The organism is Anoxybacillus sp. CHMUD (genome assembly GCF_013096965.1).
GTDB lineage: Bacteria > Bacillota > Bacilli > Bacillales > Anoxybacillaceae > Anoxybacillus > Anoxybacillus kestanbolensis_A.
Genome location: NZ_SDLG01000006.1, coordinates 1 through 57,671 on the forward strand (window position 1 = coordinate 1; position 57,671 = coordinate 57,671).

Sequence of the window (57,671 nt, forward strand, 5' to 3'; positions counted from 1 at the left end):
TCGCACTTACTACCTTACCAGGAGGAGAGCCCGTTTTTCATCTATTTTGCTTACATATCTGACAGGTTCCTTATTATACCAAATCAGGAACCTGTCTTTTTTTCTCCCACAAACATTTTACTCATACAAAAAAACAGAATTATTATAAAAAAAAGACTATTTCCGTTTGCGGTGTAATTCATTGCTTTTCGTCTCAATAAGAGTATTCTAATAGATAGACGAATTTTTTTAAACTAAGGAGGAACATTTCGTGAGTGATTTATTTGCAGCCTTAAAACAAAAGGTGGCAGGGAAAAATGTAACGATCGTGTTTCCAGAAGGATTAGATGAACGTATTTTAACAGCTGTCGGACGTCTAGCGGCAGAAAATGTATTACAGCCGATTGTCATCGGCGATCAAGAAGCTGTCGTTCAAAAGGCGAAAGAGCTCGGCTTGACGTTGGAAAAAGTAGAAATCGTTGATCCGCGCTCATATGAAGGAATGGATGAAATGGTGGCGGCTTTCATTGAACGCCGAAAAGGGAAAGTCACAGAAGAAGATGCTCGCAACATTTTACTTGATGAAAACTATTTTGGCACAATGCTCGTCTATATGGGAAAAGCGCACGGTCTTGTTAGCGGCGCCGCGCATTCGACGGCAGATACTGTACGTCCCGCGCTACAAATTATTAAGACGAAACCGGGCATTCGTAAAACGTCTGGCGTATTCATCATGGTGCGTGGCGATGAGAAATATGTATTTGCCGATTGTGCGATTAACATTGCACCAGATAGCCAAGATTTAGCAGAAATCGCTGTAGAGAGTGCACAAACAGCGAAAATGTTTGATATTGAGCCGCGTGTAGCGATGCTTAGCTTCTCAACGAAAGGATCAGCGAAATCGCCAGAAACAGAAAAAGTGATCGAAGCGGTGCGCATCGCAAAAGAAATGGCGCCAGAGTTAACGCTTGATGGCGAGTTTCAATTTGATGCCGCGTTCGTTCCATCTGTGGCGAAAAAGAAAGCGCCGGATTCCGTTATTCAAGGTGATGCGAACGTCTTTATTTTCCCAAGCTTAGAAGCGGGAAATATCGGCTATAAAATTGCTCAACGTCTCGGCAATTTTGAAGCAGTTGGTCCAATTTTACAAGGATTAAATCAGCCAGTAAACGATTTATCGCGCGGATGCAACGCCGAAGATGTATACAAATTATCACTTATCACAGCAGCGCAGGCGCTTGCGGCGATGGAATGATGAGCGAATTGTTGCAACAACAAACGTGGCGAGTGATCGATCATACGAGCCTCGGGCCATCGTTTGATGCGAAGCAGTCATTTGCGTTTGATGATGCGCTTTGTGAATCGGTTGGTCGCGGTCAGTCACAGCCGGTTGTTCGCTTATGGGTGCATCATCAGACGGTTGTGCTCGGCATTCAAGATACGAAATTGCCGTACATTGAAAAAGGACTCGCCTACTTACATGAACAAGGTTGGCGTACGATCGTTCGCAACTCTGGTGGGTTGGCGGTCGTATTAGATGAAGGGGTTTTAAACGTTTCGCTTATTTTTCCTGATACAAAAAAAGGAATTGATATTGATCGAGGATATGAAGCGATGGCGACACTCATTGCACGCATGTTGCCAGAAGCGCATGTGCAAACAGGAGAAGTTGTTGGTTCGTATTGTCCGGGAAGTTTTGACCTGAGTATTGATGGGAAAAAATTTGCGGGCATTTCACAACGTCGCATTCGGGGCGGTGTTGCCGTGCAAGTATATATATGTGCAAACGAAAGCGGCGCAACACGAGCGGAGTTTATTCGTCAGTTTTATGAGCGAGCGTTGGCGGGAGAACAAACGAAGTTTACGTATCCGACAATCGTTCCACATACGATGGCATCATTAAGTGAACTGCTCGGTAAAGAAATGACTGTTTCAGCGCTGATCATCCGACTATATGAAGCGCTCCAAGCGTTTGGAAGTAGGCTCGAGCCATCATCGCTCACCCCGGAAGAGTGGGAGCGATATTACATGTATTTTCAGCGTATGATTGACCGAAACGAGACGATGTTGCCGAAATAAAAAAGCTGTCCGATGTGACAGCTTTTTTACTCGGCAATCTTTTCGATTTTTTCTAAATTTCCGTTGCGGTCCATTTTGAAAATAGGGGGCTTAAACTCATCTTCTGAAATTTCCATTTGTCTTGCACGGTTAATGATGCGTGCCATCGTTCCGTAATCTTCGCGTAATTCTTCATTTTCTTTTTGAAGTTTTGTAAATTGTTGTTCTAGTTGTTTATATTGTTGTTGTAGTTGTTCGAGCTCAAGTTTTAGCTGCTTATTTTCCACTAGCGCTGTTTCTTGACCGATATACGATTGTTTTAAAGAGTGCAAAAAAGCAATGACATGGTCAAGCGTTAACTGACTTGTTTCGACATGTTCATATTCATTCGCCTGCACTTCTAACGGTTCCATTCCTAACTCTTCAAGCGAAGGTACAGGAGGTGTATAAAGCGGCCGTTTTCGCAACGCATGTTTATTTCCAAGTGCGCGTTGCCGTTGTTTACGGAACTTCTTTGCCATTTGTAACGATTCTTCGTACTGTTGACGCACGACTGCATTCCAGCGAAACCCGCATGCCGCTGACGTGCGGTTTAATTTATCGCCCACTTCTTCAAACGCATTTAACTGCGTGCTCCCTTCGCGCACATGGCGCAACACCGTTTCAGCTAGCAATAAATCTTCTTCTTCAGTCCAAGCATCTTGTCGTTTTTTTGTCATGAAAAAAACTCCTTTCACATTCTTTTACTTTCATAATCACCAAAAAACAAGAAAGATATACTATTTTTCAAAGGAAATAGATGTAGCTTGCATTGTTCGCGTATACGCGTTAGAATACTCGTTAGCGAAAAGGAGTGAGGACGGTATGCAAAATGAATTTCGCGTCTGTGATGACTGTCAAGCAACAAATTTAAAAACGTTGTTGCCAAGGTTAAAAAAATTAGACCCGAACGCGACTATTGAAATTGGCTGTCAATCGTATTGCGGTCCTGGTCGAAAAAAAGTGTTTGCGTTCGTCAACAATCGCCCTGTATCAGCGATGACGGAAGATGAATTAATAGAAAAGATTGCTGCGAAGTTGAAAAAATAAAAAATCGCCTTTGTGTTCGAAGGTGATTTTTTTCTTTATTTCAGGAAAAAGGAAGTCTTTGTTTTTTACAAAGAACGCTCTATAATAAAGCTATGTTATGAACGGAAGAGAGGGAGAAGGATTGTATCCCAACGAAAAATTAAGCGAAGAGAAAGTGTTTAAAGATCCGGTGCATCGGTATGTGCATGTGCGTGATAAAGTTATTTGGGATTTAATTGGCACAAAAGAATTTCAACGGTTGCGCCGCATTAAACAGCTCGGTACGACGTATTTGACGTTTCACGGCGCGGAGCATAGTCGCTTTAATCATTCGCTTGGTGTCTATGAAATTGTCCGTCGCATCGTTGACGATGTGTTCGCCGGCCGACCGGATTGGGATGAAAACGAGCGCTTACTTTGTTTATGCGCTGCGCTTTTGCACGATTTAGGACATGGACCGTTTTCGCATTCGTTTGAGAAAGTGTTTCATCTTGATCATGAACAATTTACGCGCGCAATTATTTTAGGTGATACGGAAGTAAATGCGGTGCTCCGTCGTGTATCGTTTGATTTTCCGAAAAAAGTGGCGGAAGTCATTGCGAAGACGTACGAAAATAAGCTTGTCGTTAGTCTCATTTCAAGCCAAATTGACGCCGATCGTATGGACTATTTATTGCGCGATGCGTACTATACAGGCGTCAGTTACGGGCATTTTGATATGGAACGTATTTTGCGTGTCATGCGTCCCCGCGAAGAGCAAGTCGTCATTAAACGAAGCGGCATGCATGCGGTAGAAGACTATATTATGAGCCGATATCAAATGTATTGGCAAGTATATTTCCATCCTGTCACGCGTAGCGCCGAAGTCATTTTAACGAAAATTTTGCACCGTGCGAAACATTTATATTTAGCTGGTTATACATTTCAAACACCTCCTGTTCATTTCCAATCTCTTTTTCGTGGAAATATGCAACTAGAAGACTACTTGAAACTAGATGAAGCGGTAACATTATATTATTTTCAACAATGGCAAGATGAACGAGATACGATTTTAAGCGATTTATGCTGTCGCTTTATGCATCGTAATTTATTTAAATACGTCGAATTTCAACCGACGAATGAGGAAATGAAAAAGCTAGTGGAATTGACGACGTTGTTTAAAAAAGCAGGCATTGACCCGGATTATTATTTAGTCGTTGATTCTTCATCGGATCTTCCTTACGATTTTTACCGACCGGGAGAAGAAGAGGAGAGGCTTCCGATTTATTTGTTAATGCCGAATGGGGAGTTGCGTGAATTATCGCGGGAATCGACGATTGTTGATGCGATTTCCGGGAAACGGCGCACCGATCATAAATTATACTTTCCGCAAGATTTTCTCGATGATTTATCGACAAAACGAAACGTGAAGAAAAAAATTAAACAACTTTTATATGAATAGGAGATGAGGGCGTTGCTTTTCGAGCATGCGAAAATGTTGAAAGCGTTAGCAGCAGTAGGGGAAATTGTCGGTCGAAAAAAACTACAAAAAATGATTTACATTGCGAAAAAGATGAAGTTTCCTTTTTATGAAAAGTTCGATTTTCATTTTTACGGTCCGTATTCGGAAGAATTGACGTTGCGTATGGAAGAGTTATGTAACGTTGGATTTGTGCAAGAAATGAAAGAAAAAAAAGGCGGGTACTATCAATATCGTTACGTGTTGACGGAAGCGGGCGAGCAGTTTTTGACGCACTATCATTTGGACATGCCTGATTTAGACGTTTGTTTACGCAGTTTAAATGAACAAAGTGCAAGATTTTTAGAGCTAGTTTCGACGATTTTATATTTTGAAGAGTTAAGTAAAGATGAAGTGAAAGAAAAAGTATTTACATTAAAAAGCAAACAGCGGTATACGGAAGAAGAAATAGAGGAAGCGTACCGTTATATTGAGCAGTTGCGCGAACAAGCGTACATAAAAAGCTGACCCGTTATGGTCAGCTTTCGTCGCTTAATCGCTTTCCGCCGATGGCGTAATGATTTTTCGACATTTCTTCAATAAAGACGACAATTTTTTCTTTCGGTGCACCTGTCGTTTCTGCAACGGCTTCCGTTACTTTTTCAACGAGCGCTCGTTTTTGTTCTTCTGTACGTCCTTCAAGCATTTTTACTGTTACGTATGGCATGTACGACCGTCCCCTTTCTGCTTTGTTCGACAATCGTTATTATACCACTCATCGACCGTTATCAGTAGTGCTTTCCCTTGTTTTTCGTGTATAATAATCAAAAAATAAAAACGTTTGAAAAGGAGAAGAAACGTGGACCAATTTTTAGCATATCCGCTTCGAGAAATACCGTATGTTGTTTTGGCGCTTGCGCTTGCATTTTCAGTCCATGAATTTGCCCATGCCTACGTCGCGTATAAATTTGGTGACCCGACGGCAAAACAACAAGGGAGGCTGACGTTGTCGCCGCTCGCCCATTTAGACATATTAGGGACGTTGCTTATTTTCATTGCCGGATTTGGTTGGGCGCGTCCGGTGCCGGTCAATCGTGGCTATTTCCGTCATCCACGTGTAGCGGGTATTCTCGTTTCTGTCGCTGGCCCGCTCAGCAATTTGTTGCTTGCGGCTATCGGTTTTGCTTTATGGTATGGAATGATTCGCATCGGCATATTTGACTTTATTCCAATATGGATTCGAGACGGGTTGTATCAGTTTTTTGAAATTTATATCGGATTGAATATTTTACTGTTCGTTTTTAACTTATTGCCGTTTCCTCCGCTTGACGGGTATCGCATCATCGAAGATTTAGCGCCGATGCATATACGTGCAAAAATGACACAATTTGAAAATTATGGAGCGCTCATTTTTTTAATTCTCATTTTCACGCCATTAGATCAATATACGATTCGACCAATTTTCCACGTAGCCATTCCAACGGTTGCTCAATGGCTACAAGACATATTTTCAACGCTCATTTTATGATGAAAGGATGAACGATCGTGGAAGAGAAAAAAAAGCCGATGTTTAACATTATTAAAAAAGAGCCGAAAGTGCACGGAACGTTTGGTACAGGGGTGCTTAGTTTGGCGAACGTTTCTCCTGTCATTATCGATGTTGAAGCAGGCGAAGCGTTTATTGATATGGGAGCGATGCATGCGCGCAGCGTCGTAGAGAAAGGCATTAAGTTCACACCAAATCGTGATGAAGTGCCAAACGGCAAGCCTTATTGGCTCGTCTGGGTAACGATTGATCAGGCGGAAGAAGGGGCGTATTATGCCGGGGTGACAGCATGCGAAATGACGGTCGATCGTGCGGCGCGTCGTGGATATAAATCGCTTCCTGAGCATGTGAACCGCATGGACAAATCATTAAAGCGTCATATTATTGTCGATCATATGGATGCGCGGTCAAAAGAGGTGTTAGCTTCGTTTTTACAACAACATAACCGCGACATGTGGGAACGCTCAAGCGAGGAGTTAAAACGTCAGCTTCAAAATCATGGATAAAATGTGACGGTTTTGTGAACGAAAACCTATGTATACTTGTCGTTGAGTGGGAAAAGGAGTAAACTAAAAGTACAAATGTAACACATGATAAAACTAGGACGCATAAACGCCCAAGCATACTCGCTTGGGCGTTTATGTTTAAAACCAATCAAACAACCGTTTTAACCACGAATCTTTTTCCTTTTTCTTTTTCTTCTTTTTCTTTTCCGCTGGATGGTCCTTGCAGTAGTCGGTCGGTTCTGTACCGACGACATAGTAGCTTAACCGTTTGATCGGACAAGCGGTTGTCGCAAGTTTCCCACTATGAGGATCGACATATACGCCAACGACGCCTTCTGGCGGTTCGAATGTCGCGACTTTTCTTCCGCGTAAACTATCTTCCATAAAATTGACCCAAATATGTTTGGCGTATTGTTTTTCGTCTGTGCGATCAATCGTTTCATCTCGGTCATATCCCGTCCAAACAGCTGTGACAAGTTGTGGTGTGAAACCGATCATCCAACTATCTGTTTTCGTCGTCCCTGATTTTCCAGCATACGGTCGAGTGATGCGCGGAATGATTGATTGTCCTGTCACCGAAGCATAGTCATTTAATGTCGGATCAAACATGCCGGTCATTAAATGCGTCGTCACAAAAGCAAGTGCAGGATCGAGTATTTGTTCATCGTTTGATTGTTGTTCGTATAGCACTTTTCCTTCGAAGTTTGTCACTTTTTTAATAAATACAGGTTCGACCTTTTTTCCACCGTTGGCGATAATGCTGTAGGCGCGTGCCATATCCATCACTTTAACGGGCGACGTCCCGAGCGCAAGCGATGGCACTTGTTTCAGTTTGCTTGTAATGCCAAGTTGTTTGGCGATGGCGACAAGCTTGTCTTGTCCGAGCAACAAATGCGTTTTTACGGCATAGACGTTGTCAGATAAGGCAATCGCTTGAGCGAGTGTAATTGTATCGTTCGCGTAATAGTTGTTAAAGTTGCGCGGTGCATATGTCGAACCGTCTTCAAGTGTAAACGTCGTTGGTTCGCTACGTAACAACGTTGATGGGGTAAACCCATGTTGTAGCGCGACATAATATAAAAACGGCTTGAATGTAGAGCCAGGTTGACGTTTTGCTTGTGTTGCCCGATTAAATGGACTTTTCTCATAGTCACGCCCTCCGACAAGTGCTTTCACTTCACCTGTTTTCGGCTCCATCGCGACAAGCGCCACTTGAATGTTAGACTGCGAATGAATCGTTTCTTTTATTTTTGCTTCTGCGATTGCTTGCATGTCGATATCGAGCGTTGTATACACACGCAATCCGCCCATTTCAATCGTTTCTTCATCAAATCCGAGTTTTGTTTTTAACATTTGTTTGACCGCATCTTGAAAATACGGGGCGATCGTTTTTGTTTTCATATGCTCGCCGTTTGAAAAATGAAGCGGTTCATTTGCTGCTTTTTCGGCTTCTTTCTCGGATAAAAATTTTGCCTCGACCATCGAATGTAAGACAATGCGTTGCCGTTTTTTTGCTCGTTCCATATCGACAAGCGGCGAATAGTAGCTCGGGCCTTTCGGAATGCCTGCGAGCATCGCTGCTTCCGCTACGGTTAAATCGCGGGCCGATTTTCCGAAATAAAAGTTGGCGGCTGCCTCAATGCCGTATACACCATGTCCGTAATAAATGGTGTTTAAATATCCTTCTAAAATGTCGTTTTTTTCGTAGTTTGCTTCCAGTTGAATCGTATACAGTGCTTCTTGTATTTTTCGCCACCACGTTTTTTCGTAGCTTAAAAATAAGTTGCGGGCATATTGTTGAGTAATTGTGCTTGCCCCTTGCACTTTCGCCATTGCTTTAATATCTGCGATGATTGCTCCAGCAATTCGTTTAACATCGAATCCGTAATGGTCGAAAAATTTTCGGTCCTCTACCGCGATCGTTGCATCAATCGCGTGTTGAGACATATCGGATAGTTTCACCCAATATCTTTTTCCACCGTAATGATTTTCACCAATTTTCGTGCCGTCTTCTGCATAAAAAATTGTGGATTGTGGAACGGCTAAAGGAGGAGGGCCTTTCCATTTCGCAAATATAATAAGTCCGGCGATCGTGAGTGTGCATAACAAGCTAGCAACAAAAGCGAACAAAAGAAAGAGTCGCATATATTTAAACGTTCGTTTCCATCGTTCGATGGCAATCGTCTCCATAGCCATCACCTCATTTTTTACGTTTACAATTTAGTATAAAAACATTTTTATTTTTTTAAACGTTTTCTAGCAATTTTTACTTGAAATTTTGCTAGATTGCTCTATACTTTTTCATGTTTAGCATTTTATTTTTCGGGCATGATAAGCGGTGCATTATTGACGAAAGGGTGTTCAATATGGAACTTTGGTTTACTGAAAAACAGACGGACAACTTTGGGATTACAGCACGAATTAAACGCACTTTACATACAGAGCAAACGGAATTCCAAAAGCTCGATATGGTCGAAACAGAAGAATTCGGGAACATGCTTATTTTAGACGGAATGGTGATGACAACGCAAAAAGATGAGTTCGTCTATCATGAAATGGTGGCGCACGTTCCGTTATTTACGCATCCAAATCCAGAAAACGTTCTTGTTGTTGGTGGCGGAGACGGCGGTGTCATTCGTGAAGTGTTAAAGCATCCGAGCGTGAAAAAAGCGACGCTTGTTGAAATTGACGGCAAAGTGATCGAGTATTCGAAAAAATATTTGCCAGAAATCGCCGGTCAATTGGACGACCCACGCGTTGAAGTGAAAGTGGATGACGGCTTTATGCATATTGCGCAAAGTGAAAATAAATATGACGTCATTATGGTTGACTCGACAGAACCTGTTGGCCCAGCGGTGAATTTATTTACAAAAGGGTTTTATGCAGGCATTGCGAAAGCGTTAAAAGAAGACGGTATTTTTGTTGCGCAAACAGACAACCCTTGGTTTAAAGCAGATTTAATTCGCACCGTTCAACGTGATGTGCGCGAAATTTTCCCGATTACGCGTTTATATATCGCAAACATTCCGACGTACCCAAGCGGTATGTGGACGTTCACCCTCGGTTCGAAAAAGTATGATCCGCTTGAAGTAAGCGATGACCGTTTCCATGACATCGAAACGAAATATTACACAAAACAGCTTCATAAAGCATGCTTCGTATTGCCGAAATTTGTTGAAGACTTAGTGAAGTAAGGAGAGAAAACGATGCGATTTGATGAAGCGTATTCTGGCAACGTATTTATTAAGAGCCACCCAAATTTTGAAGAAAGCCAGGCGGTTATTTATGGAATGCCAATGGACTGGACAGTGAGCTATCGCCCAGGTTCTCGCTTCGGTCCAGCGCGCATTCGCGAAGTGTCGATCGGGCTTGAAGAATATAGTCCATATTTAGACCGCGAGCTTGATGAAGTGAAATATTTTGATGCGGGTGATATTCCTTTACCGTTCGGTAACGCTCAGCGCAGTTTAGACATGATTGAACAGTTTGTCGATCGTATATTGGAAGCTGGAAAGTTTCCGCTCGGTCTTGGCGGCGAGCATTTAGTGTCTTGGCCAGTTATGAAAGCGGTATATAAGAAATATCCAGACTTAGCAATTATTCATATGGATGCGCACACAGATTTACGCGAACATTACGAGGGTGAACCGTTGTCGCACTCGACGCCAATTCGTAAAATTGCTGAGCTCATCGGACCGAAAAATGTATATTCTTTCGGTATCCGTTCTGGAATGAAAGAAGAATTTGAATGGGCGAAACAAAACGGGATGTATATTGCGAAATTTGACGTACTTGAGCCGTTAAAAGAGGTGCTTCCAACGCTTGCAGGCCGCCCGGTATATGTGACAATCGACATTGACGTATTAGATCCAGCGCATGCGCCGGGAACAGGAACTGTTGATGCAGGAGGCATTACATCGAAAGAGCTATTAGCTGCGATTCATGCGATTGCGCGCTCCGATGTGCGCGTTGTCGGAGCAGATTTAGTCGAAGTTGCGCCTGTATATGATCACTCTGAACAAACAGCCAACACAGCAAGCAAACTCGTGCGCGAAATGCTTCTCGGTTGGGTGAAATAAATGAAAATGTAAATCAGGCATCACATGGTAGGCGGTCTCTAAAAAGAGGCCGCCTATTGCATGTATGCGCCTCTTTTTCTATACTTATCTACAGTCACAACAACAGCGAGGATGTGGGGAAGGTGAACGGAGTACCGATACAGCTAAAGCAGGTGACAGAAGTTCGCGACGGTGCACGAAAAGAAATTGTTGTCATTGAGGCAAATGGTTTATACTACTTAAAAGGAGACGCAACGTATGTAACGTTTGAAGAGACGTATGAAGGAGAAACGATCAAAAACGTCGTGAAAATTGCCAATGATGAAGTCGTCGTTCTCCGTTCCGGTGCGATCTCGATGCGACATACGTTTCGCAAGCAGTCGGAAACGATCGGCACGTACGAAAGCCCGATGGCGCGCTGGGAAATGAAAACAAAAACAGAACAAGTGCTGTATCAGTATAACGAGAAAACGAAAAAAGGGCAGTTGTTTTTTTCTTACATACTCCATTTATCAGGGAAACACGTTGGTCGTCATACGGTGACGATTTCGTTTAAGGAGGCAAAAAAATGAACATTGTTGAACAAATGAAACAAAAGTTAAAAGAAGAAATCAGGGAAGCAGTCATTCGCTCAGGAGTCGCGACAGAAGCAGACGTTCCAAACGTCATTTTAGAGACGCCAAAAGATAAAGCGCACGGCGACTATTCAACAAACGTTGCGATGCAACTCGCGCGCGTTGCAAAAAAGGCACCACGCATGATTGCGGAAGACATTGTACGCCATTTTAACGGTGAAGCTGTGTTCGTGAAAAAAGTGGACATTGCTGGACCAGGGTTTATTAATTTTTACATGGACAATCGCTATTTAACAGAACTCGTTCCAACCATTTTACAAGCAGGGGACGCATACGGCGAAACAAACGTCGGCAACGGTCAAAAAGTGCAAGTTGAGTTCGTCTCCGCAAACCCGACAGGTAGTTTGCACTTAGGTCACGCACGTGGAGCAGCGGTTGGTGATTCGTTATGCAACATTTTGAAAAAAGCAGGTTTTGACGTCACGCGAGAATATTACATTAACGACGCCGGAAACCAAATTGCTAACTTAGCCAAGTCGGTCGAAGCGCGCTATTTTCAAGCGCTTGGCATTGATAAAGATATGCCAGAAGACGGCTACTTCGGTGAAGATATTATTGAACTAGGGAAAAAATTAGCAGAAGAACATGGCGACAAGTTTGTCGCGCTCGATGAACAAGAGCGACTTCAACAGTTTCGCGAGTACGGATTAGCGTTTGAAATGGATAAAATTAAAAAAGATTTAGCGGACTTCCGCGTCACGTTTGACGTATGGTATTCGGAAACGTCTCTTTACCATAACGGAAAAATCGAAAAGGCGCTTGAGACATTGCGCGAAAAAGGACATATTTACGAACAAGATGGCGCGACATGGTTCCGTTCGACGACATTCGGTGACGACAAAGACCGCGTGCTCATCAAACAAGATGGCACGTACACATATTTATTGCCAGATATTGCGTATCATCAAGATAAACTTGAGCGCGGGTTTGAAAAAATTATTAACATTTGGGGAGCCGATCATCACGGTTACATTCCGCGCATGAAGGCGGCGATCGCTGCGCTCGGATACGACCCTGATGTATTAGAAGTTGAAATTATTCAGCTTGTCAGCTTGTATCAAAACGGTGAAAAAGTGCGCATGAGCAAGCGGACAGGAAAGGCTGTTACGTTGCGCGACTTAATGGAAGAAGTCGGACTAGACGCCACGCGCTATTTCTTTGCGATGCGCTCATCGGATACGCATTTAGATTTTGATATGGACTTAGCGGTGTCGCAATCGAATGAAAACCCTGTGTACTATGCGCAATATGCTCATGCGCGCGTATGCAGCATGCTTCGTCAAGGTGAAGAACAAGGATTATCTTATGATGGGCAACTCTCTTTCACATACGAATTAGCGGAAAAAGAAATCGACTTATTGAAAAAACTCGGAGAGTTTCCTTCAGCTGTTGCGGAAGCAGCGGTGAAACGTTCACCACATCGCATGACGAACTACATTTTTGATCTTGCTTCAGCGTTGCATAGTTTTTACAACGCGGAAAAAGTGCTTGATGCAACGAATGTTGAAAAAAGCCGCGCTCGCCTGGCGCTTATGAAAGCTGTACAAATTACATTGAAAAATGCGTTAGCGCTTGTTGGTGTACATGCACCGGAAAAAATGTAATGCAAAAGAGGGTGTCCTCAATAGGGCACCCTTTCTCATTACAACAATGGAGACATCAAAGTCGCAACGCCTTCTTTTAGTCGGTCAAGCCAAGGCAGCTTGCGAAAATATTCCGCTGTCAATAATGTAGATGTGTCGATGTCGCGAGCGATCGTTTGTTTCACATATTGAATGAACGGTTTGTCATATATGTAACAATTCATTTCGTAGTTGATGAACAAACTGCGATGATCGAAATTCGCTGTGCCGATATTACATATATCGTCATCGATGACAATTACTTTTGCATGGTAAAACCCGTTATAAAACTGATAAATACGAGCTCCTGCGCGAAGAAGCTGACGAAAATAAGGAAATGAAGCTTCTTTGACAAACGGATGATCCGCTTGCATCGGGGCAATAATGGTTAGTTGAACACCTCGTTTCATCGCTTTCAAAAGAGCGTTCATCAATTTTTGGCTCGGAATGAAATACGGGGTACCGATCAAGATTTCCCTTTTCGCCTGTTCGATCAGTTGAATAAACTCATCCTCCAAATATGCTCCATCTGTCGGAAGAAAGCGGTGTTTCACCGTTCCTTTTTGAAGGGGTGGAAAATACCGTTCATCATCTCCAAACGATTGCCCAGTCGCTTTTTTCCAATCTTCTTGGAATTGTCGCTGCAAATCATGAACCCCTTCTCCCATAATTTTCAAATGATAGTCGCGCCAATGGCCAAACTTCGGATCTTGACCAATATATTCTTTTCCGACGTTAAACCCACCTAAATAGCCAACTTTTCCATCAATAACGGTAATTTTTCGGTGATTTCGTTCGTTCAATTTGTAGAAAAAAAACGGCAATGTTGGACGATTCGCAAAGGCAAATTGCCCGCTTTTTTGTCGGAGGGATGACGGTAGCCCGAAACTGCCAACCCAATCAACAAGTAGACGCACTTCTACTCCTTCATTTACTTTTTGCTCAAGTAAAGAAAAAAATCGTTGCCCGATTTCATCATTGCGTACGATGTAAAATAAAATGTGAATATGATGTTTCGCTTGCTCTAATTGCGCGAAATAGTCTTCAAACAACGTTTCACCCGTCGTAAATAGCGTGATGTCGCTTTGTCGTTCGACACCGATTTTTTTTCGTGCTGTCGTTTTTGACACTTTATCGCCCCATTTATAATCGAGCAAAAGAAGAAACAATAAAATAATAGCAACTATGAGCCAGCGCATGCCCCCACTCCTTTCATTGTTGTAGTTTTCCCAAAAAGAAAATAAAAAATGAGAAAAAATATTGACTGAATGCTCATTCATTATATAATGAAAGTAAGTTTGTTCAGAAAATTTATTTTATTTTTACAACAAAGGGGGAAGGGTATTGTGCTTTGGTTGAACTGGATTGCTTTTTTACTTGTGACAGCGTACGCCGTTCATTTGTTTGTGTATCTCGTGAAAACGCGCATTGCGTATATTAAGTTAGGGAAAAAAGTTGAGTTTGATGGAAAAGTGAAAGAGCGTCTACAAAACATATGGGTGAACGTCTTTGGGCAAAAAAAGCTGTTAAAAGACAAAAAAAGCGGCATTATTCACGTCATGTTCTTTTACGGCTTTATTCTCGTTCAGTTTGGTGCCATTGATTTCATTATTAAAGGGCTTGTGCCAGGGGCGCACTTGCCGCTCGGGCCACTTTATCCAGCGTTTACGTTTTTCCAAGAAATTGTCACATTGCTTATTTTAGTGGCGGTGTTATGGGCGTTTTATCGCCGTTACATCGAAAAGCTCGTCCGTTTAAAACGTGATTTCAAAGCAGGACTTGTCCTTATTTTTATCGGTGGACTAATGCTTTCGGTGTTATTCGGTAACGGTATGGGACGCATTTGGCATAACGAAGGATCATCATGGAGCGAACCTGTCGCTTCTGCCATCGCCCTTGCATTTGGTTGGGTAGGGGAAACAGGTGCAGCGGTATTGTTTTTTGTCGCTTGGTGGGTGCATTTGCTTATTTTATTAACGTTTTTAGTGTACGTGCCACAATCGAAACATGCGCATTTAATCGCTGGGCCAGTTAACGTCTTTTTCAGTCGATTAACGCGGCCAAAACTTGAAAAAATCAACTTTGAAGATGAGACACAAGAATCGTTTGGCGTCGGGAAAATTGAAGACTTTAAGCAAACGCAACTTATCGATTTATATGCCTGTGTCGAGTGCGGGCGCTGTACGAACATGTGCCCAGCAACGGGGACAGGGAAAATGTTATCACCGATGGATCTTATTTTAAAGTTGCGCGACCATTTAACAGAAAAAGGTGCAGCCATTACATCGAAAGCTCCTTGGGTGCCGACGTTTGCGTTTGCGAACACAAAAGGAAACCAGCTCGCTTTTATGGCACAAGGAATGCAAGAACAAGCCGCAACGATTGAAATGCCGAACTTAATTGGCGATGTCATTACGGAAGAAGAAATTTGGGCATGTACGACGTGTCGCAACTGTGAAGACCAATGCCCAGTTATGAATGAACATGTCGATAAAATTATTGATTTGCGTCGTTACCTCGTATTAACAGAAGGAAAGTTAAACCCAGATGCACAACGGGCGATGACAAATATCGAACGTCAAGGAAACCCATGGGGACTCAATCGCAAAGAAAAAGAAAATTGGCGCGAGTTGCGTGAAGATGTCCGCATTCCGACAGTAAAAGAAATGCAAAAAGCAGGGGAAGAATTCGAATATTTATTCTGGGTTGGTTCGATGGGTTCGTTCGATAATCGAAGCCAAAAAATTGCGTTAGCCTTTGCGCGTCTATTAAATGAAGCAGGCGTGAAATTTGCGATTTTAGGAAACAAGGAGAAAAACTCGGGGGATACGCCGCGCCGTTTAGGAAACGAATTTTTATTCCAAGAATTAGCGACAGCCAATATTGCCGAATTTGAAAAAGCGGGCGTGAAAAAAATTGTGACGATCGACCCGCATGCGTATAACACATTCAAAAACGAATATCCAGATTTCGGCTTTGAAGCGGAAGTATATCACCATACGGAGTTACTAGCAAAGCTTGTTGAAGAAGGTCGTCTTGTCCCGAAATATGAAGTAAACGAAGTCGTGACATTCCATGATTCATGTTATTTAGGTCGATATAACGACGTATACGATGCACCGCGTCAAATTTTGAAAGCGATTCCGGGCGTGAAACTTGTTGAAATGGCACGCCATCGCGAAACAGGCATGTGTTGTGGCGCTGGTGGCGGATTAATGTGGATGGAAGAAACAACAGGCACCCGCATTAACGTCGCGCGCACAGAACAGGCGCTAGAAGTGAATCCGACAGTTATTAGCTCTGGCTGTCCGTACTGCTTAACAATGCTATCAGATGGTACGAAAGCAAAAGAAGTAGAAGAAAAAGTTGGCACGTATGATGTGGCGGAGTTGTTAGAAAAGGCGGTATTTGGACCTGTTCATTAAAAATTCTAAAAAAAATAAATAGTTTTATTTTTAAGATATTTTCAGTATAATGAAAGCAATAGGAAGGTGTGCGGCTTGTCGTGCGCCTTCTTTGCCCGTCCATCATTGAACGAGCGTTCGCTCAATATTTTTGAAAGGGCTTTCTTATAACGAAAAGGGGGAGAAACATGGGGAAAACGGTCATTGTTAGTGGGGTACGTACACCTTTCGGAAAGTTTGGTGGCAGTTTAAGCGCATTGAGCGCAGCGCAGCTTGGAGGTATTGCGATCAAAGAGGCGCTCGTGCGCGCAAATGTTAGTGCAGAAGATGTCGATGAAGTCGTATTTGGCACCGTATTGCAGGGTGGACAAGGACAACTTCCATCGCGGCAAGCAGCGAGAGAAGCGGGGATTCCGTGGGAGACAAAAACCGAAACGATTAATAAAGTGTGCGCCTCAGGGATGCGTAGCGTCACGCTCGGTGATCAAATCATTCGTGCTGGAGATGCGGACGTCATCGTTGCAGGTGGAATGGAATCGATGAGCAATGCGCCGTATATATTACCGAAAGCACGTTGGGGATTGCGTATGGGCGACTCGACGGTGAAAGATTTAATGGTCTATGATGGATTGACATGCAGTTTTACAGGTGTGCATATGGGTATTTACGGAAGTGAAACAGCAAAAGAGTTAGGCATTACGCGCGAAGAACAAGACCGCTGGGCGTATCGCAGCCATCAATTAGCGATTGCGGCGATCGAAAGCGGCAAATTTGCTGAAGAAATCGTCCCTGTTTCTATTCCACAACGAAAAGGGGAACCGATCACCGTAGCGGTGGATGAATCACCGCGTAAGGATACATCGCTTGAAAAATTAGCGAAACTGGCGCCCGTATTTGATCCAACAGGCACGATTACAGCAGGCAATGCGCCGGGGGTAAACGATGGAGCAGCTGCGCTCGTATTAATGAGCGAAGAGCGCGCGCAAAAAGAAGGGCTCACGCCACTTGCGACAATTGTAGCCCATACGGCGATTGCCATTGAAGCGAAAGATTTTCCGAAAACACCAGGCATCGTCATCAACGAATTGTTGCGTAAAACAGGCAAAACCGTAAACGACATTGACTTATTTGAAATTAACGAAGCGTTTGCTGCTGTCGCTTTAGCAAGCATGAAAATTGCTGACTTGCCAGAAGAAAAAGTAAATGTAAACGGCGGTGCCATTGCGCTTGGGCATCCGATCGGAGCGAGCGGAGCGCGCATTATGATTACGTTAATTCATGAATTGAAACGTCGCGGAGGCGGCCTTGGCATTGCAGCGATTTGTAGCGGTGGCGGTCAAGGCGATGCAATAATGATTGAAGTTCATTAATGGGGGATGGGGACATGAAAAAAGTGATGGTTGTTGGCGCAGGCCAAATGGGATCAGGAATTGCCCAAGTGTGCGCAACGGCAGGGTATGATGTCATTTTAAATGATGTCAACGAAGAGCGTGTACAATGGGGGCTCAACAATATTGCAAAAAGCATCAATAAATTTGTTGAAAAAGGAACGTTAAGCGAACAACATCGCGATGAAGCAATGGGTCGCATTCGTACATCGACAAATTTGCAAGATGGAAGCGATGTCGATGTCGTCATTGAAGCTGTTGTTGAAAATATGGATGTGAAAACAGCACTGTTTGCACAACTAGACGAAATTACACCTTCGCATGCCATTCTAGCAACAAATACGTCCTCTTTACCGATTACAGAAATTGCCGCAGCAACGAAACGACCAGAAAAAGTCATTGGCATGCATTTTATGAATCCGGTACCAATTATGAAACTTGTCGAAATTATTCGCGGTCTTGCGACGGCTGACGAAGTGTATGAAGCGATTGAGCAAATGACAAAAACGTTAGGAAAAGTACCGGTTGAAGTGAACGACTTCCCAGGGTTTGTTTCCAATCGTGTATTAATGCCGATGATTAACGAAGCGATTTATTGTTTATACGAAGGCGTTGCCACAAAGGAAGCGATCGACGAAGTGATGAAGCTCGGAATGAATCATCCGATGGGACCGCTCACTTTAGCGGATTTTATTGGCTTAGATACGTGTTTATACATTATGGAAGTGCTTCATGATGGGCTTGGTGACGATAAATACCGCCCATGTCCGCTTTTACGCAAATATGTGAAAGCGGGTTGGCTCGGACGAAAAACAGGGCGAGGATTTTACACGTACGAATAAAGGAGTTGACACCATGAATTTTCATTTTACAGAAGAACAACAAATGATGCGTCAAATGGTGCGCGAGTTTGCAGCAAATGAAATTGCACCGTTCGTCGAGCATATGGAGCGCGGAGAGTTTCCGCGCCCTATCCTTAAAAAAATGGCGGAGCTTGGGTTAATGGGCATTACCGTTCCTGAACAATACGGTGGAGCGGGGATGGATTTTACATCATATATCATTGCGATACATGAAATTTCAAAAGTGAGCGCAACCGTTGGAGTCATTTTATCTGTCCATACGTCTGTCGGCACCAATCCGATTTTATATTTTGGAACGGAAGAGCAAAAGCAAAAATATGTGCCGAAGCTAGCGAGCGGGGAATATTTAGGGGCGTTTTGCTTAACGGAGCCAGGGGCAGGATCGGATGCGGCAAGCTTAAAAACGACAGCTATTCGCGACGGCGATCATTACGTATTAAACGGCTCGAAAGTATTTATTACCAATGGTGGAGAAGCGGACACGTACATCGTATTTGCCCGTACAAATCCAGAAGAAAAAGGAAGTAAAGGAGTAAGCGCATTTATCGTTGAAAAACATACCCCAGGTCTTGTCATCGGAAAAGACGAGAAAAAAATGGGGCTTCACGGATCGCGCACCGTTCAATTATCGTTTGAAGATATGCGCGTACCAGCAGAAAATTTGCTCGGTCAAGAAGGCGAGGGCTTTAAAATCGCGATGGCTAATTTAGATAGCGGTCGCATCGGAATTGCAGCGCAATCGCTCGGCATTGCGGAAGCAGCGCTTGAACATGCGACGAATTATGCGAAAGAACGCATACAATTCGGTAAGCCAATTGCAGAACAACAAGGCGTTGCTTTTAAACTAGCCGATATGGCCACGAACGTTGAAGCGGCTAAACTGCTTGTTTATCGTGCAGCGTTTTTACGCTCAAACGGTATGCCATGTGGAAAAGAAGCGTCGATGGCGAAGCTTTTTGCATCGAAAACGGCGATGGAAAACGCCATTGAAGCGGTACAAATTTTCGGAGGCAACGGTTATACCGAAGACTATCCGGTTGAACGATTATTCCGCGATGCGAAAGTATGTGAAATTTACGAAGGAACGAGCGAAATTCAGCGGCTCGTCATTAGTAAACATTTGTTTAGGGGGATGGGGAAATGAACTTTCAATTAAGCGAAGAGCATGAAATGATACGAAAAATGGTGCGCGACTTTGCGAAAAACGAAGTTGCACCAACCGCAGCAGAACGCGATGAAGAAGAACGTTTTGATCGCGACATTTTTAATAAAATGGCAGATCTCGGTTTGACGGGCATCCCATGGCCAGAGGAATACGGCGGTATCGGTAGCGACTATTTGGCATACGTCATCGCGGTGGAGGAGCTTTCAAAGGTATGCGCATCGACGGGAGTGACGCTTTCTGCTCACATTTCATTAGCAAGTTGGCCAATTTATAAATTTGGGACAGAACAACAAAAACAAACGTATTTACGAGCACTAGCGACAGGGGAAAAGCTTGGGGCGTACGGTTTATCTGAGCCGGGTGCAGGTTCTGACGTGTCAGCGATGAAAACGCGTGCGGTGCGTGATGGTGATCATTACGTATTAAACGGTTCAAAAGTATGGATTACAAACGGTGGAGAAGCGGACATTTATGTCGTTTTTGCGGTGACAGATCCAGAGAAAAAGCACCGCGGCATTAGCGCATTTATTGTTGAGAAAGGAACGCCTGGTTTTTCGATCGGGAAAAAAGAGAAAAAGCTCGGCATTCGTTCATCGCCAACAACGGAGCTCATTTTTGAAGATTGTCGCATTCCGAAAGAAAATTTGCTCGGTGAAGAAGGAGAAGGATTTAAAATTGCGATGATGACGCTTGATGGCGGTCGAAATGGTATCGCAGCGCAGGCGGTTGGCATCGCGCAAGGGGCGTTAGATGCAGCGGTAGAATATGCGAAAGGACGTATTCAATTCGGCAAGCCAATTGCAGAACAACAAGGCATTGCCTTTAAACTAGCTGACATGGCAACTGCTATTGAAGCTGCTCGTTTACTAACGTATCAAGCGGCGTGGCTTGAATCAAACGGCTTACCGTACGGAAAAGAATCTGCGATGGCGAAATTGTTTGCAGGCGATACAGCAATGAAAGTCACCGTTGAGGCGGTACAAATTTTCGGTGGCTACGGTTATACGAAAGACTATCCGGTAGAGCGATTTATGCGCGATGCAAAAATTACGCAAATTTATGAAGGCACACAAGAAATTCAACGCATCGTCATTTCAAGAATGTTGACGAAATAGGAGTGATGTGATGAAAAAACGTGAAGTGCCCGCGTCTGTGAAAGACGAACGGCTTGTGAAAAAAAGGCGCAATCAAATGATAAAAGGGGCGATTTCGCTATTTAAGCAAAAGGGGTTTCATCAAACGACGACGCGCGAAATTGCCCGCGCTTCTGGCTTTAGCATCGGAACGTTATACGAATACATTCGCAAAAAAGAAGATGTCCTTTATTTAGTGTGCGATCGGATTTACGATGAAGTGCGCGATCGTATGGAGCAAGCAATCGATACGACAAAAGGGGATTTAGACGGTTTAAAATTAGCGATTGATTACTATTTCCGTGTCGTTGACGAGCTGCAAGACGAAGTGCTCGTCATGTATCAAGAGGCAAAGTCGCTCGGCAAAGAATCGCTTCCGTATGTGCTTAATAAAGAATTGCAAATGGTTGCGATGTTCGAACATATTTTACGACGTTGCGTAGACAATGGGGTATTTTCATTAACGGAACGAGAAATTCAATTGTTTGCACATAACATTTTCGTTCTCGGTCAAATGTGGGGATTCCGTCGTTGGGCGTTGAAAAAAATGTATACGCTCGATGAATATATTGAATTGCAAACAAAGCTATTGCTTGAAGGCATTATGAAGCGGTAGCGAAAGGGGATGGGAGAAACATGGCTCACATTTATCGTCCAAAACATCACGTTCGCTTTGTGACGGCGTCTAGTTTATTTGATGGGCACGATGCAGCCATTAACATTATGCGTCGCATTTTACAAGCAAGCGGAGCGGAGGTCATTCATCTCGGCCATAACCGCTCCGTTGAGGAAATTGTGAACGCCGCCATTCAAGAAGATGTACAAGGAATTGCGGTATCTTCATATCAAGGCGGCCATATGGAGTTTTTTAAATATATGTACGACTTATTACAACAGCGTGGCGCAGGGCATATTCGCATTTACGGCGGTGGCGGTGGCGTCATTATTCCAAGGGAAATAAAAGAGTTGCACGAATACGGCATCGCCCGCATTTTCTCACCAGAAGATGGGCGTCGCTATGGATTGCAAGGAATGATTAACATCATGATGGAAGAATGTGATTTTCCGACCGTCAAGGAAATTACCGATGAAGTAGAGCGATTAGCGAACGGGGACGTTCAAGCGGTGGCGCGCTTAATTACCGTATGCGAAAATCGCGTCAATACTCATAGCGAAGTTGCCGCTACAACGGAAGCGGTTTTACAACAAGTGAAAGCGATGGCGAAACGCGTACCAGTTATCGGAATTACTGGAACAGGTGGAGCCGGCAAAAGCTCGCTCACAGATGAGCTCGTTCGTCGCTTTTTAAATGAAATTCCAGAGAAGAAAGTAGCCATCTTATCGGTTGACCCGACGAAGCAAAAAACGGGCGGTGCGTTGCTTGGGGATCGCATTCGTATGAACGCCATTTCTTCTCCGCGTGTATATATGCGCAGCTTAGCAACGCGTAGTTCACGTTCGGAATTGTCGCTTGCCATTCAAGACGCGATTGAAGTCGTGAAAGCAGCGGGTTTTGACTTAGTGATTGTGGAAACGAGCGGCATCGGACAAGGGGATGCAGCAATTAAAGATATTTGCGATATTGCGATGTACGTCATGACGAGCGAATTTGGCGCCCCATCTCAGCTTGAAAAAATTGATATGATCGACTATGCCGATCTCATCGTCATTAATAAATTTGAGCGCAAAGGGTCAGAAGATGCGAAGCGTCAAGTACAGAAGCAATATCAGCGAAGCCACCAATTATTTGATCGCGACGTAAGCGAAATGCCTGTATTCGGCACGATCGCAAGCCAATTTAACGATCCGGGAACAAATACGTTATTTGTCGCATTAGTCGACTTAATTAATGAGCGAATGGGCACGAATTGGACGACGACGTTGCAAAAAGTCGATCATGTTGAAAAACAAAACGTCATTATCCCGAACGAACGCCGCCATTATTTGCGTGAAATTGCCGATACGATCCGACAATATCATAAGCGCGTCAATGAACAATGTGAAATTGCTCGCCGCGTATTTCAGCTCGAAGGCGCTATCGAAACGATGAATGAGCGCTATCATGAACAAGCATTATCAGCCTTGCAAGAGGCCAAGCGATCATATGAAGAAAAATTAACGCCAGAGTCAAGAAAACTATTAGCTTCATGGGAAGATGTCAAAAAGAAATATGCCGCTAAAGAGTTTGTGACGAAAGTGCGCGATAAAGAAATCGTCACCCCGCTCACAACGAAAAGTTTAGCAGGTTTAGATATTCCAAAAGTCGCGTTACCAAAGTTTAAAGATTACGGAGAAATTTTACGATGGCTTTATAAGGAAAATGTGCCAGGTGTATTCCCGTTTACAGCAGGTGTGTTCCCGTTTAAACGACAAGAGGAAGATCCGAAGCGGCAATTTGCAGGAGAAGGTACGCCAGAGCGAACGAATCGGCGCTTCCATTACTTATGCAAAGACGATCCGGCGAAACGGTTAAGCACCGCCTTCGACTCTGTGACGTTATATGGAGAAGACCCGAATGAACGTCCAGACATTTTCGGGAAAATTGGCGAAAGCGGCGTAAGCGTTTGTACGTTAGACGATATGAAAAAGCTATACAAAGGATTTGATTTATGCGACCCACTTACATCCGTATCGATGACAATTAACGGTCCTGCGCCGATCATTTTAGCGATGTTTATGAATACGGCGATCGATCAACAAGTAGAGAAAAAAGAAGCAGAGCTTGGGCGAAAGTTGACGAAAGAAGAATATGAGCAAGTGAAAGCGCAAACGTTACAGACGGTACGCGGAACAGTTCAAGCGGATATTTTAAAAGAGGATCAAGGACAAAATACGTGCATCTTCTCAACGGAATTTGCGTTGCGTATGATGGGGGACATTCAACAATATTTCATTGACAATCGCGTTCGTAACTATTATTCTGTGTCGATTTCAGGCTACCACATTGCCGAAGCAGGCGCAAACCCGATTACGCAATTGGCATTTACGCTAGCAAACGGTTTTACGTACGTGGAATATTATTTAAGCCGAGGCATGCATATTGATGATTTTGCGCCAAACTTATCATTTTTCTTCAGCAACGGTCTCGATCCAGAATATACTGTCATCGGTCGCGTAGCCCGACGCATTTGGGCGGTTGCGATGCGTGAAAAATACGGGGCAAATGAACGAAGTCAAAAGTTGAAATATCATGTCCAAACATCAGGACGTTCGCTTCACGCGCAAGAAATTGACTTTAACGACATTCGTACAACACTACAGGCGCTTATGGCGCTTCATGATAACTGTAACTCATTGCATACGAACGCCTACGATGAGGCGATCACAACACCGACCGAAGAGTCTGTTCGTCGCGCGATGGCGATTCAGCTCATCATTACAAAAGAGCATGGATTAACGAAAAACGAAAATCCGCTACAAGGTTCATTTATTATCGAAGAATTAACCGACTTAGTGGAAGAGGCGGTATTAAAAGAGTTTGAGCGCCTTGATGAGCGCGGTGGCGTACTTGGCGCGATGGAAATGCAATATCAACGCGGTAAAATCCAAGATGAATCGATGTATTATGAAATGAAAAAACATAGCGGAGAACTGCCGATCATCGGGGTAAACACATATTTAAACCCGAACGCAGCGGTTGAAGAAGAAATTGAAAGCCTACAGCTTGCACGCGCATCATACGAAGAAAAGCAATTACAACTTGAAAACTTACGCAAATTCCATGAAGAACATAAAGACGAAGTGGAAGCGGCGCTCGCTCGTTTAAAACATGTCGCAGTAAGCGGTGGCAACATTTTTGCTGAGTTGATGGAAACAGTCAAAGTAGCAAGCTTAGGACAAATTACGAAAGCGTTGTATGAAGTCGGTGGACAATATCGCCGCAATATGTAATGTCGGGGGATGTCCCGACATTTTTTTTGGGCAACCGTCTAGCATAAAGTAAATGAATTTGTTTATAATGAATGGTATGGATTTTTGTTGTTTTCATACGTTGGAGAAAGGGAGTGCGGAAAGTGAGTTTGGAGCAATACTCTCAAGAACAATTGCGAGAGATGTCTTTCGTCGAACTTGCGTATTTGCTATTGTGTGAGAAAAAACAGACGGTGTCATTTCAAGAGATGGTCGAGCAACTCGTCGCGATGAAAGGGCTATCTGAAAGTGAAGTAAGCGCACGACTAGCGCAGTTTTATACAGATTTAAACGTCGACGGCCGGTTTATTTGTGTTGGGGAAACGGCTTGGGGCTTACGCTCGTGGTATCCGTATGATCAAACAGAAGACGAAGCGGTGCCTGTAGAACGCGTGAAGAAGAAGAAAAAAGTGGCGGATGACTTTGATGACTTTGATGACATGGTCGATGAGGACGAATTAGTATATGACGATTTAGATGAGGAATTATTGGACGACGAAGAATTGTTAGACGACGATTTTGAATTAGATGAAGACGAAGAAGTGATTGACGACTTATTAGACGAAGAACTAGATTTAGATGATGAACCGATTGATGAAGAGCTAGATGTCGTCGATGAAGAATTAGAGTTAGAAGAAGATGAGGAATTATAACCTTGACTTTTTACCTCGATATATGTAGAATTCTGTTTGGGCTCTTTTCATAGAGATACGTTCGCTCCCTTACATATTTGTAAGCGGAGCGTTTTTATTTTTCCCCGAATTCGCACACACTGTAACTATTCCAAATGAATCGAGGGGGAAGGTCATGACAAAATATATTTTTGTAACAGGTGGCGTCGTATCATCGCTTGGGAAAGGAATTACGGCTGCTTCACTTGGTCGCTTACTAAAAAATCGCGGCTTGAAAGTGACCATTCAAAAATTTGATCCGTACATTAACGTTGACCCAGGAACGATGAGTCCGTATCAACATGGAGAAGTGTTTGTCACAGATGACGGGGCAGAAACGGACTTAGATTTAGGGCATTACGAGCGCTTTATTGACATTAATTTAAACAAATACAGCAACGTCACAACAGGAAAAATTTATTCCACCGTATTGAAAAAAGAACGTCGCGGCGATTATTTAGGAGGAACGGTACAAGTCATTCCGCACATTACGAACGAAATTAAAGAGCGTGTGTTTAGGGCAGGACGTGAGACGAATGCGGATGTTGTTATTACTGAAATCGGTGGAACGGTTGGCGACATTGAATCTCTTCCGTTTTTAGAGGCCATTCGTCAAATTAAAAGCGATGTCGGTCGCGACAATGTGATGTACATTCATTGTACACTTGTGCCGTATATTAAAGCGGCAGGTGAAATGAAAACGAAACCGACGCAACATAGCGTCAAAGAATTGCGCAGCTTAGGCATTCAGCCAAACGTCATCGTCGTGCGCACAGAAATGCCGATGTCTCAAGATATGAAAGATAAAATTGCTTTGTTCTGCGACATCGATCCGAAAGCGGTTATTGAAGCGCGCGATGCCGATACGCTATACGCTGTACCGCTTATGCTTCAAGAACAAAAATTAGATCAAATTGTTTGTGAACATTTAAAACTAAACTGCAACGAACCGGATATGACAGAGTGGGTTGCGCTTGTTGAAAAAGTGCGCAACTTATCAAACAAAACGACGATTGCGCTCGTTGGAAAATATGTTGAACTACAAGATGCGTATATTTCTGTCGTCGAAGCGTTACGTCATGCAGGATATGCCTTTGATGCTGACATCGATATTCGTTGGATTAACTCTGAGCATGTCGATCGAGACAACGTCGCTCAGTTGCTTCAAGGGGTAAATGGTATTCTCGTTCCGGGCGGATTTGGCGACCGCGGCATTGAAGGAAAAATTGAGGCGATTCGCTATGCGCGTGAACAGCGCATCCCATTCCTTGGCATTTGTTTAGGTATGCAACTGGCGTCTGTCGAGTTCGCTCGTCATGTCGTCGGCTTAAAAGGTGCGCATTCAGCGGAAATCGATCCAAGCACACCGCATCCAATTATTGACTTATTGCCAGAACAAAAGGACATTGAAGATTTAGGTGGAACGCTTCGCCTCGGCTTATATCCGTGCAAGCTTGTGGAAGGAACGAAAGCGTACGACGCGTACCAAGATGAGGTCATTTATGAACGTCATCGCCATCGTTATGAGTTTAACAATGAGTACCGTACGATGATGGAGGAAAATGGTTTCGTCTTTTCAGGTACAAGCCCAGATGGCCGTCTTGTCGAAATTGTCGAATTGAAAGATCACCCATGGTTCGTTGCGGCGCAGTTTCATCCAGAGTTTACATCTCGTCCGACGCGTCCACAGCCGCTTTTCCGCGAATTTATTCGCGCATCGTTGCAAAAATAAAGGAGGATGTCCGATATGGGCATCCTCTTACTCGTATTCTGCGACAATTTCTTGCGTCATGAGCGCTAAACTATGATAAGCGAATAAAGCGGCAATCGCAGAAGGAAAACCAACGCGTGTACCATCTTCTGTTGGAACGAGCGACTGTTTTAAACATAAATCAATATGCACGTCGACGTAATCAACAAGTGTTTGTGTCGTTTCTTCTATGATGGATGACATACCGATCGTCCATATGTTTTGTTCTTGAAGTTGTTTAGCGATGCGAATCGCTTCTTCATTTGTACAAAAGCGTGAAACGATGAGCACGCGATCAGCGGTTGTTACTTCGTATATATCTAGCCGTTTTACGTTTGGTAGCTTTTCAGCTCCATAAAGCGCCTCCGCAACAACTGCTTCCATTTCATCGATGCCGTAAATAAAAATCGTTCCGTTACTAATGACTGCTTGTGCAAGTAAGCGGGCAGCATCTTCAAACTGCTCCTCTTCTTGTGCGCTTATTCGTTGAAACACACCTGTAAGTTGTGTCGATAATATTTTTAACATGGTGAATCCCCTTCTCATGCGACGTTGTCTATGGTGTTCATTATATTAAAAAATAAAAAAATGATCAAAATTCGAACATGAAGCAGGATAAATGGTAAAAATTTCGAAATAATGATACGATAATAAAAATAGGAGCTTTACATATGAAAAAAGAGAAAATAGAGGTGTTGATATGGCGGGGAAGATTTTAATTGTGGACGACCAATTTGGCATTCGTATTTTATTAAACGAAGTGTTTCAAAAAGAAGGGTACGAAACGTATCAGGCAGCCAATGGTGTTCAGGCACTTGATTTGTTTGCGCAACATTCTCCAGACTTAGTGTTGTTAGATATGAAAATCCCAGGCATGGATGGGGTTGAAATTTTAAAGAAAATGAAAGAGATGAATGAAAATGTTAAAGTTATCGTCATGACGGCCTACGGTGAACTAGATATGATTCATGAGACGAAAAAGCTCGGTGCGCTGACTCATTTTGCGAAACCTTTTGACATAGACGATATGCGTGATGCAGTGAAGAAATATATTGGTTAACCATTGACAGGTTTTTGAACTTTTTTCACAAAGTTTTGTTCGTTTCGGTGAATAATGTTGATGGATGGAAACAAAGTTTGTTATTCTTATAATGTACATACTATTCGAGACCGTCTTGTATAAATTTGTCGTATTTTGGTCATTGTACATGTGAAAGGCGCTTTCGGATAGTGAACAATGGCTACATTTAAGGAGGATTTAACGATGCCTTTAGTTTCAATGACGGAAATGCTTAAGCAAGCATTGGCGGGTAAGTATGCGGTCGGTCAATTCAATATTAACAACTTAGAATGGACGCAAGCGATTTTAGCGGCGGCGGAAGAAGAGAAATCTCCTGTCATTCTCGGTGTGTCAGAAGGGGCGGCTCGCTACATGGGCGGCTTTAAAACTGTCGTGAACATGGTGAAAGGGTTAATGGAAGACATGAACATTACTGTTCCTGTCGCTATTCACCTTGATCACGGTTCAAGCTTTGAAAAATGTAAAGCAGCGATCGACGCTGGATTTACATCAGTCATGATCGATGCATCGCATCATCCGTTTGAAGAAAACGTTGAAATTACATCAAAAGTTGTCGAGTACGCTCATGCACGTGGCGTATCGGTTGAAGCGGAGCTCGGGACTGTTGGTGGACAAGAAGATGATGTGGTGGCAGAAGGGATCATTTATGCAAATCCAGATGAGTGCGAAGAGCTTGTGAAGCGCACAGGCATTGACTGTTTAGCGCCAGCGCTCGGTTCTGTACACGGTCCATACAAAGGAGAACCGAAATTAGGTTTTAAAGAGATGGAAGAAATTCGCGATCGTACAGGCGTACCGCTCGTATTACACGGTGGCACAGGTATTCCGACAGAACAAATTCAACGTGCTATTTCGCTCGGTACATCAAAAATTAACGTCAATACAGAAAACCAAATGGCGTTTACAAAAGTGGTGCGCGAAGTATTAGCAAAAGATGAAAAAGTGTACGATCCGCGCAAATTCCTCGGCCCTGGCCGCGATGCGATTAAAGAAACAGTGATTGGCAAAATGCGCGAATTCGGTTCTTCCGGCAAAGCGTTGTAAGGCAAGCCGCACCGTTTCAGCCTTGCTGAAGCGGGCGGTTTTGTTTCATTCCATTTTGAAAGCGTTTAGGAGGTTGAAAATTATGAAATTTTTTATTGACACAGCGAACATTGATGAAATTCGCCACGCTCATGAACTTGGCGTTTTAGCGGGGGTAACGACCAATCCGAGCCTCGTTGCCAAAGAAAACGTATCATTCCACGATCGTCTTCGTGAAATTACTTCTCTCGTTTCAGGCTCCGTTAGCGCTGAGGTGATTGCAACAGATGCAGAAGGAATGATTGCAGAAGGAGAAGAGTTAGCGAAAATTGCTCCAAACATTACAATTAAAGTGCCAATGACACCAGAGGGACTAAAAGCAGTAAAAGTGTTTAGTGAAAAAGGAATTAAAACGAACGTCACGCTCATCTTTAGTGCAAATCAAGCATTGTTAGCGGCGCGTGCTGGTGCAACGTACGTCTCTCCATTTTTAGGACGCCTCGATGATATCGGTCATAACGGCTTAGACTTAATCGAAACGATCGCTAACATTTTTGCGATTCACGATATTGAAACAGAAATTATCGCTGCATCTATCCGTCATCCACAACATGTGACAGAAGCGGCATTAAAAGGGGCGCACATCGCGACAGTTCCTTACAACGTGTTGATGCAACTGTTTAAGCATCCACTGACAGATCAAGGCATCGAAAAGTTTTTAGCAGACTGGAATAAAGCGAACCAAAAATGATGATCGAACCGTTTTCCGTCGCGTTTTAGTACTTGCTTTGCGAGAAGGGAGACAAATATGGAAAAGTTAAAAATCGTTGGCGGTGACTTTCTTCGAGGCTCCGTGCGCATTAGTGGAGCGAAAAATAGCGCCGTCGCGCTCATTCCAGCCGCTATTTTAGCAAACTCACCTGTAGTCATTGAAGGATTGCCGAACATTTCAGATGTTCATGTGCTCGGACAATTAATCGAAGAAATTGGCGGTGCTTTTCATTTCGATGAAAACGAAGTCGTCATCGACCCGTCGCATATCGTTTCCATGCCTTTGCCGAACGGAAAAGTAAAAAAGTTGCGCGCGTCATATTATTTAATGGGCGCCATGCTAGGACGTTTTAAAAAGGCGGTCATCGGTCTTCCGGGTGGGTGTCATCTCGGTCCGCGTCCGATCGACCAACACATTAAAGGATTCGAGGCGCTCGGGGCGAAGGTAACAAATGAACAAGGCGCGATTTATTTATGGGCGGAAGAGCTTCGCGGGGCGCGCATTTACTTAGATGTCGTTAGCGTCGGGGCGACGATTAACATTATGTTAGCTGCTGTCTTAGCGAAAGGGAGAACGATTATTGAAAACGCGGCAAAAGAACCGGAGATTATTGATGTAGCGACGCTGTTAACAAATATGGGTGCGCGCATTAAAGGAGCAGGAACAGACGTCATTCGCATTGATGGTGTTGAACAGTTGCACGGTTGCCGCCATTCCATTATTCCGGATCGCATTGAAGCGGGGACGTACATGATTATCGGTGCAGCAATGGGAAAAGAAGTTGTCATTGATAACGTCATTCCGCAACATTTAGAAGCTGTGATTGCGAAAATGCGCGAGATGGGCGTTAGCGTGGAAACGAGCGATGACCAAATTTTTGTAGCGACGAAAGATCACTTACGCGCAGTTGATATTAAAACGCTCGTTTATCCGGGCTTCCCGACCGATTTACAACAGCCATTCACTTCACTATTAACGAAAGCGTCTGGGACGAGCATCGTCACCGACACGATTTATAGTGCGCGTTTCAAACATATTGATGAATTGCGGCGCATGAACGCCAATGTGAAAGTCGAAGGGCGTTCAGCGATTATTACAGGGCCATCGCGGCTGCAAGGGGCAAAAGTGCGTGCGACCGATTTGCGCGCAGGAGCAGCGCTTGTCGTTGCCGGATTAATGGCCGAAGGGATTACAGAAATTACAGGGTTGGAGCATATTGATCGCGGCTATAGCAACTTAGTTGACAAACTTGCTAATCTTGGCGCAACGATTTGGCGCGAACAAATGACCGAGCAAGAAATCGAACAACTAAAGAACACATAATGCAACAAAGGGGAGAGGGAGAAACGATGGAAAGAAGTTTATCGATGGAGCTTGTCCGTGTAACAGAAGCCGCAGCACTAGCTGCAGCGCGCTGGATGGGGCGCGGTAAAAAAGATGAAGCGGATGAGGCGGCCACGTCTGCGATGCGCGATGTATTCGATACAGTCCCGATGAAAGGAACGGTTGTCATCGGTGAAGGGGAAATGGATGAAGCACCGATGTTATACATTGGGGAAAAGCTTGGCAACGGTTACGGCCCGCGCGTCGATGTCGCAGTCGATCCGCTTGAGGGAACAAACATTGTCGCCTCTGGTGGCTGGAATGCGTTAGCTGTTGTAGCAGTAGCAGATCACGGCAACTTGCTTCACGCACCGGACATGTATATGGACAAAATTGCTGTCGGACCAGAAGCGGTCGGCATGATTGACATTAACGCTCCCATTATCGATAATTTAAAAGCTGTCGCCAAAGCAAAAAATAAAGATGTGGAAGACGTTGTAGCGATCGTTTTGAACCGTCCGCGCCATGAGCACATCATTGCCGAGTTGCGCGAAGCGGGGGCGCGCATTAAGCTTATTAATGACGGCGACGTTGCGGCGGCGATCAATACAGCGTTCGATCATACAGGGGTAGACATTTTGTTCGGTTCAGGCGGTGCACCAGAAGGGGTATTAGCCGCTGTTGCGCTCAAATGTCTCGGTGGAGAAATACAAGGAAAACTGTTGCCGCAAAACGATGCTGAAGTAGAACGATGCAAGAGCATGGGCTTAGATATAAACCGTGTGTTGCGCATGGAGGACCTCGTCAAAGGAGATGACGCTATTTTTGCCGCAACGGGTGTAACGGACGGAGAATTGCTGCGGGGGGTACAATTTAAAGGGGCATATGGCGAAACACACTCCGTTGTTATGCGGGCGAAGTCAGGAACCGTTCGTTTCATTGAAGGACGCCATAGCTTGAAGAAAAAGCCGAACCTTGTTATGAAGTGATCGCGAGATGCGCGAACTTTTTGCGCTCTCGCTCTTTTTCTATTGATTGACAATATGAAAAAAGGGTAAAATAGTCGTGTTACGTCCCTTCTCATCATCTTTTCATCTTCGCTTTTTCCATCCAAAGAGAAATTCATGAAAATTAAATAAAAGAGTGGTGTAAGTATGGAGCTAGGAGATTTAACGATTGCAACACTAGAAAATATGACAATTAAAGAGCTATATGAGTTAGCTCGCCAATACAAAATTTCATATTACAGCAAACTAACAAAAAAAGAATTAATTTTTGCGATTTTAAAAGCGCGCGCCGAGCAAGACGGCCTCTTTTTTATGGAAGGCGTGCTTGAAATTATTCAATCAGAAGGATTCGGCTTTTTGCGTCCGATTAACTATTCCCCGAGTTCGGAAGATATTTATATTTCCGCATCGCAAATTCGTCGTTTTGATTTGCGCAACGGTGATAAAGTTTCAGGAAAAGTGCGGCCGCCAAAAGAAAACGAACGATATTTCGGCTTATTGCACGTCGAGGCTGTAAACGGTGAAGACCCAGAAATCGCAAAAGAGCGCGTCCATTTCCCAGCGCTCACACCGCTTTACCCAAGCCGTCAAATGAAGCTGGAAACGACGCCAGACAAGCTATCTACCCGCCTCATCGACTTGATTGCTCCGATCGGATTCGGTCAGCGCGGCTTAATTGTCGCACCGCCAAAAGCAGGAAAAACGATGTTATTAAAAGAAATCGCTAACAGCATCACAACGAATCACCCTGATGTTGAACTGATTGTCTTGCTCATTGATGAACGCCCAGAGGAAGTGACGGACATTGAACGTTCTGTATCAGCCGATGTCGTCAGTTCCACGTTTGATGAAGTGCCAGAAAACCATATTAAAGTGGCGGAGCTTGTGCTCGAACGGGCGATGCGTCTTGTCGAACATAAGCGTGACGTCGTCATTTTAATGGATAGTATTACGCGTTTAGCGCGCGCATACAACTTAGTCATTCCGCCGAGCGGGCGTACGCTTTCGGGAGGAATTGACCCAGCGGCATTCCATCGTCCGAAGCGGTTTTTCGGGGCGGCGCGCAACATTGAAGAAGGGGGCAGTTTAACGATTTTAGCTACCGCTCTTGTCGACACAGGTTCGCGCATGGATGACGTCATTTACGAGGAATTTAAAGGAACAGGAAATATGGAGCTTCATCTCGACCGATCACTAGCGGAAAAACGTATTTTCCCTGCCATCGACATTCGTCGTTCTGGCACGCGAAAAGAAGAGTTATTAATTCCGGGGGAACATTTAGAAAAATTGTGGACCATTCGCAAGACGATGTCGGACACGCCAGACTTTATTGAACGTTTTATTCAACGTTTAAAGCAAACGAAAACGAACGACGAGTTTTTTGCGATGTTAGATGAAGAGTGGAAAGCAAATGGAAATTTAAAACGGTTATAAATGGATAGTTGCAAAACATCGGGACGGTTGTTATAATTTTATCATGTGTGTTTTTCATTGCATATAAACTCTGTTTCGAAAAGATTCAGGGCGGAAGGAGATGAAATGAGATGAAAGCAGGAATCCATCCAAACTATAAAAAAGTGATGGTTAAATGTGCGTGTGGAAACGAGTTTGAGAGCGGTTCTGTTAAAGACGAAGTGCGCGTAGAAATTTGCTCAGCGTGCCATCCATTCTACACAGGACGTCAAAAATTCGCTTCTGCTGCAGGACGTGTTGATAAATTTAACAAAAAATACGGCCTTAAGTAATCCGTATGTCATGAAAACAGGCAAGCGAACATTTTTCACTTGCCTGTTTTTTTCGTGAAAGCTTGAAAGAAAGGGGACGCCCTCATGTATGTTATGAAGCAATCCGGCTGGCTTGAAGTCATTTGCGGCAGCATGTTTTCGGGAAAATCAGAGGAGCTCATTCGTCGTGTACGCCGCGCGCAGTTTGCGAAGCAAGAAGTGAAAGTGTTTAAGCCAGCGATTGATAATCGATATAGCGAAGAAGCAGTCGTTTCCCATAACGGAACGTCTGTTATTGCCATTCCGGTGTCATGTGCATTAGACATTCGCAAGCATATTACTGCGCATACGGACGTTGTGGCAATTGATGAGGTGCAATTTTTTGATGAACATGTCATTGACGTCGTGCAACAGCTTGCTGATGAAGGATATCGCGTCATTGTAGCTGGATTGGATCAAGACTTTCGTGGTGAGCCGTTCGGTCCCGTTCCAACGTTAATGTCCATCGCCGAATCGGTAACAAAGCTACAAGCTGTTTGTACTGTCTGCGGTTCCCCAGCATCGCGCACGCAGCGGCTCATTGACGGACGTCCTGCATCTTATTATGATCCTGTCATTTTAATCGGTGCGAGCGAATCGTACGAACCACGTTGCCGCCATCATCATGAAGTGCCCGATCATCCGATAAAAACCCAACAATTCCAGATGAACAGCAAGATGAAATAATAGTTCATTGCATGGGAATATAAAAAGATATCCAATTACGATAAAAGGTGCTCTCGTAAAAAATGAGGGCACTTTTTAAAACGATATAATAGACAAAAAATTTAAAAAAGTTATACAATTAATTTAAATTTGTTGTTAAGGAGCGAATGTATGAATATCCATAAATTCGTCATGCCTGAAGTTATTTTTGGTAACGGTTCCATTCAACAGGTAGGGGAAAGTTGTGTGCGACTTGGGGCAACGAATGTATTTATCGTTAGTGACCCAGGAGTTATGGAGGCTGGTTGGCTAGATGTAATTGTAAGAAGTTGTCGGCAAGCGGGGTTAAGCTATACAACATTTCACGACATAACCATTAATCCAAAAGATAAAGAGGTGGAGAAGGGGTGTCGTATATACCTCGAAAACGAATGTGATGCGGTTATCGGGGTTGGCGGTGGAAGTTCCATTGATGTAGCAAAAGCAATCGCCATTCTTGTTACCAACGGTGGGCGGATTCATGATTATGAAGGGGTTGACAAAATTCGTTATCCTCTCCCGCCACAGGTAATGGTGCCTACAACAGCAGGATCAGGCTCTGAGGTTTCTCAATTTTCTGTAATTGTTGACACAGAGACAGAGAAAAAGATGACGATCATTTCCCGTTCACTTATTCCCGATATTGCGATCATTGATCCTGAAACATTGTCGACTAAAAGTCCGCATTTAACTGCCTCAACAGGTCTAGATGTGTTAACCCATGGTATTGAAGCTTATGTTAGTCTGGCAGCAACACCTTTGACGGATGTACATGCTAAAAATGCTATTTCACTTGTTGCTGAATATTTGCGGCCTTCGGTAGCTTCAAAAATGAACCTAGAGGCTAAAATAAACATGGCAATGGCATGCTTACAGGCTGGTCTAGCTTTTTCTAATGCAATTTTAGGAGCGGTTCATGCAATGTCGCACGCGGTAGGAGGAAAATATAATCTCCTTCACGGAGCAGTGAATTCGATTTTGTTACCACATGTGATGGAATACAACTTGTTAGCAAATCCAAAGAAATTTGCAGATATTGCTCTTTTTCTAGGTGTTGATATTCGGGGAATGTCGAATATGGAGGCTGGAAACAAAGCAATTGAGCACGTGAAACAGCTGACTATGGATATTGGTACGCCACAAAGGCTAGCGGATATAGGTGTTGAGAAAGATCAGTTAAAAAAGATGAGTGTTTCCGCTTTTCACGATGCGTGCATGATTACAAATCCACGAGATGTAACTATAGAAGACATTGAGGGACTATTTAGAAAGGCATGGTAAGTGCGATGAGAGATAGGCAACAAATCATCAACTTATTAACAGGGGTACAATCTTCAAAGAAGAGCTACTATACCGAATTAAAAAAAATGGTAAATGAGTTAAAAAAGAAGAATATGCAGTTAGAAATCATCAATGATATTACAAAGAGCTTTAATATCGACATGTCGATCGATGATATGCTGAAAAATACGTTTGACAAACTAAAAGAGATTTTCCCTATAGGGCGAATTAGCTTGTTGCTATATGAACAAGAGCAACTTATATTAACGAACGTATATCCAGAACAAGATTTATATTTTCCAGTTGGATTTGTGGTGCCAAAAGAGCATTCTCTTTACTGGAAAGTAATGCAATCACTTGAGAAAATGTTCTATCAAGTACAAGAAGAGAAAGCATTTTTTGAAAATAAGATATACCAAGCACTAGGAATTCGTAGCATACTACTTATCCCGCTTATGAGAAAGGCGCAAGTTATTGGTTTGCTAAGTATTGGTAGTGAGGAGGTGATTATGTACGACGAATCTGATCTCTCTTTTTTTCAACAGTTTGGTGACCAATTGGCAGTCTGTATTGAAAATGTTCGCCTTTACAATGAAGTGCTGACAAGTAAAAAAGAATGGGAGGAAACGTTTCGGGCAGTCTCCGAAATGATATTCGTTGTTGATTTAGAAGGGAATATTTTGAAATATAATGATGCAGCTAAAGCTTTTTTTTCAATGAATCTATATAACATAAATATTTGTGAGTTACTATCGATAAATTTTAAGGAAAGTCCGATTGTTGAAATGATAGAAACCAAAAAACCTGTCCATCGTCAATTTTATATCCAGCAACGTGTTTGTGAGTTTCATTCTTATCCTGTATGGAACGAACAACAAAAAATGTATGCGATTATTATTTACATCAATGATATTACTGAAAAATTACAGATTGAAGCGCAACTTATTCAGTCTGGGAAACTTGCTGCTATTGGGGAGATGGCAGCTGGCATTGCACATGAACTAAACAATCCACTAACTGCAATTCTTGGTAATGCACAATTGTTGTTACGATCAATTAAGAAAGATGACCGTTCGTATAAATTATTGTATGATATCCATTTATGTGGGAAACGGTGCAAAAGCATTATTCAAAACTTATTGACGTTTTCTAGACAGGATGAATATGTATTTGAATTGTGTTCTATAAATGAAGCTGTTGAGCAAGTTTTAGGGTTAATTGGAGATCAAATTCAAAAACAGAATATTAGGATTCAAAAAAAACTAGATAGTTCGTTGGGTTTGATCGAAGCAAACATACAGCAAATTGGACAAGTTATTTTAAACTTTTTAATCAATGCAAAAGATGCATTGGAAGAAGTGGAAAGTGATCGAAAGGTAATTGTGATTGAAACGAAACAATTTATCGAGAACGAGAAACAATGGGCCGTTCTATGTGTTAGGGACAATGGAAAAGGAATTGCAGAGCAACATTTGCAAGAAATTTTTAATCCATTTTTTACAACTAAGAGACCGGGGAAGGGGACAGGTCTTGGTCTCTCGGTCAGCTTAGGTATTGCAGAAGCACACGGTGGGACCATTGAGGTAGTTAGTAAGCTAGGTAGAGGAAGTGAATTTTGCTTAAAGATTCCTTGCGCAGTGAAGGAGGAAAATGAATGAAAAGTATTTTAGTCATTGATGATGAGCGTGAGGTAGGTACATTTTTTAGTCATTTTTTGGAGGGAAAGGGCTATAGTGTAAAGATTGGATTTAGTGGAAAAGACTTTTCCGAACTTATTAGACAGCATCACTTTGATTTGGCATTAATTGATGTGAAGTTGCCGGATACAAATGGGCTAGATTTGTTAAAGCAACTGAGGGTTTCACTTCCTTTTTGCAAAGTTGTGGTGATGACGGGCTATAGTACTGTAAAAACAGCGGTGGAAGCAATCAAATACGGGGCAAGTGACTATGTGGAAAAACCATTTGACGATATTGATCAACTGGAACAACTAATTGATGGTTTGTTGTATAGCGGTGTTACTTCGACACAAAATGATATGTATAAGTTAGCTGAAACGCTTGGGTTTATCGTTGGAACGAATAAAGAGATGAATGATTTATTAAAGTTTGCATATAAAATCGCAAAGAAAAATGTAAATGTACTTATCGAAGGAGAAACAGGTACAGGAAAAGAAGTTCTTGCTCATTTTATCCATAGTGCTAGTATGCGATATGATCATCCTTTTGTTGGGGTTAATTGTGGTGCGGTTTCAGAAACATTATTGGAAAGTGAACTGTTTGGCTACGAAAAGGGAGCATTTACGGGAGCAGTAAAAGAAAAAAAGGGAATTTTCGAAATTGCTAACCGTGGTACGTTGTTCTTAGATGAAATCGGTGAAGCTTCGCTTGCTACACAAGTAAAGTTGTTGAGGGTATTAGAGACGGGGGAATATATGCGAGTCGGTGGTGAAACAGTTCGGAAAACAAATGCACGTATTATTGCCGCAACTCATGTAAATCTTGCTAAGGCGGTGGAGGAAAGAAACTTTCGGGAAGATTTGCTCTATCGCCTTGATGTTGTGAAGTTGACTATCCCACCACTTCGTGAACGTCTGGAAGATTTGCCGCTTCTCGTTGAGTACTTTTTGAAAAAGTTAAATATTTCTATGTCATTTTCTGAGGATAGTATTGCTTGTATGAGACAATATTATTGGCCTGGAAATGTAAGAGAGTTATTTAATGTTGTCAAACGAGCAGTAACATTAGCAGAAGGAGAAACAGCTGTTATTACTCCTTCATATTTACCTGAAAAATTAAAGGTTTCACTACCTTTGAAGCGAGCGGATGATGAGCAAGACAAGAAAAAGGAATTAGACTTCGAGGTATATTTGCAACAATGGGTAACCCACGTTTTGTCCATGTGGAGAAGCAATGAAAAAGTGGATCTTGAATATGTGCTTTCTTTAGTCAAGGAGATGGAGGTAGAGATGAGTCGTTCGTTTATTATGAAGACGCTAAAAGAAACTATTGGGAACAGAAAAGAAGCAGCGGAGCGCTTAAATATTACAGTCCGAAAGTTAAGGTACTTACTAAAAGAAAAGGGATCAGATTCAAAGTTGTAGATCACTTTTGATCTGATCCCCTCTGTACAATAAGCATAACAACGTCACAAAAGAGTGTGTTCTCAATTAATTCTCCTCGACCTTGTTAAAAAACGTACTCCTTCGCGCCCTTCAAGTGAAAACATGCCACCGCGGCCAGGTACAACATCAATAATCAATTGGGTATGTTTCCAATATTCGTATTGCGCAGCGTGCATATAAAATGGGCATCCTCCGATTTCGCCAAGCAATACGTCTGAGTCCCCGATGATAAACTCCCCTTGTGGATAACACATCGGTGAGCTTCCATCACAACAACCACCAGATTGATGAAACATAAGCGGACCGTATGTTTCTTTTAATTTTTCGATAAGTTGTAGCGCAGCTTCGGTCGCTACTACTTTCGGTTGCATGCACAATCAGCTCCTTTCAAAAAAGGCAGCGCTTTTGAGACGCTGCCTGAACGATTAGAAAAATCCAAGTTTTTTCGGCGAATAGCTAACAAGTAAGTTTTTCGTTTGTTGGTAATGTTCGAGCATCATTTTGTGCGTTTCACGACCGATTCCTGACATTTTATATCCACCAAACGCTGCATGAGCCGGATAAGTGTGATAACAATTCGTCCAAACGCGTCCAGCTTGAATGCCGCGACCAAATCGGTATGCGGTATTTATATCGCGCGTCCATATTCCGGCACCAAGTCCGTATAATGTATCATTGGCAATCGATAACGCTTCATCTTGATCCTTAAACGTTGTGACGGAAACAACGGGACCGAAAATTTCTTCTTGGAAAATACGCATCCGATTATGTCCCTTAAAGACGGTTGGCTTCATATAATAACCACCTTGTAAATCCCCTTCTAACATGTTGCGTTCGCCACCGATGAGAAGTTCAGCTCCTTCTTGTTTACCGATATCAATGTATGACAAAATTTTTTCTAGCTGTTCGGACGAGGCTTGAGCACCGATCATTGTGCTCGTATCGAGCGGGTTGCCTTGTTTAATTTGTTTGACTCGCTCTAATGCTCGTTCCATAAATACATCGTAAATGGATTCTTCGATTAATGCACGCGAAGGGCATGTACAAACTTCCCCTTGGTTTAGAGCGAACATTGTAAATCCTTCAAGCGCTTTATCAAAAAATTCGTCATCTTTCGCAGCGACATCGGCGAAGAAAATGTTTGGTGATTTTCCCCCAAGTTCAAGTGTGACCGGAATTAAGTTTTGAGATGCATACTGCATAATGAGACGTCCCGTCGTCGTTTCGCCGGTAAAGGCAACTTTTGCGATACGTGGGTTGGAAGCGAGCGGTTTGCCAGCTTCAAGACCAAATCCATTGACGACATTCACAATGCCTTTTGGTAGTAAATCTTGAATGAGTTCGATCAGCACGAGAATCGATGTCGGTGTTTGTTCAGCTGGCTTTAGTACAACGCAGTTGCCAGCAGCTAAAGCAGGTGCGAGTTTCCAAGCCGCCATTAAAATTGGGAAATTCCATGGAATAATTTGTCCGACAACGCCGAGCGGCTCTTTAAAATGATAAGCGACGGTATCCGCGTCAATCTCTGCCAACGTGCCTTCCTCAGCGCGAATGCAGCCGGCAAAATAGCGGAAATGATCAATAGCTAGAGGAATGTCAGCCGCACGTGTTTCACGAATCGGCTTTCCATTTTCCCACGTTTCCGCCACGGCAAGCATGTCTAAGTTTTCTTCCATTCGGTCTGCGATTTTATTGAGCAGACGCGCCCGTTCAGCAACAGATGTACGTCCCCATGCTTCTTTCGCTGCATGAGCTGCGTCGAGTGCTAATTCAATATCAGCAGCTTTTGAACGAGGGACCTCGCAATATACTTGTCCAGTAACAGGTGAAATGTTTTCAAAATATTCCCCATCTATTGGCGGGACCCATTCCCCACCGATGAAATTTTCATATCTCTTTTTGAATGTAATGAGTGAACCAGGTTGTCCCGGTTGGGCGTAAATCATGTAAATTCCTCCCCTTTTAAACTTTTAGATTGGGGGATGGTGCCCCCGTTCCCTTATGATTTTTACAAAGTTAAAACAACACGTCCGTTGATCTGTCCCTTCTCCATTCTCTCGAATACTTCATTGACCTTATCTAACGGAACAGCTTCCACGATTGGACGAACTTTCCCTCGAGCCGCAAAATCTAATGCTTCCTGCATGTCTTTTCTTGTTCCTACGATCGATCCTTTTACTGTAATACCATTTAAGACAGTATCAAAAATCGGTATTGGTAATTCATCGTTAGGTAAGCCCACAACAACAAGGCACCCCCCACGCTTAACAGACTGATAAGCTTGTTCAAAGGCTTTTTTTGTCACAGCAACACTAATAGCAGCCTGAACCCCGCCCACTTTTTCACGGATTGCCGTTACCGGATCCTCTTCTAGTCCGTTAACAGCAATATCTGCTCCTAATTTTGTTGCGAGTTCTATTTTTTCATCGCTAATGTCTACAGCAACAACATTGAACCCCATGGCTTTAGCATATTGTAAAGCGATATGGCCTAACCCACCAATCCCGTAAATGGCAACCCAGTCACCTGGTTTGGCATTCGATACTTTTAAAGCTTTATATGTGGTCACCCCAGCGCAAAGAATAGGTGCGACTTCTACCGGATCTAGATTTTCAGGTATTTTTGCTACATAGTTTGCTGGGGCCTTGCAATATTCCGCATATCCACCGTCTACTGAGTAGCCGCCATTTAATTGATGTGGACAAAGTGTTTCTTGTCCACTTAGGCAATATTCACACTCCCCACACGCTGAATATAGCCATGGAACACCAACCCGATCACCAATTTTTATCGTTTTGACTCCCTCTCCTATTTCGACAACGACTCCAACTCCTTCATGACCGGGGATGAGAGGGAGTTTAGGTTTAATTGGCCAGTCCCCATGAGCCGCATGTAAATCGGTGTGGCATACTCCGCAAGCCTCGATTTTGACAAGTACCTCACCGTACCCTAACTTTGGTTTTTCTACCTCTTCGATGCTTAGCTTTTGTTTGAACTCGTGAACGACTGCAGCTTTCATTTCTCCAGCTCCCCTTTCAAAAAATTTTTCGTTCGCATATTATTCAAGCAAAAATCATGCCAACTTTAATTAACTATGAAAATAGGCATAAACTAATATATATTGCCGAATTTTTGTCCATTTTTCCCAAATAAACGATATTTCGTTCACAAAATTGTAACAATTTTAAATGGACTTTCTTATTTCATTAAAATGTAGTACAATTATAAATTAGACTGTGTATGGAACATGGATAGGGGTGAATATTGTGTTTGACCGTTTACAAGCGGTAGAAGCCCGTTATGAAAAATTAAATGAACTATTAATGGATCCAGATGTGTTAAATGATCCGAAAAAGTTGCGTGATTACTCAAAAGAGCAATCCGATTTAGCTGAGACTGTCCAAACGTATCGTGAATATAAAACGGTGCGTGAGCAGCTTGCGGATGCGAAAGCGATGCTTGAAGAAAAGCTCGATCCAGATATGCGCGAAATGGTGAAAGAAGAAATTAGCGAACTAGAAGAGCGTGAAGAGCAGCTTATTGAAAAGCTAAAAGTATTGTTGCTTCCGAAAGATCCGAACGATGATAAAAACGTTATTATGGAAATTCGCGGAGCGGCAGGTGGAGAGGAAGCAGCGCTTTTTGCAGGCGATTTATACCGCATGTACACGCGCTATGCCGAGTCGCAAGGATGGAAAACAGAAGTCATTGAAGCACATCCGACAGGACTTGGCGGCTATAAAGAAATCATTTTTATGATTCAAGGAAAAGGAGCGTATTCGAAGCTGAAGTTCGAAAACGGTGCCCATCGCGTCCAGCGCGTACCGGAGACGGAGTCAGGCGGACGTATCCATACGTCGACAGCGACGGTAGCGTGCTTGCCGGAGATGGAAGAAATCGAAATTGAAATTAACGAAAAAGACATTCGTGTCGATACGTTTGCTTCGAGTGGTCCGGGTGGACAGAGCGTCAACACGACGATGTCAGCGGTTCGTTTAACGCACATTCCAACAGGAATTGTCGTCTCGTGCCAAGACGAAAAGTCGCAAATTAAAAATAAAGAAAAAGCGATGAAAGTATTGCGTGCGCGCATTTACGATAAATACCAACAAGAAGCGCGTGCGGAGTATGATCAAACGCGCAAACAAGCCGTTGGAACAGGAGATCGCTCCGAGCGCATTCGCACATACAACTTCCCGCAAAACCGCGTGACCGATCATCGCATCGGCTTGACGATTCAAAAGCTTGATCAAGTGTTAGAAGGAAAGCTAGACGAAATTATTGATGCGCTCATTTTAGACGATCAATCGAAAAAATTGGAGCAAGCGAACAATGAGCAGTAAAATATATGAAGTCCTTCAATGGGCTTCTTCTTTTTTCCGAGAGCACGGCAAAGAAGAAACGGCTGCAGAATGGTTGTTGCGCCACCATTTGCACATGACGCGCGCACAATTATTTGCTTCGTTGCGTGAACCAATTGATGAAACGAGCAAGCAAACATTTATCGCCGATGTAAAAAAACATGCGCTTGAACATATACCGATTCAATATATCATCGGACATGAACAGTTTTACGGTCGAACGTTTATCGTCAACGAACACGTATTAATTCCGCGCCCGGAAACAGAAGAGCTCGTTTCTCACGTGCTTGCCCGCACAACCGAAAAAGCGCTTTCCGTCGTTGATGTCGGAACAGGTAGCGGAGCGATTGCGATTACGTTATCGTTAGAACGGCCAACATGGCAAGTGTATGGCATTGATATTGCCGCTTCGTCGCTGGAAGTGGCGGCGCGAAATGCCAATCAGCTTGGTGCTTGCGTTCATTGGCTCGAAGGGGATTTACTGCAACCGATCATCGACCGTGGCATACAAGTGGATGTTGTCGTTTCTAATCCGCCGTACATCCCAGCGTCTGACGTTCCAGCGCTATCGCCCGTCGTACAAAAAGAACCGCTTCGTGCGCTTGTCGGTGGCGAAGACGGCTTGTTGTTTTATCGTCGCTTGATGGAACAATTGCCACATGTAGTTACCTCGCAAGCACTTATTGCATTTGAAATCGGGCACGGACAAGGGCAGGCGGTACAAACGATGTTACAACAAACATTTCCTTCCGCGCATGTTGACGTCCTTTTTGACATAAACAGCAAGGAGCGCATCGTCATCGCCGATCTCGCTTCCGAGTAACATCGGAAGCTTTTTTATATTTTTTCATTTTCATAGTTTATGAAACTCCTTTTCTGGTTACACTGCATAACAAGAAAGGGGAGATAAACGATGAATAAATACGTGATTATTTTATATATAACAATGATTATGATCGGTGCGCTTGTGACGATGTATAGCCAACAAACAGAGGCGCAAAGCGATGTTGTGATTCCAAACGAAGCGGTACGGTTGCGCATTTTAGCAAATAGCGATTCGCCGGAAGATCAAGCATTAAAGCGTGCAGTTCGCGACGAAGTAAATAAACAAATTACGACATGGGTAAGCGATTTGACGTCATTTGAAGAAGCAAAGCAAGTTATTGCCCAACATGTGCCAGACATTGAGCAAACGGTCGCTCGTGTTCTTCAAGAAAAAAAGAGCAATCAGTCGTACAACGTGACGTTTGGACGTGTATCATTTCCAACGAAAATATACGGCTCGTATGTATATCCAGCAGGTGAATACGAAGCGGTATTAATTACGCTAGGAAAAGGAGAAGGAGCGAATTGGTGGTGTGTTTTATTCCCACCGCTCTGTTTTCTCGACTTCTCCACAGGTGAAGCCGTTCGTCCTGTGGAAAAACAAGTGGAACGAGAGACACCGATCGAACAAATGACTGAACAACCGCTCGTTGTGGAAGATGAACAGCAAGTAGAAGTGAAATTTTTCGTTGCAGAAGTATGGAAAAAGCTTATGCAATAACATATCCACAAAATTATCAACAAAAAGCAATAACATATCCACAATTTGTGGACAATTGTTGAGTATTTTGTATGAATCTTTTATACTCATGAAAGAATTGGCTGTGGAATGCTTGTAAAATGTCAATCAACAAACAAGCAACTTGAATATGTATGAGGTGAAAGCATTGAAAACACATGTGTTTTTTGTGGATAAAAATGTGGATGAGTTAAACAGTTGTCCACAAGTGAAACAGGCCGCAGCGTATTTACAACGAGGCGAGCTTGTTGCTTTTCCGACAGAAACGGTGTATGGTCTTGGAGCGAACGCCATGTCCACAGCAGCTGTGGAAAACATTTTTGTAGCGAAAGGGAGACCGAGCGATAATCCACTTATTGTTCACATTGCGACAACGGAGCAGTTGCATGATATTGCTTGCGACATTCCTCCTGTTGCATACACATTGATAGAGCATTTTTGGCCTGGTCCATTAACGCTCGTTCTCCCAAAAAAAGAAGCAGTCTCTCCGCGCGTAACAGCAGGGTTAAATACGGTTGCGGTGCGCATGCCGAACCATCCGATTGCCCTTGCGCTTATCAAAGCAGGCGGGCTTCCGATCGCAGCACCGAGCGCCAATCGTTCAGGGAGACCGAGTCCGACGACAGCCAAACATGTGCTTGATGATTTAGATGGACGGATTGCCGCCATTGTTGACGGAGGGCCGACGGGTGTTGGGGTTGAATCAACGGTCATTGACTGTACGACATCGATCCCGACCATTTTACGACCGGGTGGTGTGACGAAAGAAGACATTGAACAAGTGATTGGGGTTGTGGATATCGATCGTGCGCTTGTGGAAAAAGAAGCGGTGCCAAAATCTCCGGGCATGAAATATACACATTACGCCCCGAAAGCTCCGCTCGTTGTTGTGCACGGTTCTTCTACGTTTTTACAACAGCTCGTCAATGAAAAACGTGCCAACGGTTTTAAAGTGGGTGTGTTAACGACGGAAGAAGGACGTCATACGTATGAAGCGGATACCATTATTTCGTGTGGACAACGTAGCGATTTACGCACGGTCGCTCAACAGCTATATGATGCGTTACGAACGTTCGATCAAACGAATGTCGATATTATTTATAGCGAGGCTTTTCCGAACGAAGGAATCGGTGCCGCTATTATGAATCGTCTATTAAAAGCAGCGGGGCATGAGCAAATGATGGAAAAATAACGTCTAAACTCCTTAGCGCGTGCATATGTTAACGTGAGGGCACGTCCTAAGGAGGCATTTGTATGATTGGGGAAATGATCACATTAGCGATGATGGCATTTGCGTTGGGGATGGATGCATTTTCAGTCAGCCTCGGCATGGGATTGCTTCAGCTTCGTTTGAAGCAAATTGCCTATATTGGAGCAACGGTAGGCTTTTTTCATGTTGTCATGCCTTTAGCTGGGATGACGATCGGTCGGTTGTTATCTATTCAATTAGGGCATGCAGCGACATATATCGGAGGAGCATTGTTGTTTATTCTCGGTGTGCAAATGGTCATCGCTTCCTTCCATCATGAACAAGAACGTTGGCTGAGGCCTGTTGGCATCGGTTTGTTTTTATTTGCGTTTAGCGTTAGCCTTGACAGTTTTTCCGTCGGGTTAAGTTTAGGGATTTATGGGGTGGAAATGGTGCTCGCTGTGACCGCATTCGGCTTGACGAGCATGGTGTTAACGTGGATAGGGTTGCTTCTTGGGCGTCGCTTTCAACGTTGGTTAGGGACATATAGCGAGGCGTTAGGTGGTGCCATTTTACTTTTATTTGCATGTAAACTATTATTTCCTTTATGAGCTGGGGCGTTTCCAGTTCTTTTTTCTTTTTTACTCTATATTTTGTCTTACGGTTTGCTTTATAATAATAGTAAACATGTGGGAAATGATGCGAGGTGTGAATGGTGAGTCAAACGAACGTTTTGTTTGTATGCACAGGAAATACGTGTCGAAGTCCGATGGCGGAGGCGCTACTTAGACATAAACAACTGCCGCACGTACAAGTGAGGTCAGCTGGCGTTTTTGCGTTTGAGGGGAGCGATGCGTCACAACATGCGAAAGCGGTGCTCGCTGAAAAAGGGATCGATGTCGACCATCGTGCTTCGTTGCTAACAAAAGAACATATTGACTGGGCAACGTATGTATTGACGATGACCGAAAGTCACAAGCAACATGTGTTGTCTCGTTTTCCGGAAGCAGAAGGAAAAACGTTTACGTTGTACGAATTTCTTGGTGACAGCAAAGACGTTATCGATCCATTTGGGGGCTCGATTGACGTGTATCGTCAAACGCGCGATGAGCTCGAACAAGCAATTGAAAAGCTACATGAAAAGCTATAACGCAAGGGGGATGTATGATGGGGGGAAAATACACATTTAGCTTACAAAAAAAGCTAGCCATTTTCACAACGGTATTAGCGATCATTACGTATTCAACAAGCGCCTTTTATATTTATGTGCTCTATGACTACGTCAAACAATGGCTTCCGTTTGGGGAAAATACGTTTACCATTTTAACGCTATTGCTCGGTATTTTTTGGTCTGGTGTATTGGCATATTATGCGGCGCGGTTCATTACGAAACCACTTTCTCAACTTGAACAAGCGGCGTTAAAAGCAGCAGAAGGGGAAATTGGACAAGATGTACCTGTGCCAAAGTCGGATGATGAAATTCGTTCGCTTGCGCTTGCATTTAACGATATGTTGCGCAGTTTACGCGAAATCGTGCAAAACATTCAACAAAATTTTGCCCATACGAATGAAAAAGTTGTCGAGATGACAAACGTGTCTCGAGTTGCGGCGGAACAAGCGGAAAACATCGCGCGCACGATTGATGAAATTTCAAAAGGAGCGGATAATTCCGCGGTGGCGATGCAAACGACAGCGGAAGCAGTAGAAGATGTATTAGCGATCGCAGGAAACGTACAACAAAAAGCGATGCAATCGGAAAAACTGTCGACGGAGATGGTTGCAAAGCTTGAAGAAAGCCGTCGCGTCATCGGTTCGCTCATCGCTGGCATTCAACAATTAGCGAAAAACAACGAAGCTTCGCTACATGTCGTGCGACGCTTAGAAGATCATGCGAAAGAAGTAGGACAAATTATTTCGCTTGTTGGGGATATTGCAGGACAGACGAATTTACTAGCATTAAACGCTTCGATTGAAGCCGCGCGCGCTGGTGAACACGGGAAAGGATTTGCGGTCGTTGCGGAAGAAGTAAGAAAGTTAGCGGATGAAAGTGCTAAGGCGGTACAAGGCATTTCTGAGCTCGTTCAAAACATTCAACATGAAGTAGCCAACGTCGTTAGCCAAATTACGGAGCAAGTAAAAAAAGCAAATGATGAAGCGAAAAAAGGAAACGAGACAAATGAAGCGATTTCGCACATGAGTGCATCCATTCATGAAGTAGCAGATGCGGTCAAACAAATTGCCCAACTTGTTGATGAACAAACGAAATACATTCAACAAACATCTGTTCAATCGCAAGAAGTGGCTGCGATTGCCGAACAAACATCCGCTGGGGCGGAAGAAGTGACAGCGGCAACACAAGAGCAAACCGCGGTCATCGAAAGCATGCGTGAACTAGCAACAGAACTTGGTGAGCAAGCAGAAAAATTAAAACAAACGATTGCCCGTTTTCGTTTATAAGCATAATAAATGATGAAAAGACCGTCTCGACCCGTTAAAATGAAGAGAGACGGTTTTTTCTTTATAACGATAAGGAGGGGTTCAAACGTGAAAGTAGCAATCGCATCAGACCATGGTGGCATTCGTATTCGCGAGGAAATTAAAAAACTCATGGATGAAATGGGAATTGAATATACAGATTTTGGATGTGAATGTGAAACGTCGGTCGATTATCCAGACTATGCGTTGCCGGTCGCACAAAAAGTAGCGAACGGTGAATTTGACCGCGGAATATTAATTTGCGGAACAGGTATTGGCATGAGCATTGCTGCAAATAAAGTGAAAGGCATTCGTTGTGCGCTCGTTCATGACGTATTTAGTGCAAAAGCAACGCGCGAACATAACGACAGCAATATATTAGCGATGGGCGAACGCGTCATCGGACCGGGATTGGCGCGCGAAATTGCCAAAGTATGGCTGACAACCCCATTTGAAGGAGGTCGTCACGAAAAACGCATTCAAAAAATTTCCGCTTATGAAAACGAGCAATAAAGGTGGGAGTATCGTGACGGACATGGAACAATGGCGTAGTCAATGGCAAAAGGCGCTTGCTGAGTTTCGTGCGCAAGTGCCGCTAACGAATCATGACGTTGTCGTCATTGGTTGCAGTACAAGTGAAGTCATTGGAGAAAAAATCGGAACAGCGGGAACGATGGATGTGGCGGCGATGTTGTTTCAAGAACTGAAACAATGGCGCGATGAAACAGGAGTGCAGCTTGCGTTTCAATGTTGTGAACATTTAAACCGGGCATTAGTAGTGGAACGACAAACCGCTGTGACAAAGCAGCTGGAAATTGTGAGCGTCATTCCTGTTCGCAACGCGGGTGGCGCAATGGCGGCATACGCATATACGCAACTTCATGATCCTGTTGTCGTTGAACATATTCGAGCAGATGCTGGCATTGATATCGGTGCTACATTAATTGGTATGCATTTAAAACATGTGGCGGTTCCTGTCCGCACATCGATTAAGCAAATCGGACATGCGATCGTTACATTTGCGAAAACGAGACCGAAGCTCATCGGAGGCGAACGCGCCGTCTATTCAGAAGAAAAGGCGAACAAATCATGTTCGATCGGTTAAATTTGTTCACTTTTTCATTTGAAAATGTGTTAAGATAAAAAAGAATATTCACACTTTAGGGGAGGATTGTCAATGAGTCGCTTGTCACAGCAAGATCCGCAAGTATTTCAAGCTATTCAAGATGAGTTAAAACGACAACAAACGAAAATTGAATTGATTGCATCGGAAAACTTCGTTAGTGAAGCGGTGATGGAAGCGCAAGGATCAGTATTAACGAACAAGTATGCTGAAGGATATCCAGGCCGTCGCTATTACGGCGGTTGTGAACATGTTGACGTCGTGGAAGAGCTTGGGCGCGAACGTGCAAAACAATTGTTCGGAGCGGAGCATGCAAATGTTCAACCACACTCAGGGGCACAAGCGAACATGGCGGTATATTTTACAATTTTACAACATGGGGATACTGTGCTTGGCATGAACTTATCGCACGGCGGGCATTTAACGCACGGAAGCCCGGTGAATTTTAGCGGTATTCAATACAATTTCATTGAATACGGCGTTGATCCAGAAACGCACCGTATTAATTACGATGACGTTCGTGAAAAAGCATTAAAGCATAAACCGAAATTAATCGTTGCTGGGGCAAGCGCATATCCGCGCACGATTGACTTTGCGAAGTTCCGTGAAATCGCTGATGAAGTAGGCGCCTATTTCATGGTCGATATGGCCCACATTGCCGGACTTGTCGCGGCAGGGTTGCATCCAAATCCTGTGCCGTATGCCCATTTTGTCACGACAACAACGCATAAAACGTTACGCGGTCCGCGTGGAGGCATGATTTTATGTCAAGAACAGTTTGCTAAACAAATTGATAAAGCGATTTTCCCGGGCATTCAAGGTGGTCCGCTTATGCATGTGATCGCTGCAAAAGCTGTGGCGCTCGGTGAGGCGTTACAAGACGATTTCAAAACGTATGCGCAAAACATTGTAAACAATGCGAAACGTTTAGCGGAAGCGCTCGTAGCAGAAGGGTTTACGCTCGTTTCTGGCGGAACGGACAACCATTTATTGCTCATTGACCTCCGTTCCATCGGATTAACAGGAAAAGTGGCTGAAAAAGTGCTCGATGAGATCGGTATTACAGTCAATAAAAACACGATTCCATATGACCCAGAAAGCCCGTTTGTCACAAGCGGCATTCGCATCGGTACAGCAGCGGTAACAAGCCGTGGCTTTGGGCTTGAAGAAATGGATGAAATTGCGCGCATCATTTCGATTGCGCTCAAACATAAAGACGATGAACAAAAATTAGACGAAGCGCGCCGTCGCGTTGCTGCATTAACTGAAAAATTTCCACTGTACGTATAAGGTGTCCATCGGGGCACCTTTTTCTTTAAATCGTAAGTTGAATCCTCGTTTGTTTTTATGTAAAATTTACAAGAATGCATATGAAAAAAAGGGGCGACTGACATGAGTAAAGTGTACGTATTTGATCATCCGTTAATTCAACATAAGCTTACATACATTCGTGATAAACATACAGGAACAAAAGAGTTTCGCGAGCTTGTCGAAGAAGTGGCGACGCTTATGGCGTTTGAAATTACGCGCGATTTGCCGCTTCAAGAAGTTGACATTGAAACACCTGTTAGCAAAGCGAGAGCGAAAGTGATCGCAGGGAAAAAATTAGGTATCATCCCGATTTTACGTGCAGGAATCGGAATGGTAGACGGCATTTTAAAGCTCATTCCAGCTGCTAAAGTAGGGCATATTGGATTGTATCGCGATCCAGAGACGTTAAAGCCGGTTGAATATTACGTGAAGCTTCCGACAGACGTCGAAGAGCGCGACTTTATTGTTGTCGACCCGATGCTTGCGACAGGGGGATCAGCTGTTGAGGCGATTCATGCCCTCAAAAAACGCGGGGCGAAAAACATTAAGTTTATGTGTTTAATCGCCGCACCAGAAGGAGTCGAAGCGGTGCAACAAGCGCATCCAGACGTCGACATTTATATCGCTGCATTAGACGAAAAATTAAACGATCACGGCTATATCGTACCAGGTCTTGGCGATGCTGGAGACCGTCTGTTTGGGACGAAGTAAGGTGAGCATAATGGGAAAACGAAAAGTCATGACCATTTTCGGAACGAGACCGGAAGCGATTAAAATGGCTCCGCTCGTGTTAGAATTGCAAAAATACGAAGATATTGAGTCGATTGTAACTGTGACAGCACAACATCGCCAAATGCTTGATCAAGTGCTCGATATTTTCGGTATTCAACCACATTACGACCTAAACATTATGAAAGAGCGTCAAACGCTTGTCGATATTACGACAAGGGCGCTTGCTGGTTTAGACGACGTCATGAAAAAAGTAAAGCCCGACATCGTGCTCGTCCACGGCGACACGACAACGACATTTGTCGCGAGTCTAGCGGCATTTTACAACCAAATTGCTGTTGGGCACGTGGAAGCGGGGTTAAGAACGTGGAATAAATACTCGCCGTTTCCAGAAGAAATGAATCGCCAATTAACGGGGGTATTAGCTGATTTGCATTTTGCTCCGACAGCGAAAGCGGCGGAAAATTTACGAGCAGAAAACAAGCGGGACGACGCCATTTTTATTACCGGCAACACCGCGATTGACGCGTTAAAAACGACGGTGCGCGACACGTATACCCACCCGATTTTAGAAAAGGTAGCGGGAAGCCGTATGATTTTACTGACGGCGCATCGCCGCGAAAACCTCGGTGAACCGATGCGCAATATGTTCCGGGCGATTAAACGGCTCGTAGACGATTACCGCGACGTTCAAGTTGTTTATCCCGTTCATTTAAATCCGGTCGTTCGCGAATTGGCGAATGAGATATTAGGAGACGATGAACGCATTCATTTAATCGAGCCGTTAGATGTCGTGGATTTCCATAACTTCGCAGCCCGTGCATATATGATTTTAACCGATTCAGGCGGCGTTCAAGAAGAAGCGCCTTCTCTCGGTGTGCCTGTCCTCGTGTTGCGCGATACGACAGAGCGTCCGGAAGGGATCGAGGCGGGAACGCTAAAATTAGCTGGAACGGACGAACAAACGATTTACAAGTTAGCTAGCGAGCTACTGACGGACGAAAAAGCATATGACCAAATGGCGAAAGCGTCAAATCCGTACGGTGACGGATGGGCATCAATGCGGATTGTTGAAGCGATTCGTTATTATTTCGGGCAAAGCGATGTTCCTCCGACGCCATTTCAACACGAAAAAGGGATGTGATGACGCATCCCTTTTTTCTACCAAAAATTTTCCCTACTTTTGTGACCGAACGCATTGACATCGAGTTTTCGCTATTGTATGCTTACAAGGGGATAAGGATAACCTTTTTTAAAATACAGTAAATTCTGAAAATGAAAAGTGAGGCTTTCGTATGCGGCAACGTGAGCGCCATCCGTTTCGGGCAATCGGCTTGATGACGGGGATATCTTCCCAGCTTGTCGGGTCCGTCTTAGTTGGGATTTTTGGAGGACGTTTTGTTGACGAACACTTTGGTACCGAACCGCTCTTTTTAATTGTCGGCTTGTTGCTCGGCTTAGCGGCTGGTGTTTACGCGATGATTCGCCTCATTCGCTCATTTTTTTCAGGAGAGGAAAAATGAACGAACTGCAGCAACATTGGCGACGTCACAAATCGTACATACTATATTTGTTGGCACTTTATGTATTAGGATGGGGTTTTTCGTCATACGAAAAAATATTTTTAAGTTTAATTATTGGAACGATTATCGGCTTATTTAATACGTGGACGCTCATTAGAAGGGTTGAGCGACTAGGACGAGCTGTTATTCTAGGGGAACGAGTAGTTTCACTCGGCATGCTCTCACGCATGGCGGCTGCTACATTGGGTGCCATTTTTGCGTTGCGTTATCCAGAACACTTATCGATCGTTTGGATAGTGGTAGGATTAATGACATCTTATGTTGTCATTATGATAGATTTCTTTTTCCAAAAAAACAAAGAGGAAGAGAGGTGAGTAAAGGTGCATCATAAGTCTCCTCTGTATGAATTGTTTGGATTAACCTTTAATTTGTCAAACGTAATGATGATTACGGTTACATCCGTCATTGTGTTTGTCATCGCTTTATTGGCAACGCGCAACTTGTCGATGAAGCCAACAGGTATGCAAAATTTTCTAGAGTGGGTCATGGATTTTGTCAAAGGGATTATTAAAAGCAACATGGATTGGCAAACAGGCGGGAGATTCCAAGTTTTAGGTGTTACACTGATTATGTATATTTTTGTAGCCAATATGCTTGGTCTACCTTTTGCGGTCGTCATTAACGACGAACTATGGTGGAAGTCCCCGACCGCTGATCCTGTGATCACACTTACACTAGCTACAATGGTAGTTGGATTGTCTCACTATTACGGCATTAAAATGAAAGGGTTAAAAGGATATGCCGAAGGTTTTGTCAGCCCGATGCCGTTTTTGTTCCCGTTGAAGATTATTGAGGAGTTTGCGAATACTCTGACGCTCGGTCTCCGTTTATACGGAAACATTTTCGCGGGTGAAATTTTGTTAGGATTGTTGGCTGGTAGTCTAGCGACTGGATTTGCTGGCACGGTTGTAGCGATCATTCCTACAATTGTATGGCAAGCATTTAGTATTTTCGTTGGTGCGATTCAAGCATTTATTTTCACTATGTTAACGATGGTTTACATGTCTCACAAAGTGAGCCATGACCATTAGAATATATTAACAACTTTGTTCTCAAAAAACAGCTTTTAAGGAGGAGTTAAATATGGGAGCTTTAGCAGCTGCAATTGCAATCGGTTTAGCAGCACTTGGTGCAGGATTTGGTAACGGTATGATTGTCAGTCGTACAGTAGAGGGAATTGCTCGTCAACCTGAGGCTCGTGGAGCACTTCAAACGACGATGTTCATCGGGGTAGCACTAGTCGAAGCGATTCCGATTATCGCGGTTGTCGTAGCGTTCATGGTTATGGGCATGTAATTGTCAAAGTGAACTTATACGAAACGGTTCAATAATGGCGAAGTCCGTCTCATACGAGAACCTTCGCCATTCCTTTATGTTCGTACGCACACGCTCCGAGCGATATTCGGGCGATTTTTGAAGGGAGTGAAACGCGCGGTGGTAAACATGTTTGTATTAGGTGCTGGGTTCAACGGCGGTGATATTGCATTCCAATTACTCATGTTCCTCTTGCTCATGTTCTTGCTACGTAAATATGCATTTGGGCCGTTAATGGGCGTCATGAAGCAACGCGAAGAGCATATTGCAAACGAAATCGAGCAAGCGGAAAAACATCATCAAGAAGCGAAAAAGCTTGCAGAAGAGCAACGTGAATTAATGAAAAAATCGCGCCAAGAAGCGCAAGCGCTTATCGAAGAAGCACGCAAGCTTGGTGAAGAGCAAAAAGAGCAAATCATTCAAGCGGCGCGCGCTGAAGCGGAGCGTTTAAAAGAAGCAGCGAAAAAAGAAATCGCGCAAGAAAAAGAACAAGCGATGGCAGCGTTACGCCAACAAGTTGCTTCTTTATCCGTACTTATTGCATCAAAAGTAATTGAAAAAGAATTGAGCGAACAAGATCAAGCGAAGCTGATTAGCGAGTACATTCAAGAGGTAGGAGAAAGCCGATGAACAAACAAGTCGTAGCGAAACGATATGCGTCGGCACTTTTTGAAATTGCGAAAGAACAACAGCTTCTTGATCAGCTCGAACAAGAACTTCGCGTCGTGAAACAAGTATTTGCACAAAATGAAGCGCTTCTTTCTGTATTGAACCATCCGAAAGTTGCGCTAGCGAAAAAGAAAGCGCTCATCCAAGAAGCGTTTGCAAGCGTTTCAAATGTACTGCAACATACGTTTATGTTGCTTTTAGATCGCCATCGCATCGACATTGTAGAAGATTTGGCAGATGCGTTTATTGCGCTAGCGAATGAGGCGCGCGGTGTAGCTGAAGCGCTCGTCTATTCGGCTCGTCCGTTAACAGAAGACGAAACGAAGGCGCTTGCAGAAGTGTTCGCGAAAAAAGTCGGCGTCGACACGCTTCGCATCACAAACATCATCGATAAAGATGTGATCGGTGGGGTAAAAGTGCGCATCGGCAACCGCATTTTCGACGGAAGCGTCAGCGGAAAACTAGCAAGATTACAGCGACAGTTAACTCGCTAACATTTATAGATAGGGGTGAAATGCATGAGCATCAAAGCGGAAGAAATTAGCGCGCTGATAAAAAAGCAAATCGAAAACTATCAGTCTGAAATCGAAGTGAGCGATGTCGGCACAGTCATTCAAGTCGGTGACGGAATCGCTCGTGCTCATGGCCTCGACAACGTCATGTCAGGAGAGCTTGTTGAGTTTGCCAACGGCGTCATGGGATTGGCGCTAAACTTAGAAGAAAACAACGTCGGTATCGTTATTTTAGGACCGTACACAGGCATTAAAGAAGGCGACGAAGTACGTCGTACAGGTCGCATTATGGAAGTGCCAGTCGGTGAAGCGTTAATCGGTCGTGTCGTAAACCCATTAGGACAACCGGTAGACGGGCTTGGTCCAATTGAAACGACAGCAACTCGCCCGATTGAAAGCCCAGCACCTGGCGTCATGGATCGTAAATCTGTTCATGAGCCATTACAAACGGGAATTAAAGCGATTGACGCGCTTGTGCCAATCGGTCGCGGTCAGCGTGAGTTAATTATCGGAGACCGTCAAACAGGTAAAACGTCCGTTGCGGTAGATACAATCATCAACCAAAAAGGTAAAAACATGATTTGTATTTATGTGGCGATCGGACAAAAAGAATCAACCGTTCGTAACGTCGTTGAAACGTTGCGTAAATACGGGGCATTAGATTACACAATCGTCGTGACAGCGTCTGCGTCACAACCAGCTCCGCTTTTATTCTTAGCGCCATATGCGGGCGTAACGATGGGCGAATACTTCATGTACAAAGGACAACACGTTCTCGTTGTATATGATGATTTATCAAAACAAGCAGCAGCTTATCGTGAGCTTTCGTTATTATTACGCCGTCCGCCAGGTCGTGAAGCGTATCCGGGTGACGTATTCTACTTGCATTCTCGCTTGCTTGAGCGCGCAGCAAAATTAAGCGACGCAAAAGGGGCGGGTTCGTTAACAGCGTTGCCTTTCGTTGAGACGCAAGCGGGCGACATTTCAGCATACATTCCAACGAACGTTATTTCCATTACAGACGGACAAATTTTCTTGCAGTCTGATTTGTTCTTCTCTGGTGTGCGTCCAGCGATTAACGCCGGTCTTTCCGTATCGCGCGTCGGTGGGGCAGCACAAATTAAAGCGATGAAAAAAGTATCAGGTACGTTGCGTCTGGACTTAGCGGCATATCGTGAGCTAGAGGCGTTCGCGCAGTTCGGTTCCGACCTTGATAAAGCGACACAAGCAAAACTTGCTCGCGGTGCGCGCACAGTTGAAGTGTTAAAACAAGGTTTACATGAGCCGCTGCCAGTTGAAAAGCAAGTAGCGATCATTTATGCATTAACGCGCGGCTTCTTAGATGATATTCCAGTCGAAGATATTCGCCGCTTTGAAAAAGAGTTCCATGCATGGTTAGATAAGGACGAGAACGGTCAAAAGCTAATGGAGCATATTCGCACAACAGGCGATCTTCCAAACGAAGAAGACTTCAATAAAGCAATTGAAGCGTTCAAAAAGACGTTTGTTGTATCCGAGTAACAAAAGTAGAGTGGAGAGCGGAACAGCATGGCTGTTCCGTCCCTTTCA

The 57,671-nt window shown here is 43.7% G+C and carries 58 protein-coding genes; 50 read left to right on the plus strand and 8 right to left on the minus strand.

Features of this window, described 5'->3' with window-relative positions:
* Window positions 1–250 precede the first annotated feature (250 nt).
* Both pta and lipL read left to right on the plus strand, forming a co-directional pair.
* Complete coding sequence (gene pta / locus ETB99_RS05540; RefSeq protein WP_128999576.1) at window positions 251–1,234, plus strand: phosphate acetyltransferase; 984 nt, start codon at window positions 251–253, stop codon at window positions 1,232–1,234.
* Window positions 1,231–2,058, plus strand: a complete 828-nt coding sequence (gene lipL / locus ETB99_RS05545) for an octanoyl-[GcvH]:protein N-octanoyltransferase (protein WP_164970075.1) — start codon at window positions 1,231–1,233, stop codon at window positions 2,056–2,058. The genes pta and lipL overlap by 4 nt, the downstream gene beginning before the upstream one ends.
* A 26-nt stretch (window positions 2,059–2,084) precedes the next feature.
* Here the strand turns inward: lipL and ETB99_RS05550 are convergent, their stop codons facing one another.
* Window positions 2,085–2,756, minus strand: coding sequence for an RsfA family transcriptional regulator (locus ETB99_RS05550; protein WP_077429144.1), 672 nt, complete (start codon window positions 2,754–2,756; stop codon window positions 2,085–2,087).
* Window positions 2,757–2,901: 145 nt separating this feature from the next.
* Between ETB99_RS05550 and ETB99_RS05555 the strand changes: the two genes are divergently transcribed.
* The 3 genes from ETB99_RS05555 to ETB99_RS05565 all read left to right on the plus strand — a co-directional run bounded on the left by ETB99_RS05555 (window position 2,902) and on the right by ETB99_RS05565 (window position 5,071).
* Window positions 2,902–3,126 (plus strand): YuzB family protein, encoded by a 225-nt coding sequence (locus tag ETB99_RS05555; RefSeq protein ID WP_003397078.1) that lies wholly within the window; start codon window positions 2,902–2,904, stop codon window positions 3,124–3,126.
* A gap of 97 nt (window positions 3,127–3,223) precedes the next feature.
* A complete protein-coding gene (locus ETB99_RS05560; protein WP_171700130.1) occupies window positions 3,224–4,546 on the plus strand; it encodes an HD domain-containing protein in 1,323 nt (440 codons plus the stop codon).
* Between the two features lie 12 nt (window positions 4,547–4,558).
* The gene (locus tag ETB99_RS05565; protein ID WP_171700131.1) at window positions 4,559–5,071 is read left to right on the plus strand and encodes a YwgA family protein; all 513 of its coding nucleotides are present in this window, start codon (window positions 4,559–4,561) and stop codon (window positions 5,069–5,071) included.
* Between the two features lie 10 nt (window positions 5,072–5,081).
* Here the strand turns inward: ETB99_RS05565 and ETB99_RS05570 are convergent, their stop codons facing one another.
* The gene (locus tag ETB99_RS05570; RefSeq protein WP_003397075.1) at window positions 5,082–5,270 is read right to left on the minus strand and encodes a 2-hydroxymuconate tautomerase; all 189 of its coding nucleotides are present in this window, start codon (window positions 5,268–5,270) and stop codon (window positions 5,082–5,084) included.
* 132 nt (window positions 5,271–5,402) lie between these two features.
* Between ETB99_RS05570 and ETB99_RS05575 the strand changes: the two genes are divergently transcribed.
* Together ETB99_RS05575 and ETB99_RS05580 are read left to right on the plus strand one after the other, a co-directional pair.
* The gene (locus ETB99_RS05575; protein WP_171700132.1) at window positions 5,403–6,071 is read left to right on the plus strand and encodes a site-2 protease family protein; all 669 of its coding nucleotides are present in this window, start codon (window positions 5,403–5,405) and stop codon (window positions 6,069–6,071) included.
* Window positions 6,072–6,088: 17 nt separating this feature from the next.
* The gene (locus tag ETB99_RS05580) at window positions 6,089–6,595 is read left to right on the plus strand and encodes a YwhD family protein (protein WP_012576228.1); all 507 of its coding nucleotides are present in this window, start codon (window positions 6,089–6,091) and stop codon (window positions 6,593–6,595) included.
* 138 nt (window positions 6,596–6,733) lie between these two features.
* On the opposite strand, the gene ETB99_RS05585 is transcribed toward ETB99_RS05580, so the two are convergent.
* A complete protein-coding gene (locus tag ETB99_RS05585; RefSeq protein WP_171700133.1) occupies window positions 6,734–8,785 on the minus strand; it encodes a transglycosylase domain-containing protein in 2,052 nt (683 codons plus the stop codon).
* Between the two features lie 176 nt (window positions 8,786–8,961).
* Here ETB99_RS05585 and speE point away from each other — a divergent pair, with 176 nt between their 5' ends.
* From speE to argS, 4 genes are all read left to right on the plus strand, one after another.
* Window positions 8,962–9,789, plus strand: coding sequence for a polyamine aminopropyltransferase (gene speE / locus ETB99_RS05590; protein WP_004893116.1), 828 nt, complete (start codon window positions 8,962–8,964; stop codon window positions 9,787–9,789).
* Between the two features lie 12 nt (window positions 9,790–9,801).
* Window positions 9,802–10,674: an agmatinase gene (speB, locus tag ETB99_RS05595; protein WP_004893113.1), complete on the plus strand. Its 873-nt coding sequence runs from the start codon at window positions 9,802–9,804 to the stop codon at window positions 10,672–10,674.
* A 113-nt stretch (window positions 10,675–10,787) separates the two neighbouring features.
* Complete coding sequence (locus tag ETB99_RS05600) at window positions 10,788–11,225, plus strand: YwiB family protein (protein ID WP_128999581.1); 438 nt, start codon at window positions 10,788–10,790, stop codon at window positions 11,223–11,225.
* Entirely contained in the window at window positions 11,222–12,892 is a 1,671-nt protein-coding gene (argS, locus tag ETB99_RS05605; protein ID WP_006321001.1) for an arginine--tRNA ligase, read from the plus strand. The genes ETB99_RS05600 and argS overlap by 4 nt, the downstream gene beginning before the upstream one ends.
* 38 nt (window positions 12,893–12,930) lie before the next feature.
* On the opposite strand, the gene cls is transcribed toward argS, so the two are convergent.
* Complete coding sequence (cls, locus tag ETB99_RS05610) at window positions 12,931–14,109, minus strand: cardiolipin synthase (RefSeq protein ID WP_171700134.1); 1,179 nt, start codon at window positions 14,107–14,109, stop codon at window positions 12,931–12,933.
* Between the two features lie 87 nt (window positions 14,110–14,196).
* Here cls and ETB99_RS05615 point away from each other — a divergent pair, with 87 nt between their 5' ends.
* From ETB99_RS05615 to ETB99_RS05655, 9 genes are all read left to right on the plus strand, one after another.
* Entirely contained in the window at window positions 14,197–16,335 is a 2,139-nt protein-coding gene (locus ETB99_RS05615; RefSeq protein WP_171700224.1) for a (Fe-S)-binding protein, read from the plus strand.
* A gap of 167 nt (window positions 16,336–16,502) precedes the next feature.
* Entirely contained in the window at window positions 16,503–17,684 is a 1,182-nt protein-coding gene (locus tag ETB99_RS05620; protein WP_077429153.1) for an acetyl-CoA C-acetyltransferase, read from the plus strand.
* Between the two features lie 14 nt (window positions 17,685–17,698).
* The gene (locus tag ETB99_RS05625; protein WP_253263554.1) at window positions 17,699–18,544 is read left to right on the plus strand and encodes a 3-hydroxybutyryl-CoA dehydrogenase; all 846 of its coding nucleotides are present in this window, start codon (window positions 17,699–17,701) and stop codon (window positions 18,542–18,544) included.
* A gap of 13 nt (window positions 18,545–18,557) precedes the next feature.
* Window positions 18,558–19,709 carry an acyl-CoA dehydrogenase gene (locus tag ETB99_RS05630; protein WP_171700136.1) on the plus strand — a complete coding sequence of 384 codons (1,152 nt, stop codon included), beginning with the start codon at window positions 18,558–18,560 and terminating at the stop codon, window positions 19,707–19,709.
* Window positions 19,706–20,845, plus strand: a complete 1,140-nt coding sequence (locus tag ETB99_RS05635) for an acyl-CoA dehydrogenase (RefSeq protein WP_006320994.1) — start codon at window positions 19,706–19,708, stop codon at window positions 20,843–20,845. The genes ETB99_RS05630 and ETB99_RS05635 overlap by 4 nt, the downstream gene beginning before the upstream one ends.
* A gap of 10 nt (window positions 20,846–20,855) precedes the next feature.
* Window positions 20,856–21,479, plus strand: a complete 624-nt coding sequence (locus ETB99_RS05640; RefSeq protein ID WP_035020162.1) for a TetR/AcrR family transcriptional regulator — start codon at window positions 20,856–20,858, stop codon at window positions 21,477–21,479.
* A gap of 20 nt (window positions 21,480–21,499) precedes the next feature.
* Window positions 21,500–24,754, plus strand: a complete 3,255-nt coding sequence (gene icmF, locus ETB99_RS05645) for a fused isobutyryl-CoA mutase/GTPase IcmF (RefSeq protein WP_077429155.1) — start codon at window positions 21,500–21,502, stop codon at window positions 24,752–24,754.
* Window positions 24,755–24,825: 71 nt separating this feature from the next.
* Entirely contained in the window at window positions 24,826–25,425 is a 600-nt protein-coding gene (rpoE, locus tag ETB99_RS05650; protein WP_077429156.1) for a DNA-directed RNA polymerase subunit delta, read from the plus strand.
* Between the two features lie 154 nt (window positions 25,426–25,579).
* Complete coding sequence (locus ETB99_RS05655) at window positions 25,580–27,175, plus strand: CTP synthase (RefSeq protein ID WP_171700138.1); 1,596 nt, start codon at window positions 25,580–25,582, stop codon at window positions 27,173–27,175.
* A 27-nt stretch (window positions 27,176–27,202) separates the two neighbouring features.
* On the opposite strand, the gene ETB99_RS05660 is transcribed toward ETB99_RS05655, so the two are convergent.
* Window positions 27,203–27,721 carry a DUF2529 domain-containing protein gene (locus tag ETB99_RS05660; RefSeq protein ID WP_171700139.1) on the minus strand — a complete coding sequence of 173 codons (519 nt, stop codon included), beginning with the start codon at window positions 27,719–27,721 and terminating at the stop codon, window positions 27,203–27,205.
* A gap of 172 nt (window positions 27,722–27,893) precedes the next feature.
* Between ETB99_RS05660 and ETB99_RS05665 the strand changes: the two genes are divergently transcribed.
* From ETB99_RS05665 to ETB99_RS05715, 11 genes are all read left to right on the plus strand, one after another.
* Window positions 27,894–28,253, plus strand: a complete 360-nt coding sequence (locus tag ETB99_RS05665; RefSeq protein WP_006320988.1) for a response regulator — start codon at window positions 27,894–27,896, stop codon at window positions 28,251–28,253.
* 204 nt (window positions 28,254–28,457) lie between these two features.
* The gene (locus ETB99_RS05670; protein ID WP_009360981.1) at window positions 28,458–29,318 is read left to right on the plus strand and encodes a class II fructose-bisphosphate aldolase; all 861 of its coding nucleotides are present in this window, start codon (window positions 28,458–28,460) and stop codon (window positions 29,316–29,318) included.
* A gap of 82 nt (window positions 29,319–29,400) precedes the next feature.
* Window positions 29,401–30,048: a fructose-6-phosphate aldolase gene (gene fsa, locus ETB99_RS05675; protein ID WP_171700140.1), complete on the plus strand. Its 648-nt coding sequence runs from the start codon at window positions 29,401–29,403 to the stop codon at window positions 30,046–30,048.
* A 57-nt stretch (window positions 30,049–30,105) separates the two neighbouring features.
* On the plus strand, window positions 30,106–31,392 hold the full coding sequence (locus tag ETB99_RS05680) for a UDP-N-acetylglucosamine 1-carboxyvinyltransferase (RefSeq protein ID WP_171700141.1): 1,287 nt from the start codon (window positions 30,106–30,108) through the stop codon (window positions 31,390–31,392).
* A 26-nt stretch (window positions 31,393–31,418) separates the two neighbouring features.
* Window positions 31,419–32,381, plus strand: a complete 963-nt coding sequence (gene glpX, locus ETB99_RS05685; protein ID WP_077429161.1) for a class II fructose-bisphosphatase — start codon at window positions 31,419–31,421, stop codon at window positions 32,379–32,381.
* A gap of 165 nt (window positions 32,382–32,546) precedes the next feature.
* Window positions 32,547–33,833: a transcription termination factor Rho gene (rho, locus tag ETB99_RS05690; protein ID WP_171700142.1), complete on the plus strand. Its 1,287-nt coding sequence runs from the start codon at window positions 32,547–32,549 to the stop codon at window positions 33,831–33,833.
* A gap of 110 nt (window positions 33,834–33,943) precedes the next feature.
* Complete coding sequence (gene rpmE, locus ETB99_RS05695; RefSeq protein ID WP_003397039.1) at window positions 33,944–34,144, plus strand: 50S ribosomal protein L31; 201 nt, start codon at window positions 33,944–33,946, stop codon at window positions 34,142–34,144.
* 84 nt (window positions 34,145–34,228) lie between these two features.
* Entirely contained in the window at window positions 34,229–34,849 is a 621-nt protein-coding gene (locus tag ETB99_RS05700; protein ID WP_091700081.1) for a thymidine kinase, read from the plus strand.
* A 150-nt stretch (window positions 34,850–34,999) separates the two neighbouring features.
* Window positions 35,000–36,148 (plus strand): iron-containing alcohol dehydrogenase, encoded by a 1,149-nt coding sequence (locus ETB99_RS05705; RefSeq protein ID WP_171700143.1) that lies wholly within the window; start codon window positions 35,000–35,002, stop codon window positions 36,146–36,148.
* Between the two features lie 5 nt (window positions 36,149–36,153).
* Window positions 36,154–37,806, plus strand: coding sequence for a sensor histidine kinase (locus ETB99_RS05710; protein ID WP_171700225.1), 1,653 nt, complete (start codon window positions 36,154–36,156; stop codon window positions 37,804–37,806).
* Window positions 37,803–39,251: a sigma-54-dependent transcriptional regulator gene (locus ETB99_RS05715; protein WP_171700144.1), complete on the plus strand. Its 1,449-nt coding sequence runs from the start codon at window positions 37,803–37,805 to the stop codon at window positions 39,249–39,251. Before ETB99_RS05710 ends, ETB99_RS05715 begins: the two co-directional genes overlap by 4 nt.
* 62 nt (window positions 39,252–39,313) lie before the next feature.
* Here the strand turns inward: ETB99_RS05715 and ETB99_RS05720 are convergent, their stop codons facing one another.
* The 3 genes from ETB99_RS05720 to adhP form a co-directional block, all read right to left on the minus strand.
* Window positions 39,314–39,643, minus strand: a complete 330-nt coding sequence (locus ETB99_RS05720) for a DUF779 domain-containing protein (RefSeq protein ID WP_171700145.1) — start codon at window positions 39,641–39,643, stop codon at window positions 39,314–39,316.
* Between the two features lie 54 nt (window positions 39,644–39,697).
* The gene (gene adh, locus ETB99_RS05725; RefSeq protein WP_004893051.1) at window positions 39,698–41,218 is read right to left on the minus strand and encodes an aldehyde dehydrogenase; all 1,521 of its coding nucleotides are present in this window, start codon (window positions 41,216–41,218) and stop codon (window positions 39,698–39,700) included.
* Between the two features lie 62 nt (window positions 41,219–41,280).
* Complete coding sequence (gene adhP / locus ETB99_RS05730; protein ID WP_128999593.1) at window positions 41,281–42,291, minus strand: alcohol dehydrogenase AdhP; 1,011 nt, start codon at window positions 42,289–42,291, stop codon at window positions 41,281–41,283.
* 247 nt (window positions 42,292–42,538) lie between these two features.
* Between adhP and prfA the strand changes: the two genes are divergently transcribed.
* The 19 genes from prfA (at window position 42,539) to atpA (ending at window position 57,623) form a co-directional block, all read left to right on the plus strand.
* On the plus strand, window positions 42,539–43,615 hold the full coding sequence (prfA, locus tag ETB99_RS05735; RefSeq protein ID WP_171700146.1) for a peptide chain release factor 1: 1,077 nt from the start codon (window positions 42,539–42,541) through the stop codon (window positions 43,613–43,615).
* The gene (prmC, locus tag ETB99_RS05740) at window positions 43,605–44,456 is read left to right on the plus strand and encodes a peptide chain release factor N(5)-glutamine methyltransferase (protein ID WP_171700147.1); all 852 of its coding nucleotides are present in this window, start codon (window positions 43,605–43,607) and stop codon (window positions 44,454–44,456) included. Before prfA ends, prmC begins: the two co-directional genes overlap by 11 nt.
* Before the next feature lie 90 nt (window positions 44,457–44,546).
* The gene (gene spoIIR / locus ETB99_RS05745) at window positions 44,547–45,179 is read left to right on the plus strand and encodes a stage II sporulation protein R (RefSeq protein WP_171700148.1); all 633 of its coding nucleotides are present in this window, start codon (window positions 44,547–44,549) and stop codon (window positions 45,177–45,179) included.
* Between the two features lie 148 nt (window positions 45,180–45,327).
* On the plus strand, window positions 45,328–46,389 hold the full coding sequence (locus ETB99_RS05750; protein WP_171700149.1) for an L-threonylcarbamoyladenylate synthase: 1,062 nt from the start codon (window positions 45,328–45,330) through the stop codon (window positions 46,387–46,389).
* Window positions 46,390–46,451: 62 nt separating this feature from the next.
* Window positions 46,452–46,997, plus strand: coding sequence for a manganese efflux pump MntP (locus ETB99_RS05755; RefSeq protein WP_077429167.1), 546 nt, complete (start codon window positions 46,452–46,454; stop codon window positions 46,995–46,997).
* 101 nt (window positions 46,998–47,098) lie between these two features.
* Window positions 47,099–47,536: a low molecular weight protein arginine phosphatase gene (locus ETB99_RS05760; protein WP_006320970.1), complete on the plus strand. Its 438-nt coding sequence runs from the start codon at window positions 47,099–47,101 to the stop codon at window positions 47,534–47,536.
* Between the two features lie 17 nt (window positions 47,537–47,553).
* Window positions 47,554–48,843: a methyl-accepting chemotaxis protein gene (locus ETB99_RS05765; protein WP_375153707.1), complete on the plus strand. Its 1,290-nt coding sequence runs from the start codon at window positions 47,554–47,556 to the stop codon at window positions 48,841–48,843.
* A gap of 87 nt (window positions 48,844–48,930) precedes the next feature.
* A complete protein-coding gene (gene rpiB, locus ETB99_RS05770) occupies window positions 48,931–49,374 on the plus strand; it encodes a ribose 5-phosphate isomerase B (protein WP_004893029.1) in 444 nt (147 codons plus the stop codon).
* 22 nt (window positions 49,375–49,396) lie between these two features.
* On the plus strand, window positions 49,397–49,966 hold the full coding sequence (locus ETB99_RS05775) for a TIGR01440 family protein (RefSeq protein WP_370642790.1): 570 nt from the start codon (window positions 49,397–49,399) through the stop codon (window positions 49,964–49,966).
* Window positions 49,967–50,038: 72 nt separating this feature from the next.
* Window positions 50,039–51,274 carry a serine hydroxymethyltransferase gene (gene glyA / locus ETB99_RS05780; protein ID WP_171700150.1) on the plus strand — a complete coding sequence of 412 codons (1,236 nt, stop codon included), beginning with the start codon at window positions 50,039–50,041 and terminating at the stop codon, window positions 51,272–51,274.
* Between the two features lie 102 nt (window positions 51,275–51,376).
* Complete coding sequence (upp, locus tag ETB99_RS05785) at window positions 51,377–52,006, plus strand: uracil phosphoribosyltransferase (RefSeq protein ID WP_021095055.1); 630 nt, start codon at window positions 51,377–51,379, stop codon at window positions 52,004–52,006.
* A 10-nt stretch (window positions 52,007–52,016) separates the two neighbouring features.
* Window positions 52,017–53,168, plus strand: a complete 1,152-nt coding sequence (gene wecB / locus ETB99_RS05790; protein ID WP_171700151.1) for a non-hydrolyzing UDP-N-acetylglucosamine 2-epimerase — start codon at window positions 52,017–52,019, stop codon at window positions 53,166–53,168.
* A 151-nt stretch (window positions 53,169–53,319) separates the two neighbouring features.
* Window positions 53,320–53,547: an AtpZ/AtpI family protein gene (locus tag ETB99_RS05795; RefSeq protein ID WP_042535963.1), complete on the plus strand. Its 228-nt coding sequence runs from the start codon at window positions 53,320–53,322 to the stop codon at window positions 53,545–53,547.
* Window positions 53,544–53,921: an ATP synthase subunit I gene (locus ETB99_RS05800; protein ID WP_171700152.1), complete on the plus strand. Its 378-nt coding sequence runs from the start codon at window positions 53,544–53,546 to the stop codon at window positions 53,919–53,921. Before ETB99_RS05795 ends, ETB99_RS05800 begins: the two co-directional genes overlap by 4 nt.
* A 6-nt stretch (window positions 53,922–53,927) precedes the next feature.
* Window positions 53,928–54,638, plus strand: a complete 711-nt coding sequence (atpB, locus tag ETB99_RS05805) for a F0F1 ATP synthase subunit A (RefSeq protein ID WP_171700153.1) — start codon at window positions 53,928–53,930, stop codon at window positions 54,636–54,638.
* Window positions 54,639–54,690: 52 nt separating this feature from the next.
* Window positions 54,691–54,903 carry a F0F1 ATP synthase subunit C gene (atpE, locus tag ETB99_RS05810; protein WP_021095059.1) on the plus strand — a complete coding sequence of 71 codons (213 nt, stop codon included), beginning with the start codon at window positions 54,691–54,693 and terminating at the stop codon, window positions 54,901–54,903.
* Window positions 54,904–55,050: 147 nt separating this feature from the next.
* Complete coding sequence (atpF, locus tag ETB99_RS05815) at window positions 55,051–55,551, plus strand: F0F1 ATP synthase subunit B (protein ID WP_129000907.1); 501 nt, start codon at window positions 55,051–55,053, stop codon at window positions 55,549–55,551.
* On the plus strand, window positions 55,548–56,084 hold the full coding sequence (locus tag ETB99_RS05820) for a F0F1 ATP synthase subunit delta (RefSeq protein WP_171700154.1): 537 nt from the start codon (window positions 55,548–55,550) through the stop codon (window positions 56,082–56,084). The genes atpF and ETB99_RS05820 overlap by 4 nt, the downstream gene beginning before the upstream one ends.
* A 24-nt stretch (window positions 56,085–56,108) precedes the next feature.
* Complete coding sequence (gene atpA, locus ETB99_RS05825; RefSeq protein WP_006319888.1) at window positions 56,109–57,623, plus strand: F0F1 ATP synthase subunit alpha; 1,515 nt, start codon at window positions 56,109–56,111, stop codon at window positions 57,621–57,623.
* Window positions 57,624–57,671: the final 48 nt, after the last annotated feature.

Coding starts and splice junctions, on each gene's coding strand:
- lipL (WP_164970075.1), top strand. CDS start 1,231: ATGATGAGCGAATTGTTGCAACAACAAACGTGGCGAGTGATCGATCAT.
- ETB99_RS05550 (WP_077429144.1), bottom strand. CDS start 2,756: ATGACAAAAAAACGACAAGATGCTTGGACTGAAGAAGAAGATTTATTG.
- ETB99_RS05555 (WP_003397078.1), top strand. CDS start 2,902: ATGCAAAATGAATTTCGCGTCTGTGATGACTGTCAAGCAACAAATTTA.
- ETB99_RS05560 (WP_171700130.1), top strand. CDS start 3,224: ATGAACGGAAGAGAGGGAGAAGGATTGTATCCCAACGAAAAATTAAGC.
- ETB99_RS05570 (WP_003397075.1), bottom strand. CDS start 5,270: ATGCCATACGTAACAGTAAAAATGCTTGAAGGACGTACAGAAGAACAA.
- ETB99_RS05585 (WP_171700133.1), bottom strand. CDS start 8,785: ATGGAGACGATTGCCATCGAACGATGGAAACGAACGTTTAAATATATG.
- speE (WP_004893116.1), top strand. CDS start 8,962: ATGGAACTTTGGTTTACTGAAAAACAGACGGACAACTTTGGGATTACA.
- speB (WP_004893113.1), top strand. CDS start 9,802: ATGCGATTTGATGAAGCGTATTCTGGCAACGTATTTATTAAGAGCCAC.
- argS (WP_006321001.1), top strand. CDS start 11,222: ATGAACATTGTTGAACAAATGAAACAAAAGTTAAAAGAAGAAATCAGG.
- cls (WP_171700134.1), bottom strand. CDS start 14,109: ATGCGCTGGCTCATAGTTGCTATTATTTTATTGTTTCTTCTTTTGCTC.
- ETB99_RS05615 (WP_171700224.1), top strand. CDS start 14,197: ATGAAAGTAAGTTTGTTCAGAAAATTTATTTTATTTTTACAACAAAGG.
- ETB99_RS05620 (WP_077429153.1), top strand. CDS start 16,503: ATGGGGAAAACGGTCATTGTTAGTGGGGTACGTACACCTTTCGGAAAG.
- ETB99_RS05625 (WP_253263554.1), top strand. CDS start 17,699: ATGAAAAAAGTGATGGTTGTTGGCGCAGGCCAAATGGGATCAGGAATT.
- ETB99_RS05630 (WP_171700136.1), top strand. CDS start 18,558: ATGAATTTTCATTTTACAGAAGAACAACAAATGATGCGTCAAATGGTG.
- ETB99_RS05635 (WP_006320994.1), top strand. CDS start 19,706: ATGAACTTTCAATTAAGCGAAGAGCATGAAATGATACGAAAAATGGTG.
- ETB99_RS05640 (WP_035020162.1), top strand. CDS start 20,856: ATGAAAAAACGTGAAGTGCCCGCGTCTGTGAAAGACGAACGGCTTGTG.
- icmF (WP_077429155.1), top strand. CDS start 21,500: ATGGCTCACATTTATCGTCCAAAACATCACGTTCGCTTTGTGACGGCG.
- rpoE (WP_077429156.1), top strand. CDS start 24,826: ATGGTATGGATTTTTGTTGTTTTCATACGTTGGAGAAAGGGAGTGCGG.
- ETB99_RS05655 (WP_171700138.1), top strand. CDS start 25,580: ATGACAAAATATATTTTTGTAACAGGTGGCGTCGTATCATCGCTTGGG.
- ETB99_RS05660 (WP_171700139.1), bottom strand. CDS start 27,721: ATGTTAAAAATATTATCGACACAACTTACAGGTGTGTTTCAACGAATA.
- ETB99_RS05665 (WP_006320988.1), top strand. CDS start 27,894: ATGGCGGGGAAGATTTTAATTGTGGACGACCAATTTGGCATTCGTATT.
- ETB99_RS05670 (WP_009360981.1), top strand. CDS start 28,458: ATGCCTTTAGTTTCAATGACGGAAATGCTTAAGCAAGCATTGGCGGGT.
- fsa (WP_171700140.1), top strand. CDS start 29,401: ATGAAATTTTTTATTGACACAGCGAACATTGATGAAATTCGCCACGCT.
- ETB99_RS05680 (WP_171700141.1), top strand. CDS start 30,106: ATGGAAAAGTTAAAAATCGTTGGCGGTGACTTTCTTCGAGGCTCCGTG.
- glpX (WP_077429161.1), top strand. CDS start 31,419: ATGGAAAGAAGTTTATCGATGGAGCTTGTCCGTGTAACAGAAGCCGCA.
- rho (WP_171700142.1), top strand. CDS start 32,547: ATGGAGCTAGGAGATTTAACGATTGCAACACTAGAAAATATGACAATT.
- rpmE (WP_003397039.1), top strand. CDS start 33,944: ATGAAAGCAGGAATCCATCCAAACTATAAAAAAGTGATGGTTAAATGT.
- ETB99_RS05700 (WP_091700081.1), top strand. CDS start 34,229: ATGTATGTTATGAAGCAATCCGGCTGGCTTGAAGTCATTTGCGGCAGC.
- ETB99_RS05705 (WP_171700143.1), top strand. CDS start 35,000: ATGAATATCCATAAATTCGTCATGCCTGAAGTTATTTTTGGTAACGGT.
- ETB99_RS05710 (WP_171700225.1), top strand. CDS start 36,154: ATGAGAGATAGGCAACAAATCATCAACTTATTAACAGGGGTACAATCT.
- ETB99_RS05715 (WP_171700144.1), top strand. CDS start 37,803: ATGAAAAGTATTTTAGTCATTGATGATGAGCGTGAGGTAGGTACATTT.
- ETB99_RS05720 (WP_171700145.1), bottom strand. CDS start 39,643: ATGCAACCGAAAGTAGTAGCGACCGAAGCTGCGCTACAACTTATCGAA.
- adh (WP_004893051.1), bottom strand. CDS start 41,218: ATGATTTACGCCCAACCGGGACAACCTGGTTCACTCATTACATTCAAA.
- adhP (WP_128999593.1), bottom strand. CDS start 42,291: ATGAAAGCTGCAGTCGTTCACGAGTTCAAACAAAAGCTAAGCATCGAA.
- prmC (WP_171700147.1), top strand. CDS start 43,605: ATGAGCAGTAAAATATATGAAGTCCTTCAATGGGCTTCTTCTTTTTTC.
- spoIIR (WP_171700148.1), top strand. CDS start 44,547: ATGAATAAATACGTGATTATTTTATATATAACAATGATTATGATCGGT.
- ETB99_RS05750 (WP_171700149.1), top strand. CDS start 45,328: ATGTATGAGGTGAAAGCATTGAAAACACATGTGTTTTTTGTGGATAAA.
- ETB99_RS05755 (WP_077429167.1), top strand. CDS start 46,452: ATGATTGGGGAAATGATCACATTAGCGATGATGGCATTTGCGTTGGGG.
- ETB99_RS05760 (WP_006320970.1), top strand. CDS start 47,099: ATGGTGAGTCAAACGAACGTTTTGTTTGTATGCACAGGAAATACGTGT.
- ETB99_RS05765 (WP_375153707.1), top strand. CDS start 47,554: ATGGGGGGAAAATACACATTTAGCTTACAAAAAAAGCTAGCCATTTTC.
- ETB99_RS05775 (WP_370642790.1), top strand. CDS start 49,397: ATGGAACAATGGCGTAGTCAATGGCAAAAGGCGCTTGCTGAGTTTCGT.
- glyA (WP_171700150.1), top strand. CDS start 50,039: ATGAGTCGCTTGTCACAGCAAGATCCGCAAGTATTTCAAGCTATTCAA.
- upp (WP_021095055.1), top strand. CDS start 51,377: ATGAGTAAAGTGTACGTATTTGATCATCCGTTAATTCAACATAAGCTT.
- wecB (WP_171700151.1), top strand. CDS start 52,017: ATGGGAAAACGAAAAGTCATGACCATTTTCGGAACGAGACCGGAAGCG.
- ETB99_RS05795 (WP_042535963.1), top strand. CDS start 53,320: ATGCGGCAACGTGAGCGCCATCCGTTTCGGGCAATCGGCTTGATGACG.
- ETB99_RS05800 (WP_171700152.1), top strand. CDS start 53,544: ATGAACGAACTGCAGCAACATTGGCGACGTCACAAATCGTACATACTA.
- atpE (WP_021095059.1), top strand. CDS start 54,691: ATGGGAGCTTTAGCAGCTGCAATTGCAATCGGTTTAGCAGCACTTGGT.
- atpF (WP_129000907.1), top strand. CDS start 55,051: ATGTTTGTATTAGGTGCTGGGTTCAACGGCGGTGATATTGCATTCCAA.
- ETB99_RS05820 (WP_171700154.1), top strand. CDS start 55,548: ATGAACAAACAAGTCGTAGCGAAACGATATGCGTCGGCACTTTTTGAA.
- atpA (WP_006319888.1), top strand. CDS start 56,109: ATGAGCATCAAAGCGGAAGAAATTAGCGCGCTGATAAAAAAGCAAATC.